Origin of the sequence: Nitrospirillum karajorum (assembly GCF_036348415.1) — a bacterium.
Classification (GTDB): Bacteria; Pseudomonadota; Alphaproteobacteria; order Azospirillales; family Azospirillaceae; genus Nitrospirillum; species Nitrospirillum amazonense_B.
On record NZ_JAZBQB010000003.1, the window covers coordinates 169,660 to 226,918 of the forward strand.

General features: G+C 67.9%; 48 protein-coding genes (2 of these 48 running past the window's edge). 23 read left to right on the top strand and 25 right to left on the bottom strand.

Annotated features, from left to right (window positions below; all coding sequences use genetic code 11):
• Together UCD39_RS14440 and UCD39_RS14445 are read right to left on the bottom strand one after the other, a co-directional pair.
• Positions 1-64, bottom strand: partial view of a septal ring lytic transglycosylase RlpA family protein gene (locus UCD39_RS14440; RefSeq protein WP_330496672.1) — the 5' end (the start) only. Its footprint begins 386 nt before the window's first position; the window shows 64 of its 450 coding nt (coding positions 1-64); it begins with the start codon at positions 62-64; its stop codon lies beyond the left edge, outside the window.
• A 50-nt stretch (positions 65-114) separates the two neighbouring features.
• Positions 115-1,398 carry an outer membrane beta-barrel protein gene (locus UCD39_RS14445; RefSeq protein WP_330496673.1) on the bottom strand — a complete coding sequence of 428 codons (1,284 nt, stop codon included), beginning with the start codon at positions 1,396-1,398 and terminating at the stop codon, positions 115-117.
• Between the two features lie 245 nt (positions 1,399-1,643).
• On the opposite strand from UCD39_RS14445, the gene UCD39_RS14450 reads away from it, so the two are divergent.
• The gene (locus UCD39_RS14450) at positions 1,644-3,287 is read left to right on the top strand and encodes an AMP-binding protein (RefSeq protein ID WP_330496674.1); all 1,644 of its coding nucleotides are present in this window, start codon (positions 1,644-1,646) and stop codon (positions 3,285-3,287) included.
• Positions 3,288-3,408: 121 nt separating this feature from the next.
• Complete coding sequence (locus tag UCD39_RS14455) at positions 3,409-3,855, top strand: acyl-CoA thioesterase (RefSeq protein WP_330496675.1); 447 nt, start codon at positions 3,409-3,411, stop codon at positions 3,853-3,855.
• On the opposite strand, the gene UCD39_RS14460 is transcribed toward UCD39_RS14455, so the two are convergent.
• The 3 genes from UCD39_RS14460 to UCD39_RS14470 form a co-directional block, all read right to left on the bottom strand.
• The gene (locus UCD39_RS14460; RefSeq protein ID WP_330496676.1) at positions 3,852-5,411 is read right to left on the bottom strand and encodes a PepSY-associated TM helix domain-containing protein; all 1,560 of its coding nucleotides are present in this window, start codon (positions 5,409-5,411) and stop codon (positions 3,852-3,854) included. The two genes, UCD39_RS14455 and UCD39_RS14460, sit on opposite strands and share 4 nt — an antisense overlap.
• Before the next feature lie 19 nt (positions 5,412-5,430).
• Positions 5,431-6,042 (bottom strand): hypothetical protein, encoded by a 612-nt coding sequence (locus UCD39_RS14465; protein ID WP_330496677.1) that lies wholly within the window; start codon positions 6,040-6,042, stop codon positions 5,431-5,433.
• 132 nt (positions 6,043-6,174) lie between these two features.
• Positions 6,175-7,611, bottom strand: a complete 1,437-nt coding sequence (locus UCD39_RS14470) for a CoA transferase (protein ID WP_330496678.1) — start codon at positions 7,609-7,611, stop codon at positions 6,175-6,177.
• A 110-nt stretch (positions 7,612-7,721) separates the two neighbouring features.
• Between UCD39_RS14470 and UCD39_RS14475 the strand changes: the two genes are divergently transcribed.
• The 4 genes from UCD39_RS14475 to UCD39_RS14490 all read left to right on the top strand — a co-directional run bounded on the left by UCD39_RS14475 (position 7,722) and on the right by UCD39_RS14490 (position 11,314).
• A complete protein-coding gene (locus UCD39_RS14475) occupies positions 7,722-8,945 on the top strand; it encodes a citrate synthase family protein (RefSeq protein ID WP_330496679.1) in 1,224 nt (407 codons plus the stop codon).
• A 112-nt stretch (positions 8,946-9,057) separates the two neighbouring features.
• Positions 9,058-9,642, top strand: coding sequence for a hypothetical protein (locus UCD39_RS14480; protein ID WP_330496680.1), 585 nt, complete (start codon positions 9,058-9,060; stop codon positions 9,640-9,642).
• A gap of 163 nt (positions 9,643-9,805) precedes the next feature.
• Entirely contained in the window at positions 9,806-10,708 is a 903-nt protein-coding gene (locus tag UCD39_RS14485; protein WP_145733671.1) for a LysR family transcriptional regulator, read from the top strand.
• A gap of 297 nt (positions 10,709-11,005) precedes the next feature.
• Positions 11,006-11,314 carry a hypothetical protein gene (locus UCD39_RS14490; RefSeq protein ID WP_330496681.1) on the top strand — a complete coding sequence of 103 codons (309 nt, stop codon included), beginning with the start codon at positions 11,006-11,008 and terminating at the stop codon, positions 11,312-11,314.
• 337 nt (positions 11,315-11,651) lie between these two features.
• Here the strand turns inward: UCD39_RS14490 and UCD39_RS14495 are convergent, their stop codons facing one another.
• Positions 11,652-12,725: a glycoside hydrolase family 18 protein gene (locus UCD39_RS14495; RefSeq protein WP_330496682.1), complete on the bottom strand. Its 1,074-nt coding sequence runs from the start codon at positions 12,723-12,725 to the stop codon at positions 11,652-11,654.
• Between the two features lie 448 nt (positions 12,726-13,173).
• Between UCD39_RS14495 and UCD39_RS14500 the strand changes: the two genes are divergently transcribed.
• The 4 genes from UCD39_RS14500 to UCD39_RS14515 all read left to right on the top strand — a co-directional run bounded on the left by UCD39_RS14500 (position 13,174) and on the right by UCD39_RS14515 (position 20,227).
• Complete coding sequence (locus tag UCD39_RS14500; protein ID WP_330496683.1) at positions 13,174-15,507, top strand: TonB-dependent receptor; 2,334 nt, start codon at positions 13,174-13,176, stop codon at positions 15,505-15,507.
• A 387-nt stretch (positions 15,508-15,894) separates the two neighbouring features.
• Complete coding sequence (locus UCD39_RS14505) at positions 15,895-18,225, top strand: TonB-dependent receptor (protein WP_330496684.1); 2,331 nt, start codon at positions 15,895-15,897, stop codon at positions 18,223-18,225.
• Positions 18,226-18,358: 133 nt separating this feature from the next.
• Positions 18,359-18,694 (top strand): MoaF-related domain-containing protein, encoded by a 336-nt coding sequence (locus UCD39_RS14510; RefSeq protein WP_330496685.1) that lies wholly within the window; start codon positions 18,359-18,361, stop codon positions 18,692-18,694.
• Between the two features lie 75 nt (positions 18,695-18,769).
• Positions 18,770-20,227, top strand: coding sequence for an esterase/lipase family protein (locus UCD39_RS14515; protein WP_330496686.1), 1,458 nt, complete (start codon positions 18,770-18,772; stop codon positions 20,225-20,227).
• Positions 20,228-20,231: 4 nt separating this feature from the next.
• Here the strand turns inward: UCD39_RS14515 and UCD39_RS14520 are convergent, their stop codons facing one another.
• The 6 genes from UCD39_RS14520 to UCD39_RS14545 form a co-directional block, all read right to left on the bottom strand.
• Positions 20,232-21,038: an SDR family NAD(P)-dependent oxidoreductase gene (locus UCD39_RS14520; protein WP_330496687.1), complete on the bottom strand. Its 807-nt coding sequence runs from the start codon at positions 21,036-21,038 to the stop codon at positions 20,232-20,234.
• 215 nt (positions 21,039-21,253) lie between these two features.
• Positions 21,254-21,643 (bottom strand): type II toxin-antitoxin system VapC family toxin, encoded by a 390-nt coding sequence (locus UCD39_RS14525; RefSeq protein WP_330496688.1) that lies wholly within the window; start codon positions 21,641-21,643, stop codon positions 21,254-21,256.
• Positions 21,640-21,942 carry a type II toxin-antitoxin system Phd/YefM family antitoxin gene (locus UCD39_RS14530; RefSeq protein WP_330496689.1) on the bottom strand — a complete coding sequence of 101 codons (303 nt, stop codon included), beginning with the start codon at positions 21,940-21,942 and terminating at the stop codon, positions 21,640-21,642. The genes UCD39_RS14525 and UCD39_RS14530 overlap by 4 nt, the downstream gene beginning before the upstream one ends.
• Before the next feature lie 35 nt (positions 21,943-21,977).
• Complete coding sequence (locus tag UCD39_RS14535; RefSeq protein WP_330496690.1) at positions 21,978-25,232, bottom strand: error-prone DNA polymerase; 3,255 nt, start codon at positions 25,230-25,232, stop codon at positions 21,978-21,980.
• A gap of 58 nt (positions 25,233-25,290) precedes the next feature.
• On the bottom strand, positions 25,291-27,069 hold the full coding sequence (locus tag UCD39_RS14540; RefSeq protein ID WP_330496691.1) for a Y-family DNA polymerase: 1,779 nt from the start codon (positions 27,067-27,069) through the stop codon (positions 25,291-25,293).
• Between the two features lie 3 nt (positions 27,070-27,072).
• A complete protein-coding gene (locus tag UCD39_RS14545; protein ID WP_330496692.1) occupies positions 27,073-28,023 on the bottom strand; it encodes an ImuA family protein in 951 nt (316 codons plus the stop codon).
• Positions 28,024-28,210: 187 nt separating this feature from the next.
• On the opposite strand from UCD39_RS14545, the gene UCD39_RS14550 reads away from it, so the two are divergent.
• Positions 28,211-28,432, top strand: coding sequence for a ParD-like family protein (locus tag UCD39_RS14550; protein WP_330496693.1), 222 nt, complete (start codon positions 28,211-28,213; stop codon positions 28,430-28,432).
• Complete coding sequence (gene map / locus UCD39_RS14555) at positions 28,432-29,208, top strand: type I methionyl aminopeptidase (protein ID WP_330496694.1); 777 nt, start codon at positions 28,432-28,434, stop codon at positions 29,206-29,208. Before UCD39_RS14550 ends, map begins: the two co-directional genes overlap by 1 nt.
• Positions 29,209-29,211: 3 nt before the next feature.
• On the opposite strand, the gene UCD39_RS14560 is transcribed toward map, so the two are convergent.
• Together UCD39_RS14560 and UCD39_RS14565 are read right to left on the bottom strand one after the other, a co-directional pair.
• Positions 29,212-29,613 carry a PIN domain-containing protein gene (locus UCD39_RS14560; protein WP_330496695.1) on the bottom strand — a complete coding sequence of 134 codons (402 nt, stop codon included), beginning with the start codon at positions 29,611-29,613 and terminating at the stop codon, positions 29,212-29,214.
• The gene (locus tag UCD39_RS14565) at positions 29,603-29,833 is read right to left on the bottom strand and encodes an AbrB/MazE/SpoVT family DNA-binding domain-containing protein (RefSeq protein WP_330496696.1); all 231 of its coding nucleotides are present in this window, start codon (positions 29,831-29,833) and stop codon (positions 29,603-29,605) included. Before UCD39_RS14565 ends, UCD39_RS14560 begins: the two co-directional genes overlap by 11 nt.
• A 143-nt stretch (positions 29,834-29,976) precedes the next feature.
• Between UCD39_RS14565 and galA the strand changes: the two genes are divergently transcribed.
• Positions 29,977-32,523 (top strand): beta-galactosidase GalA, encoded by a 2,547-nt coding sequence (gene galA / locus UCD39_RS14570; protein WP_330496698.1) that lies wholly within the window; start codon positions 29,977-29,979, stop codon positions 32,521-32,523.
• Positions 32,524-32,599: 76 nt separating this feature from the next.
• On the opposite strand, the gene UCD39_RS14575 is transcribed toward galA, so the two are convergent.
• Positions 32,600-33,991 (bottom strand): NAD-dependent succinate-semialdehyde dehydrogenase, encoded by a 1,392-nt coding sequence (locus UCD39_RS14575; protein WP_330496699.1) that lies wholly within the window; start codon positions 33,989-33,991, stop codon positions 32,600-32,602.
• A gap of 293 nt (positions 33,992-34,284) precedes the next feature.
• Here UCD39_RS14575 and purQ point away from each other — a divergent pair, with 293 nt between their 5' ends.
• From purQ to UCD39_RS14600, 5 genes are all read left to right on the top strand, one after another.
• On the top strand, positions 34,285-34,974 hold the full coding sequence (purQ, locus tag UCD39_RS14580) for a phosphoribosylformylglycinamidine synthase subunit PurQ (protein WP_330496700.1): 690 nt from the start codon (positions 34,285-34,287) through the stop codon (positions 34,972-34,974).
• Positions 34,971-37,190, top strand: coding sequence for a phosphoribosylformylglycinamidine synthase subunit PurL (purL, locus tag UCD39_RS14585; protein ID WP_330496701.1), 2,220 nt, complete (start codon positions 34,971-34,973; stop codon positions 37,188-37,190). Before purQ ends, purL begins: the two co-directional genes overlap by 4 nt.
• A gap of 156 nt (positions 37,191-37,346) precedes the next feature.
• Positions 37,347-37,583: a BolA family protein gene (locus UCD39_RS14590; protein WP_040846404.1), complete on the top strand. Its 237-nt coding sequence runs from the start codon at positions 37,347-37,349 to the stop codon at positions 37,581-37,583.
• 216 nt (positions 37,584-37,799) lie between these two features.
• Complete coding sequence (gene grxD / locus UCD39_RS14595; RefSeq protein WP_330496702.1) at positions 37,800-38,138, top strand: Grx4 family monothiol glutaredoxin; 339 nt, start codon at positions 37,800-37,802, stop codon at positions 38,136-38,138.
• Between the two features lie 415 nt (positions 38,139-38,553).
• Complete coding sequence (locus UCD39_RS14600; RefSeq protein WP_330496703.1) at positions 38,554-38,826, top strand: hypothetical protein; 273 nt, start codon at positions 38,554-38,556, stop codon at positions 38,824-38,826.
• Between the two features lie 112 nt (positions 38,827-38,938).
• On the opposite strand, the gene UCD39_RS14605 is transcribed toward UCD39_RS14600, so the two are convergent.
• On the bottom strand, positions 38,939-39,889 hold the full coding sequence (locus UCD39_RS14605) for a sulfotransferase family protein (protein ID WP_330496704.1): 951 nt from the start codon (positions 39,887-39,889) through the stop codon (positions 38,939-38,941).
• Between the two features lie 503 nt (positions 39,890-40,392).
• On the opposite strand from UCD39_RS14605, the gene UCD39_RS14610 reads away from it, so the two are divergent.
• Together UCD39_RS14610 and UCD39_RS14615 are read left to right on the top strand one after the other, a co-directional pair.
• Entirely contained in the window at positions 40,393-42,948 is a 2,556-nt protein-coding gene (locus UCD39_RS14610) for a cation-translocating P-type ATPase (protein ID WP_330496705.1), read from the top strand.
• 20 nt (positions 42,949-42,968) lie between these two features.
• A complete protein-coding gene (locus tag UCD39_RS14615; RefSeq protein WP_330496706.1) occupies positions 42,969-43,514 on the top strand; it encodes a cytochrome b in 546 nt (181 codons plus the stop codon).
• Between the two features lie 74 nt (positions 43,515-43,588).
• Here UCD39_RS14615 and rpsD read toward each other — a convergent pair whose 3' ends face one another.
• The 6 genes from rpsD to UCD39_RS14645 all read right to left on the bottom strand — a co-directional run bounded on the left by rpsD (position 43,589) and on the right by UCD39_RS14645 (position 49,600).
• Positions 43,589-44,203, bottom strand: coding sequence for a 30S ribosomal protein S4 (gene rpsD / locus UCD39_RS14620; RefSeq protein WP_330496707.1), 615 nt, complete (start codon positions 44,201-44,203; stop codon positions 43,589-43,591).
• Between the two features lie 228 nt (positions 44,204-44,431).
• The gene (locus tag UCD39_RS14625) at positions 44,432-45,148 is read right to left on the bottom strand and encodes a peroxiredoxin-like family protein (protein WP_330496708.1); all 717 of its coding nucleotides are present in this window, start codon (positions 45,146-45,148) and stop codon (positions 44,432-44,434) included.
• Between the two features lie 110 nt (positions 45,149-45,258).
• Positions 45,259-46,038 carry a tetratricopeptide repeat protein gene (locus UCD39_RS14630; RefSeq protein WP_330496709.1) on the bottom strand — a complete coding sequence of 260 codons (780 nt, stop codon included), beginning with the start codon at positions 46,036-46,038 and terminating at the stop codon, positions 45,259-45,261.
• A gap of 2 nt (positions 46,039-46,040) precedes the next feature.
• Positions 46,041-46,658 carry a tetratricopeptide repeat protein gene (locus UCD39_RS14635; RefSeq protein WP_330496710.1) on the bottom strand — a complete coding sequence of 206 codons (618 nt, stop codon included), beginning with the start codon at positions 46,656-46,658 and terminating at the stop codon, positions 46,041-46,043.
• Between the two features lie 258 nt (positions 46,659-46,916).
• Positions 46,917-48,611, bottom strand: coding sequence for an amidohydrolase (locus UCD39_RS14640; protein ID WP_330496711.1), 1,695 nt, complete (start codon positions 48,609-48,611; stop codon positions 46,917-46,919).
• 65 nt (positions 48,612-48,676) lie between these two features.
• Complete coding sequence (locus tag UCD39_RS14645) at positions 48,677-49,600, bottom strand: alpha/beta fold hydrolase (RefSeq protein WP_330496712.1); 924 nt, start codon at positions 49,598-49,600, stop codon at positions 48,677-48,679.
• Between the two features lie 149 nt (positions 49,601-49,749).
• Here UCD39_RS14645 and UCD39_RS14650 point away from each other — a divergent pair, with 149 nt between their 5' ends.
• Positions 49,750-50,619, top strand: a complete 870-nt coding sequence (locus UCD39_RS14650; RefSeq protein ID WP_330496713.1) for a helix-turn-helix domain-containing protein — start codon at positions 49,750-49,752, stop codon at positions 50,617-50,619.
• 12 nt (positions 50,620-50,631) lie between these two features.
• Here UCD39_RS14650 and UCD39_RS14655 read toward each other — a convergent pair whose 3' ends face one another.
• Together UCD39_RS14655 and cimA are read right to left on the bottom strand one after the other, a co-directional pair.
• Positions 50,632-51,438 carry an RNA methyltransferase gene (locus UCD39_RS14655; RefSeq protein WP_330496714.1) on the bottom strand — a complete coding sequence of 269 codons (807 nt, stop codon included), beginning with the start codon at positions 51,436-51,438 and terminating at the stop codon, positions 50,632-50,634.
• A gap of 33 nt (positions 51,439-51,471) precedes the next feature.
• Positions 51,472-53,094, bottom strand: a complete 1,623-nt coding sequence (gene cimA / locus UCD39_RS14660; protein ID WP_330496715.1) for a citramalate synthase — start codon at positions 53,092-53,094, stop codon at positions 51,472-51,474.
• Between the two features lie 313 nt (positions 53,095-53,407).
• Between cimA and UCD39_RS14665 the strand changes: the two genes are divergently transcribed.
• Positions 53,408-55,069, top strand: coding sequence for a methyl-accepting chemotaxis protein (locus UCD39_RS14665; RefSeq protein WP_330496716.1), 1,662 nt, complete (start codon positions 53,408-53,410; stop codon positions 55,067-55,069).
• Between the two features lie 61 nt (positions 55,070-55,130).
• On the opposite strand, the gene UCD39_RS14670 is transcribed toward UCD39_RS14665, so the two are convergent.
• On the bottom strand, positions 55,131-55,649 hold the full coding sequence (locus UCD39_RS14670; RefSeq protein ID WP_330496717.1) for a VHL beta domain-containing protein: 519 nt from the start codon (positions 55,647-55,649) through the stop codon (positions 55,131-55,133).
• A gap of 587 nt (positions 55,650-56,236) precedes the next feature.
• Between UCD39_RS14670 and UCD39_RS14675 the strand changes: the two genes are divergently transcribed.
• Positions 56,237-57,259, top strand: the start of a protein-coding gene (locus UCD39_RS14675) for a TonB-dependent siderophore receptor (RefSeq protein ID WP_330496718.1). It continues 1,119 nt past the right edge of the window; 1,023 of the gene's 2,142 nt are visible here — the first part of the coding sequence; the start codon lies at positions 56,237-56,239; its stop codon lies beyond the right edge, outside the window.

Here is a 57,259-nt window from a genome sequence, read left to right on the forward strand (position 1 = left end):
CGAAGGCCGGCGTCAGCGCCAACCCCGTCACCAGGCCCAGGCAACCCCACAGCTGCGTCCTCATGGGACTCTCGCAATCGTTGTTATGAAAAAGGCGGTACAGCGACCGACGGCTCAGGCGCCGAAGGGGATCAGCATGTCCAGGCCGAAGGTCGTCTGCCCCTGCTCTCCAGCGAAGGGCCGGGCGTTGCCCAGCGAGCGGTCGTAGCGTACCTCCGGCCGCAGGGCGAGCCCGTCGGGAAGGGCGTCCCAGCCCAGGCTGGCCGCCGGCTTCCAGGTCACCCCGGCGGTCAGCGCCATGTAAGTCGCCCCTTGGCCGGCCGACAGCACCGGCGCGCGCGTCGGCCACCCGGCCTCCGCCAGCGCATAGTCCTGATTGCGCTGATAGGCCGAGACGTAGAAGCCCTGGACATCGCGGAACAGCTCCGTCCGCAGGGTCAGCGACAGGGCGTCGCTGTACTTCCAGGTGGCGTACTGGGCGGCGCCGAACGCCTCCGCCTTCACCAGGTCGTCGCGGACATAGTTCAGCTCGGTGATCAGGGTCAGGGCGTCGTTGGCCTTCACCGTCAGCACGGCGTCGTTGATCCAGCGCGCCTCGTCATTGGCGCGCGCCAAACCCAGGGGAGCCTTGGTGCTGGCGTTCTCCGGCCCCACATGGGTCAGCGCCACCAGCGTGGCGGTGCCGTCGGCCGTGGCGTAACCAAAACCGAAGATGCCGGACCAGGCGTCGTTGTTGTCGCCATCGCGCCCCAGGCTGGTGTTCACGCCGCTGTCGACACCGCCGTAAAGGTCGATGCCGCCCGCCAGGTGCAGGGTGGCGAGCGCGCCGGTGTGCTTGAACGGCAGGCCGAAATTGAAAATGTAGCTGTGGCTGTACAGCGGGTTGCCGGATGCCACGATGGTCTCCGCCCCCAAGGGGGAGGCATACTGCCCCACCTTCAGATCCAGGCTGCCACCCGCGACCCGCGGGATGTGGGCGGTGAGGTTGGCCTCGACGATGTCCAACTGCGTGCGTTCGCCGATGGCGCGGTCCAGTTCACCCAGGAAGTGGGTGTAGCGGGCGTCGGTGCCATAGAGGCCCTGCAGCTTGAAGCCCCAGCCGAAATCGTCACCGGAGCCGGCATCCTTGGCGATGGTGCCCACCGCCTGGTTCAGCACCAGTTGGTCGGTACGGTCGGTGAACAGGTGGCCGTAGTTGGGCCCGCGGTCCAGGCCATGGTTCGCCGCCGTGATGCCGGCCTCCACCAGGCCGCTGATGGTGATGTCCGTCGGCGCGGCCAGCGTGTCATCGGCGCGGGCGGCACCCGCCGCCAGCACCAGGGCACAGGCGGCCGTGGCCGAGGCGATGTGCCGGGCGGTGCGGCGGCGCGGAATGGTGGACTGGATGGAATGCGACATGGGAAGGTGTCTCTGGCTCTCTGGCCGGCGGGGATGCCGGCGTGGCGCCAAGAGACGGCAAGGCCGCCTTAAAGTTCGATGCGAAAGCCACGGCACGAAAATCAAAAAGCCTTTATCCCGGAAGGCCGCATCACTGTCGCACCCCGCCGTGGCGCTTGGCAAAGGCCCGCCCCTTATGAAAGCATGGCGCTGGCTAACCCGGCCTCACGCGAAGGCTGGACACATAACGGAAGGAAACCATCGCCATGACGATGCTGTGGGAAAAGTCCTATCCGCCGGGCGTCGATTGGAACAGCGAGCCGCCCCTGCCCACGCTGGTGGAGGATTTGGACCGCGCCGTGGCCACCTGGCCCACCCAGCCCTTCCTGACCTGCATGGGCCAGACGGTGGATTTCACCACCTTCGGCGCGCTGTGCGCCCGCGTGGCGGCCAACCTGGCGGCGCTGGGCGTGGGGCCCGGCGTGCATGTCGGCCTGCACCTGCCCAACACCCCGCATTTCGTCCTGGCCTTCTACGCCGTACTGAAGGCCGGTGGCGTGGTGGTGCCGATGAGCCCCCTGGATGCCGAGCGGGAGCTGACGCACAAGCAGGTCAAGGCGGATGTCCGCCTGGTCGTCAGCTTCGCCGGGCTGGCGGACAAACTGCCCCTGGCCCCGGGCGTGCGCCTGGTGGTGGCGGGCCCCACCGACTTCGCCGGCCAGGGGCAAGGGGGGGCCGAGGCCCTGCCCGCCGGCGCCCTGCCCTTCACCGCCCTGCTGGCCCCGGCGGCGGCACCGGCGGCCGGCTGGCCGGCGCCGACGCTGGACGACCTGGCGACGCTGCAATTCTCCGGCGGCACCACCGGCCTGCCCAAGCCCGCCATGCTGACCCATGGCAACCTCAGCGCCTCGGCCGACGCCTATGACACTTTCAGCCGCTTCCTGGGTCTGACGCCCGGTCAGGAAACGCTGCTGGTGGCCCTGCCCCTGTTCCACATCTATGCGCTGGACACGCTGATGGTGCGGGCCATGCGCAACGGCTATCGCATGGTGCTGCACCCGCGCTGGGACACCGACGCCGTGCTGGACAGCATCCAAACCTACCGGCCCACCCTGTTCGCCGGCGTGCCCACCATGCACCGGGCCATCGCCTCCTCCCCCCGGGTCAAGGACATCGACTTCTCCAGCTTCAAGTTCATCGGCAGCGGCGGCGCGCCCTTGCCGGTGGAACTGGCGCATGAGTTCGAGGCGGTGACGGGCAAGCCCGTCCTGGAAGGCTGGGGCATGAGCGAGACCAGCCCCGCCGGCACCATCACGCCGCCGCACAAGCGCAAGGTGGGATCGGCCGGCATCCCCATGCCCGGCATCACCATCGAAATCCGCGACCTGGCGGACCCGCACACCGCCCTGGGCCCCAATGAGAAGGGCGAGATCTGCATCAAGGGCCGCAACGTCACCCAAGGCTATTACAAGCTGCCGGACGAGACGCGTGAAGCCTTCGTCGACGGCCTGTTCCGCACCGGCGACATCGGCTACCTGGACGAGGACGGCTTCATGTTCATCGTCGACCGGCGCAAGGACATGATCCTGTCCGGCGGCTACAACGTCTATCCCCGGATGGTGGAGGAGGCGATCTACGAACATCCCGCCGTGGCGGAGGTGATCGTCATCGGCATCCCCGACAGCTATCGCGGGGAAAGCGCCAAGGCCTTCGTCACCCTGCGGCCCGGCGCGGCGGCCTTCACCCTGGAGGAATTGCGCGCCTTCCTGGCGGACAAGCTGGGCCGGCACGAACTGCCCGCCGCGCTGGAGTTCCGGGACACCTTGCCCAAGACCGCCGTGGGCAAGCTGTGGAAGCAGCCCCTGGTGGCGGAGGAGCGGGCCAAGGCGGCCACCGCGGCGGCTGAGTAGGACAGCGGCGTAACGCCCGCCATACCCCTTACGGAGCGGCGCCCCGGCAAAACCGGTGGCGCCGTCGCCGTCTTCGCGGGTATGTCCTGAGGGGTCCCCATCCCGCACCCGCAGGACGCCCATGAGCACGCCCGAAAGCCGCGCCGACTATCGCCACTTCCAGCCCATCACCACCCGCTGGGCCGACAACGACGCCTATGGCCATGTCAACAACGTGGTCTATTACAGCTACTTCGACACGGCGGTGAACCAGCACATGATCGAAAAGGGCGTGCTGGCGCCGGAGAAGGGCACGGCCATCGCCCTGGTGGTGGAGACGCAGTGCCGCTACTTCGCGCCCATCACCTTCCCCGACCGGGTGACGGTGGGCGTGCGGGTGGCGCACATGGGCCGCAGCAGCGTGCGCTATGAGCTGGCGCTGTTCCGCAATGATGAGGACGCGCCGGCGGCGGCCGGCCACTATGTCCATGTCTATGTCGACAACGCCACCCGCCGCCCCACCCCCATTCCCGAGGATGTCGCCGCCATCCTGCGCACCATGGTGGTGGGCGGGACCGACCCGGCCTAAGGCGCGACGGAGGCTGGGGCGGCTGGTGCGGCCGCGCGGCGCCCGATGACGCCCGTGCTGGCGATGAAGCCGGCGCCGGCCCCCGCCAGGATCAGGTCCACCACCAAGGCGGCGCCCGGCAGGCCGAGGCCGTGGCTGGCCAGATGCGCGACGGCCAGCAACAGCAGCGCCCCGCCCAGCAGCCGGCGCAGCAGGCGGGACGCTCCCTCACCGCTGGGCACGAGCAGGCTGAGCAGCGGCAGGGCCGCCACCGGCAGCCAGAAGGCACCGATGTAGACCGGCTCCCGCGCCAGTCCCGGCACCAGGGTGCAGGCGGCGGACAGGGCCATGGCCAGGGGCACGCCCCAGGTGACACCGGCCCAGGCGCGCTCCAGCCCCGGCAGCGGCCGGCCCCGATCACGCCGCCGCGCCAGGAAGATGGAAAAGCCGGTGGCGGAGACGACGGCGAGCGCCAGGCCCAGCACGCCATAGGCCAGGCGCACCGCCAGGCCGCCGAAGGTGGCGCAGTGCAGAGCCAGCGAGGCGCCATAGACGCGCAGGCCGATGGAGCCGTCCAGGAAACCAGCCGGGGCCAGCAACTTGCCCTCGCCATCGAAATAGAAGCGGTCGCCCTGGGTCAGGCCGTCGCGGCGGGTCATGTCCAGCAGGACGCGCTGTCCCCGGGTGCCCGGCCGCTCGACATAGTAAAAGCGGGAGATGCGGGCGGCACCCGGCGTGGGGTCGGCCACCTGGGCCTGCAGCAGGGCGAGGGGCGGCAGCGGCTGGGCGGCGGCGTCCACCGCCACCATCGGCCCCCGCAAGGGGGCGGAGGCGCGGGCGAGATTACCGTGATAGCCCACCTGGGCGATGGCCACCACCATCAGGCTGGCCAGCGCGAACAGCGTGCCGGTGACGCTGAGGGCCAGATGGAAGGGCAGGCCCCAGACGCTGAGGCGATTGTGCAGGTCGGCCAGCCCCAGCCGCCGCCCGCCGGTCAGGCGCAGGGCGAAGGCGTCGCGGAAAATGCGCGGGTGGGCCAGGATGCCCGAGAACAGCAGCGACATCAGCGCGATGCCGACGGTGCCGACCACCAGCCCGCCCCACAGGCCAGGCAGGGTCAAGCCCAGATGCACGTCGCCGATGACGTCGGTCCACTTGTCGGACGGGGCGTCGGCCAGCACGCCGTCGGCATCCGCCTGCCAGGTGACCTCGCCCCCGCCCAGGGTATAGGCGCGCACCGCCAGGTGCGGCCAATCCGGGCGGGGCAACAGAGTGTAGAGCACGCTGACCTTCTCCACGCCGCCGGCCATTTCCGCGGCGCGGACCAGGCCCGCCGCCATGGCCTTGTCCACCGCTTCGGGCGCCACGCTGGCGGATTCCGGCGTGGCGGCCCATTCCCAGCGGCCAAGGTCGTCGGCGAAGACGGCGACGGCGCCGCTGAGGCAGACGATGTAGATCAGGGCGCCCAGGGCCAGGCCCAGGGCCGAATGGCCGGCCAGCGCCGACTGCACCAGGCCGCTCTTGGCGGAGGGTCGGGCGCGGCGGGCCAGGACGCGGGCGGCGAAGCGCTTCAGCATGATCATGTCCCCTATTGAGTCAGGCACGGGCCAGCCAGGCGGCCGCCACGGCGGCGCCGGCCGTCAGCGGCAGCAGCAGGCCCACCCGGGCCAGGCGCGCGTCGGCCAGGGCCCAGGTCATGGCGATGCCCCAGGCGATGGGCCCGACGAAGCCGCCGGCCACCAGCCGGTCCCCCTCCAGCCCACCGCCCCGCACCGCCACCAGCGCCGCCAGGGACAGGCCGATGCCGGCGGCCAGGGGGCCGGCCAGCAGGACGCGGGCCGTGCCGCGTAGAGCGGTGACCCAGGGGCGGCTGGCCGCCGAGCTGGCTCCCATCGTTTTGGCCGGGGACGCGCCGGCTTTGGGCGTTTTAGCGCTGGGCGCCTTGGGCGCGCGGTGCGGGCGGCGGCGGCGGTCGCGGCCGGCCACCAGCACGGCGACGCCCACCAGCGAGAACGCCAGCACGCCAATGGTGATGGCCTTGTCGGCATCCGCCACGGCCAGCCAGCCGGCGAAACCGGCCAGGATCAGGCCCCAGCCCGGCAGGGTGTGCCAGCGCGGCGCCGTGGCCGAGGCCCACACCCGCCGCAGCAGGACGATGCCCAGCACCGTCAGGGCCAAGCCCCCCAAAAAGCCCATCGTCGCCGTCATGCCGTCGCCCATTTTTCAAGCGTGTCGTGTTCCCACGCGTGTCACGGGCGCCCGACCGATCATCCCCCCGGCCAGCACCCTTTAGCGTCCGGCACTATAGATAAGAGTAATTCGCAATTGCAATGACCAAGCTCACTCCCAGGCGGCCGACGCGCTGCCCAGGGGGCTGGCGGGCCGGTCCCAGGCCAGGGGCGCCCCGGCCACGGCCACCGGCGGCCGCAGGCGGCGGGCGGGGCCCCAGGTGGTCTGCTCGACGACCGGGTTGAAATCGGCGTCGGTCTCCGGCGCCAGCGGCGGCGCGTCCAACCGGCCCGCCCCGCCCTCCATCAGCAGGCGGGCGGTGGCGGCCAGGGAGGTGCGGCCCACCATGCCGCGCCCGGTCTCGCGCCGGCGGGCCAGGCCGCGCAGCGCCATGGCCGCCAGGATATAGCCGGTGGCGTGGTCCAGGGCCTGCACCGGCAGGGGTGTGGGCCGGTCGCGGGGCCGGTCCCGGTCCAGCAGGCGCATGCCGGCCTCGGCGATGCCGCAGCTCATCTGCACCAGGCTGTCGAAGCCGCGCCGGCCGGCCCAGGGGCCGGTCCAGCCATAGGCGTCCAGGCAGATGTCCACCAGGCCGGGATTAAGCGCGCGGCGGCTGTCCGCGTCCAGGCCCAGGCGGGCCAGGGCGTCGGGGCGGTAGCCGTGGACCAGCACGTCCGCCCCGGCCAGCAGCCGGCGCAAGGTCGCCAGGTCGTCGGCCGCGCGCAGGTTCAGCCGGGCGCAGCGCTTGCCCAGGGTCATGTCCGGCGCCAGGGCCGGCTCCTCCCAATCCGGCGGATCGATGCGCAGCACCTGGGCGCCGCACCCGGCCAGGAAGCGGGTGGCGGTGGGGCCGGCCAGCACCCGCGTCAGGTCCAGCACCCGGATGCCGGCCAGGGGGCGCGCGGGGTTGGGGCGCCAGGCTCCACCGCCCTGACCCGTCCCCTGCCCCGCCTCATCCAGGCTGAGCAGCGGGGCGGCCGCCACGGCCCGGCCTTGGGGGTGCGCGGCCCAGGCGGCGGCGTCGCGCATCGCTGCGGCACAGCCGCCGGCCGCCACCACGGCGGTTTCCAGCTCGGTGGCCGGCCAGGCGGCGACGGCGCGGGCCACGGCCGCGCGCTCCGCCGGCACCGACAGCACGGACAGGGCGGCGGCGCGGTGGTGGGGGGCGTTGGTGTGCAGGCGGATCGAGCCGTCGGCAGCGCGGTAGTCGCCCGCCACCGCGTCCCAGACGGGTGGCAGTTCCCAGCCCAGGGGCCGCAGGGCATAGCCGAACCAGGCCGAGGCCAGGCGGCGGTCGGCCACGACGGCGTCAGCTCCTGTCAGCCCTGCACCCGTTAGCCCAGCCCCCGTCAGCCCAGCCAGGGCCAGCCCGGCGGCGGCCACCGAGGCCACGGCCAGGTCGGTGACAGGGTAGACGGCCGGCAAGCTGCCGGCGCCGATAAAGGTGACACGGTCCAGGGCGGCCGGGTCACCCCCCAGGGCATGCCAGAGGGTGGCCAGGAAGCGCCTGTCGGGGGTGGGGTGGGCGGCGGTGTCGGGGGTGGTCATGGTGGGCCTTCCATGAGGTTCGGAACGCCCCGACGATGAACCGGTGACATTTATCGTCAACGTTGATTAACTTAATCAATGTTGACGCAGATAATCAACCAAGGGGCACCATGGCCGACCCGCTGACCGCCGACATGTTGACTGCCGCCCAGGCCGCCACCCGGCTGGGCGTCTCCCGCCCCACGCTGTACGCCTATGTCAGCCGTGGGCTGCTGCGCGCCCAGCCGGCGGGCGATGGCCGGGGCAGCCGCTACCTGGCGGCGGAGGTCGATCGCCTGGCCCTGACCCGCATCCGGGGCCGCCGGCCCAAGGAGATCGCCAAGGCCACGCTGGACTGGGGCCTGCCGGTGCTGGAATCGGCCATCACCCTGATCCAGAACGGCCGGCTGTACTATCGCGGCCATGACGCCCTGGACCTGGCCGCCCGCGCCAGCGTGGAGGAGGTGGCGGGCCTGCTGTGGCAAGTCCCCTCCAGCGGGGCGGTCCTGGCCGACGCCTTCAGCGGGCCGGCCCCCGCCCCGGCGCCGGCCTTCGCCGCCGCCCGCGCCGCCTTCCACGGCCGCCGGGCGGAGGAGGCGCTGCTGCCCCTGCTGGCCCTGGCCAGCGACGACGCCGACACCGCCATCTGGCAGCGGGCGCCCGGCCGCCTGGCCCAGGGGGCGGCGGCGCTGGTGCGGCTGCTGACCGCGTGCCTGCTGGGCACGGCGCCGGACGCCGCCCCCATCCACCGGCAATGCGCCAAGGCGTGGGGGCTGGACAAGGAGGGGGCCGAACTGGTGCGCATGGCCCTGGTGCTGTGCGCCGACCATGAGCTGAACGCTTCCAACTTCACCGCGCGCTGCGTCGCCTCCACCGGCGCCAGCCTGCGGGCGGCGGTGCTGGGCGGGCTGGCGGCCCTGGGGGGGCCGCGTCATGGCGGCCTGACCGCGCGGGTGGAGGCGCTGTGGGATGAGGTGGGGGCCGATGGCGACACCGCCGGCCGCCTGCGCCAGCGCCTGGCGCGGGGGGAGGACATCCCCGGCTATGGCCACCCGCTGTACCCGGCGGGCGACCCGCGCGCCGCCGCCCTGCTGGCCCGCATCCTGCCCCAGCGCCCGGCCTGGGCCGTAGTGATGGAGCAGACGCAGCGCCTGGTGGGTCAGCCGCCAGTGATCGACACCGCCCTGGTGGCGCTGCGCCGCCACCTGCGCCTGCAGCCGGGTTCGGCCTTCGGCCTGTTCGCCCTGGGCCGGTCCCTGGGCTGGATCGCGCATGCCCTGGAACAGCGGGCGGACGCCCAGCTCATCCGCCCGCGCGCCCTCTACACCGGGCCGCGGCCGGCGCCCAAGCCGTGATACACATGCCGAGGGCGGGGCGCCTGGGCCAAAGCGATATGCCGGGCGCCGGGGCTGCGGCGGCGGCCAATGCACGGTATACGGGTGGTTCCCTATTTGGAGGCTGACCCCCATGCCCACCCTCCTGCCCGCCGAGTTGGCCTGGTACGTCACCGGCCGTTTCTACAAGGCCGCCGACGGCACGCTGGCCGACTATGGCTATTTCCTGCACCTGCCCTTCCCCGACGTGCCGCTGTTCGCCGGACCGGCGGGCGCCACGCCCAGCGAGACAGCCGCCCACTTCACCTTCGCGGCCCAGCCGTTCCGGGCGGGCACGGCGACCAACGGCGCCCTGTCGCTGGGCCTGGACCCGGTGGGCGGCTTCGCCGTGTTCCTGCAGCGCCAGCCGGCCGCCACCTTCGACGACCCCGCCACCTTCGCCCAAGGGGAATGCATCGCCACCTTCCGCCGCACCAGCCTGGTGGTGGGCACCACGGTCACCGCGGGCGATAGCCCGCTGTTGGCGACCAACGTCTTCTCCGCCCGGCTGACCGGCAGCCAGCCCTTCGACTTCGCCGGCGGCCGCCATGACCTGGCCGAGCACATCGGCGCCGGCGTCACCCAGTTCGGCACCGCCGCCACCGCGCCGGTGACGCCGGCCCCTGCCGGCTACACCCTGGCCGTGCCCTTCACCGGCTCCGCCATCGCCCTGGGCTGACGGCGCGGGCCCACGGACGGCCAGCTATCGGCGGCACCGATATACCCCCATCGTTAAATACGGTACTGCCGGGCCGGCAAAGGGCTGGTTCAGCTATCGGTTTCGGCGTACCAAAATGGGGCGAGGTATCACCTCGAACAATAAAACCGGGAGGATGGACGCCATGCGCTTCCGCCGATTCGACCTCAACCTGCTGGTGGCGCTGGACGTGCTGCTGGAGGAGCGCAACGTCTCACGCGCCGCCCATCGCCTGCATCTCAGCCAATCGGCCATGAGCGGGGCGCTGGCCCGCCTGCGCGATTACTTCGATGACGAGATCATGGTGATGGTGGGGCGCACCATGGTGCCCACGCCGCTGGCGCTGGCCCTGGTGGAGCCGGTGCGCGACATCCTGATCCGGGTGCAGACCACCATCGAGGCGCGCCCCACCTTCGACCCCGCCACGGCCAATCGCGTGTTCCGCGTGGTGGCGTCGGATTATGTGACCGAGGTGGTGCTGGCCCGCGCCATCCGCCGCCTGCGGCGCGAGGCGCCGGGCCTGCGGCTGGAGATCAGCGTGGTGGGCGACGATGTCCACGACCGCCTGAACCGGGGCGACGTGGACCTGGTGATCACCCCCGACGCCTATCTAACCAGCGACCAGCCCAAGGAAATCCTGTTCGAGGAGACGCACAGCTGCGTCGTCTGGCGCGACAACCCGGACGTGGGCGACAGCCTGACGTTCGAGCGCTATCTGGAGATGGCGCACGTGGTGGTGATCATCGGCGGCAAGCGCACCCCGGCCTTCGAGCAATGGTTCATGGAGCGCTATGGCTACGCCCGCACCATCGGCGCCGTGGCCCCCGACTTCTCCTCCGTCGCCTCCATCCTGGTGGAGACGGACATGATCAGCACCATGCACACCCGCCTGGCCCACCTCTACGCCCAGCACCTGCCCCTGCGCATCCTCCCTCCCCCCATCGAGTTCCCGGTGCTGACCGAGATGATGCAGTGGCACTACCAGTTCGACCGCGATCCCGGCCTGATCTGGCTGCGGGGGTATCTCAGGGAGTGCGCGGGGGCGTGAGGGCGGCGGAACGCTGCTAGAACCGGCGCCGGCGTTTTCAACCGCGCGCCCGGCGCGCGCCGGGATGAGCCCTTTTGTTGTACGGGGACGGATACACCGCTCTGCCATTCCGGCAGGGCTTGAAACCGTGGGCCAACTTTTCATCTCCCTGATGGCGGGCTTGCTGGGGAGGAGCATTTGAAGCTCGGTTTCATATTACCCATTGTTGCTATGCTAACGGCAGCTTGGCCGACGGCCGCGCTGGCCGGTGATGGCTTCCTGGGGAAATGGACCGATTCCGCGCCCAAGAACGATCCGATGGGCCCGCTTGACATCACCAGCGACAAGATCACCGTGGGGAAGGTCACCTATGAGGTGACGCAGGCCGGGACCTTTGGCAAGGGCGTGCTGTACACGGTCAACGGCCTGAACCGGAAAACCGACCCCAACGGCTGCGGCCCCACCAAGAAGCTCAGCCACATCATCGTGAGGCCCAAGCCCACCATCTCCAACGCCACCTACGCCGCCATCGTGGTGACCTTCTATGCGGCACCGGAGGCGCCCAAGCCGGACACCCTCAATGAGATGGCGATTTGCGGCGAGCATCCCTTTGCGCGGAGCAAGTAGCGCCTGCGCTTTCTACAAAGCCATCAACAACAGCCTGAGGTTCGAGTGCCATCCGGAGATGGCACATGTGTTAGTAATCATCGGCGGGAAGCCCACCCTGGCATTAGAGCAATGGTTCATAGGACGCTATGGCCAGCGGAAGCCGCTCTCCAGAACATGAATGGTGCCGCTGACGATACACCTGTCATCGCTTTGATATGACCTTGAGCCAGACCAATGGCTTGCCGCTCCGGTAACGCTTTGTTCCACCGCGCTGCCGCAGGGGTAGCGCGGTGGAACCGGCAGTGCGAGACCATTTCTGGCGTGGATTCGCTATATATCTTCGGCTGCCCAACGATCACGGTGAAGACGAAGATAAGGCGGAAGCCATGTCACTAGCCCATGTTAGAGGCTGGAATAATATATCATAATCCCAGACATAAAAACCGCCGATTGATGATATGTGCGAAGCAACAGAAGTTGCTATGCTTTTACATCCTGAATATATATCAGATGTGTACGGAGATGATGACGGACTTACATCACAGTTTGGCAGGTTATTGTTATTCGCGTTTAGTTGCGGGCTATTTGGACCCAATCCTACAAGTAATTTTGACTCAGTGAAATTTGAGTCGCAATTCTTTATTGATTTAGTGCCAGCTCTCAAACTCTTTATTATATCATCTGTTTTAGAAATATATCCACCGGCATAGAATTGAATATTTATATAGTTTGCGGTGACTTTATTACTATACAAAGAACAATATTGATTAGAAAATGATCCTGTAATTCCACCAGATACCGGGGCAATAGTCAGAGTCTTTGCTGGTGTAAAGCCGGCAATTACATGTCCAGCAGCGATAAATCCGTTAGTGTATGGCGAATTTTCAAAATCAAGATCATATCCATCCGGAGAGTATGTTGAGTCAAATTTCCCCAGAAGACTTTTTGCAATATTATTAGTGGCATCGTTTTGGAAATAACTCCAAGTGCCACCGTTTATCCACCCACCGACCGAAAATAGCACTTTCTTATTTGCAGCATTAAGGATACCAATTACTGCTTTTATTTCTGATACTTGAACAGCAGATGCTGGATTGCTCTGATCGTCCGGATCAGTTGGCTGATTGTTCCAAAGAAGAATTGCATCTGACGTACTAGATGGAACGGTACAATTGTTTGTAGATATATCTTTTCTAGAACAAATATTCAGGAAAGACAATATAAACATGTTAAATTTTGACGCTGCCATATCTGCTGCCGTCGCCACAGACAGATTCCCACCCATGCTGGATGTGTTCGTTTCAACATAAGCCATATTTATGGCAGCGCCATAAACATGCGTCGATATTAGAACTGAAGAAAATATAATATATTTTTTCAATCTAGTCAGGACTGGAAGTGTCATTTTAACGATAATTCGTTCAAGCATCTTTTCCTCCTGTCGATTTTGGTTGCGGACACGCGGCCATCACGCACCTTATGATAGCAAAATTTGCCTGACTGAAAATATCTTTTCCTTTTTTTGTGGCACATATTGCACGTCAACGCGGTTAAAATTGTCTCCGTATCATTTTTACAACTATTTTTAGCGGTCACTCAAGTCGGCTCACTTATTGATCGACCACCCCTTTCGCAAACATTGTTTAATAATACCAATTGCTTACCTGACGCACATTACCCCGCCTAATCACCTCCCCCGATACACCCCTATCCAGCCTATCGATTTGATGAATGCATCATTGCGATCTACCTTTGCCTGTAGCGGCACAGTAGGCGCCCGGGAACCGGCGCCCCGGCTTTAGTCCCTTGGAAGAGCACGGCTTTTGCCGTGGGGGGCTGCGGGCTGGCCATAGAGGCCGCGCAGGGAGTGAACACATATGCACCGGATCGTGCGTCCGGCGACGGCTGCCGTCGCCCTTTTGCTGACACCCGCCTTGGGGGCGGCCATCGCTTCCCCCGCCCTGGCGCAGAGCGCCACCCCCGCCTCCGTTCCCCCCGCCCCCGCCGCGTCTGCCAGTGCCAAGAGCACCGCTCCGGCGGAAACCAGCCAGCTTGAGGACATCGTCGTCACTGCCGAGCGGCGGGAGCAGAGCCTGCAGAACGCGCCCATCGCCGTGTCGGCCCTGGGCGGGGCCGCGCTGAAGGACGCGGGCGTGGCCGATGTGTCGGACCTGACGCGCAGCGTGCCCTCGGTGGTGATCGCCCCGGCGGCGGGCGGCGTGCCGCAGGTCTATGTGCGCGGCATCGGCACCTTCGCCTCCAACCAATATGCCGAGCAGTCGGTGGCGGTGAACCTGGACGGCATCTACATCTCCCGCCCCGCCGGCGCCAACGGCTTCTTCTATGACATCCAGCGGGTGGAGGTGCTGAAGGGCCCGCAGGGCACGCTGTACGGCCGCAACGCCTCGGGCGGGGCTGTCAACGTGCTGCCGGAGACGCCGAAGCTGGACGCGCTGTCGGCCGCCGCCACGCTGGACATCGGCAATTACAACCTGCGCAAGGGCGACGCCTACGTCAACGTGCCGCTGAGCGACAAGGTGGCGCTGCGCGCCTCCGGCATGGTGATCGACCGCAAGGGCTATCTGACCGACGGCTACAACGACGACCAGGGCCAGGCCGGGCGCCTGCAACTGCTGCTGGAGCCGACGGAGGATTGGCGGGTGCGCCTGTCCGGCGACTATTACCACCGGGGCGGCAAGGGCTCCGGCCAGGTGCAGTACCCCTATGCCGACGCCGACAACCCCTGGGTCGGCCCGTCCGATCCCCGCGCCGTCGCCGCCTATTACGCCGGGCTGCCGCCGATCTCCGCCCACAACCCGCTGATCGAGAACGCCAAGGGCGACGGCTATATCGATGACCAGTTCTGGGGCACCCACGCCGAGATCAGCCACGATTTCAGCTTCGCCACCCTGACCGTCATCCCTGCCTATCGCGAGGTGCATGAGGACTACCTGTCCTACATCCCCTCCGCCTTCGCGGTGAAGAGCGACAGCGCGCAGAAATCGGTGGAGGCGCGGCTGGCGTCCAGCGCCGGCGGGCCGCTGACCTGGCTGGCCGGCGTCTATTACTTCACCGAGGATGTGACGGCCAACCAGGACTATGACCACTGGGTCATGGAAACGGTGATCAACAGCAAGCTGACGGATGAGACGACGGCGGCCTTCGGCCAGCTGACCTACGCGCTGACCGACAGCCTGCGCCTGACCGCCGGCGGCCGCTTCACCCATGAGGAGAAGACGCAGGACAGCCAGTTCGGCACCGCCACGTTCAGCCCGGTGAAACCCGTGCTGAGCGCCCGCGCCGACGACCGCATCTGGAACGCCGCCACCTGGAAGGTGGGCGTGGATTACGACGTGGCGCCGCAGTCGCTGCTCTATGCCAACATCGGCACCGGCTTCAAGGCCGGCGGCTTCTTCGCCAGCATCGGCCCCGACACCTATAACCCGGAGCATCTGACGGCCTACAGCGTCGGCCTGAAGAACCGCTTCTGGGACAACCAGGTGCAGTTGAACGTCGAGGCCTTCGACTATGAATACCGCGACCAGCAGATCAGCTATCTGTCGCCGACGCTGACCGGGTCGTCCAGCACCCCCTACGCCCCCATCTTCGTGACCCAGAATGTCGGCCGCTCCCGCATTCGCGGCTTCGAGGTGGAGGGGCGGTGGAAAGCGACGGCGCAGGACCTGCTGACCGCCAACGTGCAGTATATCGACAGCCGCTACAGCAGCTTCAGCTACAATTACTTCTCCAACTTCGGCGCCCCGCCCTCGGTCGGGTGCCCCTACAGCGTGGCGACGGGGGCCAGCCCGGCGCCGGTGGTCCCCTCCGCCATCTACACGGTGAATTGCAGCGGCAAGCCCGGGACCAACGCCCCGCGCTGGACGGCCAACCTGGGCTATGAGCATGAGTTCCGCTTCGCCGACGGTTCCGGCCTGACGGCGGCGGCGGACGTCTACCTCTCCGCCTCCTACTACACCGCCTATGACTATCTGGCGGAACAGGTGCAGGGCGGCTATCACATGACCAACCTGCGCCTGACCTACAACGCCGCCGATGATCGCTGGTCCGTCACCGGCTATGTCAACAACGTGGAAAACCAGGCGGTGGTCAACACCAGCTACCAGCCCAACCAGGCCTTCGGCAACGGCCTGAACTACGCCAACATCCGCCCGCCGCGCACCTATGGCGTGCGCGCCACCGTGCGTTATTGATGTGTACGGCTATCCTGACCTGGGATCAGGATAGCCGCCCTCAAGCGCCGGCGCCGCCATCCGGCGGTTTGGCTACCGCGCCTCGCGGCACCGTTACGGCCGCTTCCGCTGAACAGGCGGGCGGCCAGTAACCCTGACAATTATCACCAATAAAGATTGCAATACCGGCACCGTCCCCGCGCGCCACGCGGGGGCGGCGTCTTGCGTTGTGTGGTTTCACGGTATCACCGATCAATTCTAATCAAATCTGATTATTATTTCATTGCGCCGTCAGGTCATTTTCTGTCTCCTGACGCCTGTCTGCATAGGCACGGAATGGCGCCCGCCCAAGCGGCGCCCCGGACCGCCCGGTCCGGCCAACAGCTGCCATGCGTTGGGGACACATACATGACCAAACTGTTTCGGCCGGCGACGGCCATGGCCACCCTTTTTCTGGCCGCCGCCCTGCATGCCCCCGCCGCCCAAGCCGCGGGCGGGGCCTCCGCCGATGCCTCCCCTGGGGGGGCGCCGGATACAGCCGACGCCGGCGACACCGCGCCGGATGGCACGCTGGACGACATCGTGGTGACGGCGGAACAGCGCGCGCAGACGCTGCAGTCCGCCCCCGTGGCCGTGCAGGCCGTGACCGGCGCCAGCCTGGCGGCCAACAGCCTGACCAACACCGCCGACCTGACCCGCGTGCTGCCGGCCCTGGTGGTGGCGCCGGCGGCGGGCGGCACGCCACAGCTCTACGTGCGCGGCATCGGCAGCTTCATCTCCACCAGCTATTCCGAGCCGGCGGTGGCCTTCAACCTGGACGGCGTCTACGTCCCCCGCCCGGCCGGCGCCAGCCTGGCCTTCTATGACCTGCGGCGCCTGGAGCTGCTGCCCGGCCCGCAGGGCACGCTGTACGGCCGCAACGCCTCCGCCGGCGTGCTGAACATCGTGCCGGAGGTGCCGGTGCTGGGCGAAACCTCGGGCCACGCCTCGCTGGAGTTCGGCAACTACAATCTGCGCAAGGGCGAGGGCGCCCTGAACGTGCCGCTGTCGGACAAGGCGGCGCTGCGCGTGGCCGGCCAGGTGGTGGACCGCAAGGGCTATCTCTCCGACGGCTATGACGACGACCAGAGCCAGGCCGGCCGCGTGCAGGTGGCGCTGGAGCCGGCGGACGACTGGCATATCCGCTTCGCCGCCGACTACGCCCACCGGGGCGGCAAGGGCGATGCGGAGGTGCAGTACCCCTTCGTGAACAGCGACAACCCGTGGGTGGGCCCGTCCGACCCGGCGGCGGTGAAGGCCTATTACACGGCGCTGCCGGCGGTGGCCCGCCTCAGCCCGCTGATCGGCAACGCCAAGAACGACGGCTTCATCGACGACAAGGGCTGGGGTCTGAAGACCGACATCGCCAAGGACTTCAGCTTCGCCACCCTGACGCTGACCCCGGCCTATCGCGGCATGGATGAGGACTATCTGACCTACGTCCCCAGCGCCTTCCGCCTGACGTCGCGGTCACGCTCCACCTCGGTGGACGCGCGCCTGACCTCCAACGGCCAGGGGCCGCTGAGCTGGGTGGGCGGGGCCAGCTATTTCGATGAGAACCTGTACGCCGACCAGAACTTCAACAGCTTCATCCAGCACGCCGTCGGCAAGGGCGACCTGACGACGGAATCCCAATCCGTCTATGGCCAGCTCACCTACGCCGTGGTTCCCGACCTGCGCCTGACCGCCGGCGGCCGCCTGTCCCATGAGGAGAAGACGCAAGCCATCCTGTTCGGCAGCAACACCTTCTCCGCCGCCTCGCCCACCCTGCTGCACCGGGACGACCGGCATGACTGGAACGGCACCAGCTGGAAGGCCGGGGCGGATTACGACCTGGCCCCCGGCTCGCTGCTGTATGCCACCATCGCCACCGGCTACAAGGCGGGGGGCTTCTTCTCCGCCCCCGTCAGCCAGCGCGACCAGTACGGGCCGGAACACCTGACGGCCTACACCGTGGGCCTGAAGAACAGCCTGCTGGGCGGCAAGGCCCAAGTGAACCTGGAGGCGTTCGATTACGAGTACCGCGACCAGCAGATCAATTACACCGCCCCGGTGCTGACCGGCATCGCCCTGGCCCCCTACGCCGCCCTGTCGGTGACGCAGAACGCCGGCCGGGCGCACATGCGCGGCCTGGCGCTGGACGGCCGGTGGCAGATGACGGCGGACGACCTGCTGACCGCCAGCGGCCAGTACCTGGACACCGCCTACGACGACCTCCACTACCGCTATTACAGCGGCCTGGGCCTGGCGCCGTCGGTGGGCTGCGCCTACACCAACGCCACCGCCGCGGCGGTGCCCAAGCCAGTCGGCGCCGCCAAGATCTGGGCGGTGGATTGCTCCGGCAAGCCGGCGGTCAACGCCCCGCGCTGGACCGCCACGCTGGGCTATCAGCACGACTTCCGCCTGGACGGCAACGGCACGGTGACGGCGGCGGCGGATGTCTACCTTTCCTCCTCCTACCACACCGCCTATGACTACCTGGCCAAGCAGGTGCAGGGCGGCTATCACACCACCAACCTGCGCCTGACCTACACCCCGCAGCATGCGTGGTGGAGCCTGACCGGCTACGTCAACAACGTGGAGAACCAGGCGGTGGTCAACATGGGCTATCAGCCCGTGCAGGCCCTGGGCGCCGGCTACAACACCGAAAGCATCCGGCCGCCGCGCCTCTATGGCGTGCGGGTGCGGGTGGCGTACTGACGTCACACGTTTGGCGCTGCTGATCCAAAGGGATAAACCCCTTATGGTTGCATGGCAACATGGATGTTCCTGCTAAGATGAGGTGTGCCCGGGGATAACCCACCCCGGGCGCATCCTTTCGCGGAGACGTCCCATGCACACGCCCTTCCCCGCCGTCGGCCACTATTACCTGGTGACCTTCACCACCTTCCGGGTCGAACTGCATTTCACCTCGATCACGTCGCTGACCTACACCGTCATCAACCAGGACGGCAGCCGGGGCCAGTCCGAAACCGTGACCATCAAGGTGGGGGAGCTGCGCGACGACCAGTTCCTCGTGACCTGGCAGGAGGCCGACAAGACCACGGTGGTGCATGTCGAGGACTATGCCCGCCACACCATCGTCACCAACATCACCAACCCAGACCTGACCTTCGTCCAGGACCACGGCACCTTCGTCCAGGTGCCGGGGCCGGTGGGGACGTGTTGACGCCCTGCTGCGCGCCCGACGTCGCCCGGCTATGCTGCGTGCTGGTATAGCGTCGAGGGGCATGTCGGGGGGCCCATGATCCTGGTTTTCGTGCATGGCTGGAGCGTCACCAGCACCGCGACTTACGGCGGCCTGCCGGACGCCCTGGTGCAGCAGGCGGCGCTGACGGCGCCCGGCCTGCCCCTGACGGTGGCGCACATCCACCTGGGCAGCTACATCAGCTTCCACGACGCCATCACCATGGCCGACCTGGTGCGGGCCCTCGACCAGGCCCTGCGCGACACGCTGCTGCCGCCCGGCGCCCCGGCGGGGATGCCCCTGCCCGACTTCTCCTGCGTCACCCATTCCACCGGCGGCCCGGTGGTGCGGGAATGGGTCAGCCGGCTGTATGACGACGGGACCGGCCTGCGGCGGCCGCCGCTGCGCCACCTGGTCATGCTGGCGCCCGCCAACCACGGCTCCCCCCTCGCCACCCTGGGCAAGGAGCGGGTGGGCCGCATCCGGGCCTTCTTCGACGGCGTGGAACCGGGGGAGCGCATCCTGGACTGGCTGGCCCTGGGCAGCGCCGACCAATGGCGCCTGAACGGCCGCTGGCAGGAGTACGAGCCCACGGCCGTGGACCTCTACCCCGCCGTGCTCACCGGCCAGACCATCGATGGCCACTTCTACGACTTCCTCAATTCCTATCTGGCGGAGGAAGGGTCGGATGGCGTGGTGCGCGTGGCCGGGGCCAACCTGAACTGCCTGTTCCTGACGCTGGTGGAAACGGCGGCGACGGTGGCCAACCCACACCCGCATTTTGACGGACGACCGGCCGCCGTGCTCGGCCTCGATGGTGGGCCCCGCCCCCCTTGGCCGCCCCTGGCCTTCGGCGTCATCCCCGACGCCAGCCATGCCGGCGACCGCCTGGGCATCATGGGCAGCGTCACCCTCCAGAACGCCGCCACCAAGCCGGTGGTGGCGGAGATCCTGCGCTGCCTGCAGGTCGACAGCCCGGCGACCTACGCGGCGTGCACGGCGGCACTGGCCCACCTGACCGACGCCACCCAGCAGGCCGTGGCCCAGGCCAAGCCGCATGAGGGGCAGCGCCACAGCCAACTGGTCTTCCGCGTCCGCGACGACCAGGGCGACGCGGTGAACGACTTCGACCTCTATCTGCTGGGCGGCCCGGATTATAGCCCGGACGACCTGCCCCAGGGCTTTTTCGTCGATCGGCAGCGCAACAGCGTCTCGCCCAACTGCCTGGTCTACTACCTGGATTACGACGTCATGGCGCGGCTGCCGGATGAACGGTTCGGCCTGCGCGTCCAGGCGCGGCCCGCCGCCGACGGCTTCGTCGGCTATGTCCCGGTGGAATTCCACACCGACGGAGCCGGCCTGGCCATCGCCCTGCGGCCCAATGAGACGACCTATGTCGACGTGGTGCTGAAGCGCCACGTCGACCGGGCCGTCTTCCGCCTGGCGCCCGTTACGGCCCCCCTGGAAGACTTAAGGGACCGGCCGCCCAGCGGGGCGGACGTCGATACGCCCTGAGGGATCAACCCGCCTTGTAACGGCTGGCGGCGTGGTTGCGCGACAGGTTGGGGCCCAGGGCGTAGCGGGCCTTGCTGACCGCGTCGAAATCCGCCGGGTCGGGTAGAGAGGGAATGGTGACCAGTTCACCCTGGTCCAGGCCGGCCAGTGCTGCGTCCACCATCTCCCCCACCTCCATGACCATGCTCTGGTCCAGGTCATCGAAGGACTTGCCCACGCGGTCGAAAATCTCCGTCCGCGTCAGGCCGGGCAGCACCGCCTGGAAGCGCACGCCCGTCTTGCCGGCCTTGGCGGTCTCCGCCTGCAGCGACTGGGTCAGCGCCAGGACGAAGGCCTTGGTGGCGGCGTAGGTACCGCTGAACATTTCCGGGATCAGGGCGACGACGGAGGCGACGTTGACCACGGTTCCGGCGCCCTTGGCGGCGAAGGCGTCAGTGGCGGCAATGGCCAGGCGGTTCACCGCCGTGACGTTCACCGCGATCATGCTGTCGTGATAGGCGATGTCGCTGCCCAGGGAGGGGCCCTTCGGACCCAGGCCGGCATTGTTCACCAGCAGGGTGATGGCGGCGTCGCCGCGCAAACGGTGCTCCACCTTTTCCACATCGGCCTGGACTGAGAGGTCGGCCACCAGCACCTCGACCTTGACGCCAGTCTCGGCACGCAGGCGGGCGGCGGCCTTCTCCAGCCGGTCCTGGTTGCGGGCCACCAGGATCAGGTCATAGCCCCGGCGGGCCAAGCGGTCGGCATAGGTGGCCCCGATGCCGGAGGAGGCACCGGTGACAAGGGCGGTGCCCTTGGAAGACGTGCTCATGAGGGACGGTTCCTTATGGAAGAATGAGAGGTTGTCGCCGGGATATTGTCACTATCATCATGATAGTCAATGGGCGGGGCAGCAAGTTCCCTGCCGTCCCCAGTGCGGGTTCGGGAACGATGACCGGAACAGGCCGGATGGTCTTGGACGGCAGGGCCGCAATGGGATGGGGACGCTGGCGCGTCAGGCGGTGGGAAGCCGTTGGGCTGGCCTGATCAAGGTTCGTCACGTCCGAAGATGGGAACGGCATAGCGGCCGATGATGGCGTCAACGGAAACGAGCGTCAGGCCCTCCAGCTGGGCCTGGGCCACCAGCATACGGTCAAAGGGATCCTGATGGTGGGCGGGCAGCGTCCCGGCCCGCGCAGCATGGGCGATATCTATCGCCAGCGGTTTGAAGCCCGCCTTGAGCAGTTCCCCCTGAATGTCATCCAGGGGGAAATCGAGGCGCCCCAGCGCGCGCTTGATGGAGATTTCCCAAATCGTGGCGGCACTAACGAAAACCTCCGAGGCCGGGTCCTGAATGGCTGCCCGGACGTGGACGGGAAGCGCCGGATCGTCACTCATCCACCAGATCAGGATGTGTGTGTCGATCAGCAACCTCATGGCATGCCAATCTCGGGTGTAGCGGGCTCGGGTGTAGCGGTTCCGAAAGCGCGGGCGATTTCCTCCGGCAACGGCGCGTCGAAATCCGAACCGATGCGGATCTTGCCCTTCCACAGGCCAGGAACGCGGGGTGTTGCGGTTGAGGCCAGTGGCACGAGGCGGGCCATGGGCCGTCCCGCCTTGGCGATGACGATCTCCTCCCCCGCGGCGGCCCGTTCGACCAGCTGCGACAGATGCGTCTTCGCGTCATAGAGATTGACGGGAATAGCCATGACCATCCTCCTGACCAGCTTGACCAAGCATACCAATCCTCTCGCGCTTGGTCGAGTTGCCCTCACCGGAAGTTCCGCCCATCGGGGAAGGTCGCGTCCGCCCGGCGGGCGGGGGCGGCGCCGGTGGGTTCGTCCAAGCGGGACAGCAGGTCGGAATAATCGATCAGGCGTTCGGCGCGGACATGGGTGACGGGGGTGGCGCTGGGGCCCTGGTCCCGCGTCGGGGCGATGACCTTCTCCACCCGCCCCAGGCACAGCAGCAGGCGGCTGCCCAGGATGTGGCGGCGGAAGGCGGTGAAGGTTTCGGGCATCAGCACCAGGTTGGCGATGCCGCTCTCATCCTCCAGCGTGATGAAGATGACGCCTTTGCTGCTGCCCGGCCGCTGGCGCACCAGCACCAGGCCGGCCAGGGCGACGCGGCTGCCGTCGGCCAGGGTCTCCAGCGTCTCCATGCGCATCAGGGGATAGCGGCGGACCATTTTCTCCTTGGGCTCCGCCGCGAACCGGTCCAGCCGGGCCACCACGTCATCGCGCACCAGGCTCATGGGGTGGCGCTTCAGCGACAGGGACAGGTGGGTGTAGTCCTCCACCAGGTGCTCACCCAGGGTCATGGCCGGCAGGGTGGCGATGGACGGCTCCTCCGCCCACGGGTCGCCCGTCCCCTCCTCCTGCGCATTCAGCGCCAAATCCAGCAGGGGCGGCAGCCGTTCGCCCAGGGCGCTGACCGCCCACAGCGCCTGGCGCCGGTCCAGGCCCATGGACTGGAAGGCGTCGGCCTCCGCCAGCAGCTCCAGGGTGCGCGGCGCCAGGCGGGCGCGGCGCCAGAGATCATGCGGGCTGGCAAAGGGCTCATGCCCCCGCGCCTCCAGCAGGGGCTGCACCGCCGCCTCGCTCAGGCCCTTGGCCAGGCGCAGGCCCAGGCGCAGGGTCTGGAACCGCTGTCCCCGCGCCGGCGGCTCCAGCCGGCTGTCCCAATCGGAATGGTTCACGTCCGGCGGCAGCACCACCACGTCATGCTCCCGGGCGTCGCGCACGATCTGCGCCGGGGCGTAGAAGCCCATGGGCAAGCTGTTCAGCAGGGCGCAGGCGAAGACGTCGGGATAATGGCACTTGATCCAGGCGGAGACGTAAACCAGCTTGGCGAAGCTGGCGGCATGGCTTTCCGGGAAGCCATAGGTGGAGAAGCCCTTGATCTGGTTGAAGCAGCGCTCCGCGAACTCCTCGGTGTAGCCGTTTCTCAGCATGCCGCTGCGGAACTTCTCCTCGAAGGTGTCGATGTCGCCCAGCTTGCGGAAGCTGGCCATGGCCCGGCGCAGGGCGTCGGCCTCGGCCCCGGTGAAGCCGGCGCCGACGATGGCGATCTGCATAGCCTGTTCCTGGAACAGGGGCACGCCCAGCGTCTTCTTCAGCACCCTCTTCAGCGCTTCGGAGGGATAGTCCACCGGCTCCAGCCCCTGACGGCGGCGCAGGTAGGGATGGACCATACCGCCCTGGATGGGCCCGGGGCGGACGATGGCCACTTGCACCACCAGGTCATAGAACTCGCGGGGGCGCAGGCGGGGCAACATGGACATCTGCGCCCTACTCTCCACCTGGAACACGCCCAGGGTGTCGGCCGCGCACAGCATGTCATAAGTCGCCTCATCGCCCTGCGGAACCGTGGCCAGCGTCAAGTCGCGGCCGTAATGGTCGCGCAGCAGGGTGAAGGCCCGGCGCAGGCAGCTGAGCATGCCGAGGCCCAGGACATCGACCTTCATCAGACCGGCGGCGTCCAAATCGTCCTTGTCCCACTCGATGTTCTGCCGGTCCTCCATGGCCGCGTTCATGATGGGGCAGAAGGTGGCCAGCGGCTTGGGTGTGATGACGAAGCCGCCGACATGCTGCGACAGATGGCGGGGAAACTTCGAGATCTGGCCCGTCAGGTCCAGCACCTGGCGTAGCAGCGGGTCGTCGGGGTCCAGCCCCGCCTCCCGCGCCCGCTCCTCCTCCGGCGTGCCGGTGCCCCAGCCGGAAATCATGGCCGACAGCTGGGCCACCGTGTCCTGGCTCATGCCCATGGCCTTGCCCACGTCGCGCACCGCCCCGCGCGAGCGGTAGCAGATGACGGTGGCGGCGATGGCGGCGTGGTCGCGGCCGTACTTCTCGTAGATGTGCTGGATCACCTCCTCCCGCCGTTCATGCTCGAAATCCACATCGATGTCCGGCGGCTCGTTGCGCGCGCTGGAGATGAAGCGCTCGAACAGCAAACCGCTTTCCACCGGATCGATGGAGGTGATACCCAGGCAGTAGCAGACGGCAGAGTTGGCGGCCGATCCCCGCCCCTGGCAGAGGATGCCCTGCTCGTTGGTGAACCTCACGATCTCATAGACCGTGAGGAAGTAGGAGGCGTAGCCCAGTTCCCCGATCAGGGCCAATTCCTTGTCGATCTGCTTTTGGACATCTTCCGGCACGCCCGCCGGGTATCGTTTGCGGGCCCCCTCCGCCGTCAGCTGGGCTAGGCGGCCCTGTGGCGTCTCCCCCGGCCCGACTTCAGCCGGGTACAGGTAATCCTTGCGCAGTTCGCTGATGGAAAAGGTGCAGGCCTCTACGATGTCGTGGATGCGGGCCAGGGCCCGGGGGTGACGGTGGAACAGGCGCGCCATCTCCTCCGGCGGTTTCAGGTGGCGCTCGGCATTGGCGGCCAGGCGCCAGCCCGCCGTCTGGATGGTGCAATGCTCGCGGATGCAGGTCATCACGTCCTGCAGCGCCCGCCGGCCGGGGTGGTGGTAATGCACGTCGTTGGTGGCCAGCGGCGACAGGCCGTGCGCCTCGGCCAAGGCCGCCAGCCGGTCCAGCCGCCGGGCGTCGTCGCCCTGGTAACGGTGGGTCAGGCACAGGCTGAGGGTGCGGCCGAAACGCCGGCGGTAATCGGCCAGGTCAGCGGCGAAGCCCGTGTCGAGACTGTCCGGCGGCACCACCGCCATCATCTGGCCGGCGGCATGGGCCTCCACATCCGCGCGGGTCAGGAAGCATTGCCCCTTGGGCGCCCGGCGCATGCCCACCGTCAGCAGGGTGGACAGGCGGCCATAGGCCGCGCGGTCGGTGGGCCAGCACAACAACGACGGGCCGTCCGTCAAATCCAGCCGCGCGCCCACCACCAGGCGGAAATCCAGGTCACGCGCCGCCGCATGCGCTTGCACCACTCCCGCCAGGCTGTTGCGGTCGGTCAGCGCCATGGCGCGATGCTCCAGCGCCTTGGCCGCCTCCACCAGCTCACCGGCCTTGGAGGCGCCGCGCAGGAAGCTGAAATTGCTGGCGACTTGAAGCTCTGAATACATGGGTCCCTCAAGCGCCGGCGGGCCATCCGGCCCTTGGCTATCCTCCCTTTTCAGTCCGCTACCGCTCCCCGAAAAGGTCCGGCGGCCGCAGTCGCGGCCTAGTCGCTACGCTCCGGAAGAAATTCTTACGCAGGCAGACGTCACCCGAAAAAGCCGTGCAGGAACCAGCGGGGTGGCGGGCCGCCGGCGTGGTAGAGGCCCAGGCGGTACAGCCAGAAGCGTCGGCCCTCGCCATCCTCCACCCGGTAATAGTCGCGGGGCTCGGGATTGGGGTTGGGGCGGCGCCCCCCCCTTCCCACCATTCCGGCAGCAGGCGCTCCGGCCCCTCGGCCCGGCCCACGCGGTAGGTCTGGTCACGCCAGCGGAACAGCAGGGGCGGGTCGTCGGGAATGGGCGCCACCACCTCCACCGCCTCCGGCCGGGGCAGCAGGCGGATGGGACGCGGCCGGTCAGCCGGCCAGGCGAGTGGTGCGGGCGCCGGCGGGGCCGCTGGCGGGCTGTTGTCCTGCGCCTCGGCCGGCACCGCCCGCACCGCCTGTTCCGGTATCCAGCTTTGCCGGGGCAGCAGGCGCAGCACCCGGCCAGGACCCAGACGGGCGCCCAGCCGGTCCACCAGTTCCGCAATGGGCGGATCGGCCACCAGGGGGTTGCCGGCGGCCGCCGCCTCTCCCCCCTTCGCCGTCGGCGGTCCCACCAGGTCGGCCAGCCCGTCGCCGCTCAGCACCGCCTGCCCTCCGTCGAACGGAGCGGCGTGGGTGACCGAAATGGCCATGGTCTCAAAGCCCGCCCCAGGCTCCAGCTGGTCCATGCGCGGTTCCAGCAGCCGCCAGAGGTGGGCGGGGTCGCGGTTGGGGCGGCTGGCACCCACGCTCAGCACCTGGGGCGGGGCATCGTGGCCGGCATCGATGCGCCAGGCCTCCAGTTCCAGCGAGCGCGCGCCCTCCCCCGCCGCCGTCAGGCTGGCCGCCACCCGGCCCAGCAGATGGCGCACCGCCTGGGCCAGGCCCTCGGGCGTGGAGAGGGGATCGACCACCGTCAGGCGGGCGGTGTGGCGGGTGGGCGCGCGGCGGGGCGACAGCGGCTCTTCCACCCAGCCCAGGGCCTGGTCCAGGCGCAGGGCGACCTGGGCGCCGTAGCGCGCCGCCAGCGCGGCCCGGTTCTTGGATCCTTGACCCCCTGTTCCTTGGGCCGTGCGCATCAGTTCACCCACCCGGCGCAGGCCCACCCGGCGCAGGCTGGCCACCAGGTCGCCGCCCAGACGCAGGGCCGGCAGCGGCAGGTCGGCCAAAGCCTCCGCCGCCCCACCCGGCGGCACCACCAGCTGGGCGCCAAAGCGGGCCTGCGCCCAGGCGGCACCGATGCTGTCGGCGATGGCGGCCCGTGCCTCGACCCCCGCCTTGGCCAGCCGGCGCTCCAGATCCAGCAGCAGTTCATGCTCGCCGCCCAGCAGGTGGGCGCAGCCGGTGATATCCATCAGCAGGCCAGGGCCCCAACCAAGACCTTTGGGGCCGAAGCCCGGTGGATCGCTGGGGTCCACCGCCGTCCAGGGGGTATAGCGCCGGGCCCAGTCGGCCAGGCGCCCCAGGGCCGCCACGTCGCCCTCGGGATCAGCGTCCACGACCTGCACCTGCGGCTCCAGCGCGCGGGCATCGGCCAGGCCCATGCCCGGCACCAGACGCTTGGCCCGCGCCGCCGCGTTCACCGCCGCCACGGTCAGGCGCCCCCGGTCCGACAGGCGGGTCACCAGGGGCGTACCGGCGGCCAACGGCGGCGCCAGTCCACGGGTGATACGGTCGGTGGCGAAGGTGGGCAGCCAGAGGGAAAGGATGCGGCGCATGGCTCAGCCCACCGCGCGCAAAGTGGAGGTGAGTTGGGTGGGGGTGAAGGGCATCACCGCCGAGGCGGGCGGCGGCGTCTCCGGCGCCGGCGCGGCCGCCTGGCCCGCCGCCTCCAGCCTCAACCCCTCGCGTTCATACAGGGTCCAAGCCCCCGGGCGGCCGCCCCGGCAGCGCAGCAGTTCCACCCGCCAGGCGGGGCCGGTGAAGGCCGAAGCGGTGGTGCCCCAATCTCCCGCACGGGGTTCCTGGATGGGGGCCGTGCCGACCTGCCAGCGGGTGACGGCGGCGGTGGCCTGGGTGCTGCCCCGCCCACTGCCCCACCCAGCGCCCTTCAGGCCCTTCATGGCGCCGCCCTTACCCGCGTTCAGGCGCAGCAGCAGTCCCGGCACGCCGCCCGTTTCCGCCGCCAGGTGCAGGCGGCGGCTGGCCGTCAGATCCAGGCCCCCGGCCTCCCCCACCACAGCGCCCACACGGGGGCAGCGCAGCGCCTCCTCCATGGCCCACAGCAGGTCGACCTCGTTTGCGGCGTGCACCACCACCAACCGCCCCGGCCCCACCCCCTGGGCATCCAGCCCGGGGGCGTAGAGGTCGGGCGCCCGCGTCATCCACAGGATGGGGCCGCGCACCTGGTCCGCCAGCCGGGCGGCCAGCAGCGCCGTAAAGGCCGTGGCGGCACCGGCGTCGAGAGCGCCCGCCGCCGCCACCTCATGCAGTGCGGCGCGCGGCAGGCCGTGGGCGCCACCTTCCCCCGGGCCGGCCGCCGGCAGATGGGCGTCCACCGCCGGCACGCCCAGGGGCACCACGCCCCGGCCGATCCCCGGCGCTTCCACCGCGCGCACCTGTTCCCGCAGCACCGCCAACAGGCGCTGGCGGTCCAGGGCACCCTCAGACTGCCCCTCTTCAGGACAAGCTGTTGGCCAAGCTGCGGAAATGGGGGTAGGTGTGGCGGGCATGGGGATGCTGCCTTGGTCTCTCGCGTGCGTGGGGATGATGTTCTTGTTATGTTCTAATCCGGAGTCGGCCGCCCGGTCAAGATGAGTCGACACCCCAAAATCGGACTATCCGGAATCGACAGCGCCGATTGACGCTCCCGGCCGCCTCCTATATGAAACGTATACGTTCCGTATATTGGAGAGCCCCATGGGCATCGTGAAGATCGACGACGACCTGCATGAGGAGGTGCGCAAGGCCAGCACCGTGCTGTGCCGGTCCATCAACGCCCAGGCCGAATACTGGATGAAGATCGGCATGCTGGCGGAGGCCAACCCCACCCTGTCGCTGAACGACATCCTGCGCATCCAGTTGAAGATGGCCTCCGTCCACCTGGAAGCGGAACCCCATCAACTGGAACCCACCCCATAATGGTCAAGCGCCCCGACGAGATCGAAAAGCTAGGGGAGGCCGGGCGCCTGTTGGCCAGCGTCTTCCACATGCTGGACGACATGCCCCTGGCCGGCCTCAGCACGCTGGAGGTCAACGACCGGGTCGAGGACTACATCGTCAACCAGTTGCACGCCCGCCCCGCCAGCAAGGGGCAGTACGGCTATGGCTACGTCCTCAATTGCTCCCGCAACGAGGTCGTCTGCCACGGCGTGCCCTCCGCCACCGACATCCTGGCGGACGGCGACATCGTCAACTTCGACATCACGCTGGAGAAGAACGGCTACATCGCCGATTCCAGCAAGACCTACCTGATCGGCGACGTCGCCCCTGCCGCGCGGCGCCTGGTGCAGACGACGTACGAGGCGCTGTGGCACGGCATTCGCCAGGTGCGCCCCGGCGCCCACCTGGGCGACATCGGCCATGTCATCGAGCGCCACGCCAAGCGCAACGGCTACACCGTGGTGCGGGAGTATTGCGGCCACGGCATCGGCCGGGAGATGCACGAGGACCCGCAGATCCTGCATTTCGGCAAGCCGGGCACGGGCATGCGGCTGAAGGAAGGCATGGTCTTCACCATCGAGCCCATGCTGAACCAGGGCGCCGCCCAGGTGGAAACCAAGGACGACGGCTGGTCGGTGGTGACGGTGGACGGCAGGCTGTCCGCCCAGTTCGAGCACACCGTGGCCGTCACCGCCACCGGCGTGCGCGTCCTGACCCTGCGCGCGGAGGAAAGAAAGAGGCGGGCGGGCTTATAGGGGCTAGACCCTGAAAGGATTGATGATGCGCAGCCGGCCGGCGACCTCCAAACCATGCTGCATGTCTTCCGACCACAGTGTGTCGCAACCCGCCTGCAGCGCAGCAGCAACAATCATGGCGTCATAAAGCGACAATCCATATCGCTCCGCCACGTCCAAGCCGGTCTCATGGATCTCAACCGTCATCGGCCGTACGCTGAGCAAGGCGCGCGTCACGTCCAGCAAGTCCCGAACCTCCGGCCATGACAGCCTCATCTTCCGCCGGGCGACATTCGCCAATTCGTTCAGCACCTGCACACTGATCACCCCGCCCTCCCGCATCAAGGCCTCCGCGCGGTCCGCCTTGCCGCTATCGGCGGAGACGAGATAGACCAGGACGTTGGTGTCGAAGAAGCTAGCGGGCATTGGCGTCATCGCGGTCGAACTTGAAGTCGGCCGGCAGACGCCCCCTGTAGGCGCGCAATCGTTTCAGCAGTTCTTCCCGCCCAGGCTTGCGGGCGACGGTTAATTCACGGCTGTCGGCGATGTGGATTTCAATCTCGTCGCCTTCCTTCAGTTCCAGGGCCTCGACCACAGCGGCAGGAAGGCGGACGGCCAAGCTGTTACCCCACTTCGCGACCTGCATGACATTCTCCCGGATATACAGACCATCAATGTGTATCCAGGCCATGCATTGATCAAGCCCTGGAATGCGTTAGGGGTTCCCTATGGCGCAAATTGGATATTATATATTATTTATAAACCGCCGCACCCTGGGGGACGCTTGCCATGCCTGACCTGACCCGCCGCCGCCTGCTGGCCACCGCCGCCACGCTGCCCACCCTTGGGGCCGCGCTGAGCACGGTCCCGACCGGTGTCCCGTCGGCGATGGCGGCACCCGCACAGGTCACAGCGGCCCCCCCTGCCCCCGTGCCCGCCGACCTGGCCCCGCGCGAGCGGCTGCGCATGAACGACGGCTGGCGCTTCCATCTGGGCCATGCCGCCGACCCGCTGCAGGATTTCGGCTTCGGCGCCGACCGCAGCACCTACGCCAAGTCCGGCGACCTCAGCGCCCCGGTGGCCAAGGCCGATTTCGATGACAAGGATTGGGCCGCCGTCACCCTGCCGCACGACTGGGCGGTGGACCTGCCCTTCACCCAGGCGCGGCTGCCGGGCAAGGAGGCGGCGGAGGCCATGGCCTACCAGGGCTTCAAGCCCCTGGGTCGGCAGTTTCCCGAAACCAGCGTCGGCTGGTACCGCCGCAGCTTCACCCTGCCCACCAGCGACGCCGGGCGCCGCCTGTCGCTGGAGTTCGACGGGGTCGCCCGCAACTGCCTGGTGGTGCTGAACGGCTTCATCGTCGCCACCAACGAAAGCGGCTACGCCCCCTTCCGCGTGGACATCACCGATTTCGCCAACATCGGCGCCGCCAACACCCTGGTCATCCGGGTGGACGCCACCCTGGGCGAGGCCTGGTCGTATGAGGGCGCCGGCCTCTACCGTCACGTCTGGCTGGTGAAGACCGCCCCAGCCCATGTGCCGCAGTGGGGCACCTTCGTGCGCAGCACGGTGACACCCGGCGGCGCCGACCTCACCATCACCACCGAGTTGGCCAATGAGGGCCCGGCGGCGGAGATCAGAGTCCGCAGCACCGTGCTGGACCCCGATGGCAAGCCCGCCCTGCAACTAGACGCCCCGCCGGTGACGCTCTCCGCCTGGGACACCGGCGCCGTGACGCAGACCGCCACCCTGGCATCGCCCGCCCTGTGGTCGCTGGAGGCGCCCAACCTCCACACCCTGGTGACGGAGGTCAGCGTGAGCGGGGTGGTGGTCGACCGCTATCACACGCCTTTCGGCATCCGTACCCTGCGCTTCGACGCCAACCAGGGCTTTTTCCTGAACGGCCGGCCAGTGAAGGTGAAGGGCACCTGCAACCACCAGGACCATGCCGGCGTGGGCTTCGCCGTGCCCGACAGCCTGCATGCCTATCGCGTGGAGCGGCTGAAGGAGATGGGCGCCAACGCCTGGCGCACCACCCACCACCCACCGGCGCCAGCCCTGCTGGACGCCTGCGACCGGCTGGGCATCCTGGTGATGGAGGAAACCCGCCAGATGTCCAGCAACCCGGAAGGCATGAGCCAGTTGGAGCGCATGGTGAGGCGCGACCGCAACCGCCCCTCCGTCTTCCTGTGGAGCATCGGCAACGAGGAAATCCACCGCGGCACGGAACAGGGGGCCCGCATCGCCGCCAGCATGAAGCGCGCCGTGCACCGCCTGGACGGCACCCGCCCGATCACGGAGGCGTTCAACGGCAAGTTCGGCCAGGGCGCCAGCCCGGTGCTGGACGTCATGGGCTTCAACTACTACCTGGATGAGATCGACGCCTTCCACGCCCGTTTCCCCAACCAGCCCATGATCGGCACGGAAACGGCCAGCACCGTCTGCACCCGCGGCGTCTATGCCCACGACGACGCCCGCCACTACGTCCCCGCCTATGACACCGAGTACCCCAAGTGGGCCAGCACGGCGGAACAGTGGTGGACCTTCTATGACAGCCGCCCCTTCCTCTCCGGCGGCTTCGCCTGGACGGGCTTCGACTATCGCGGGGAACCGACGCCCTTCATCGACTGGCCCAACACCGTGTCCAACTTCGGCATCCTGGACCTGTGCGGCTTTCCCAAGGACAACTACCACTATTACCGCGCCTGGTGGCGGCCGGATCAGCCGCACCTGCACCTGTTCCCGCACTGGACCTGGCCGGGGCGGGAGGGCCAGGACATCGCCGTCTGGTGCCACAGCAACCTGGACGCGGTGGAGCTGTTCGTGAACGGCCGCAGCCTGGGGCGCAAGGACGTCACCCGCAACCGTCACCTGGAATGGACCGTGCCCTACCAGCCGGGCGCCATCGAGGCCCACGGCTACAAGGACGGCCGCCGCGTCCTGACCCAGCGGCAGGAAACCGCCGGCCCGGCCCACGCCCTGACCCTGGCCGCCGACCGCGTCACGCTGTTGGCAGATGGCGACGACGTGGCGGTGCTGTCGGCCAGCGTGGTCGACGCCAAGGGCCGCCTGGTGCCCGATGCCGACACCCTCGTCACCTTCACCCTAGAGGGCAGCGCCCGCCTGCTGGGCGTGGGCAACGGCGACCCCACCAGCCTGGAGCCCGACCACGCCCCCTATCGCAAGGCCTTCAAGGGCCTGTGCGGCGCCATCGTGCAGACGGGCCGCCAAGCCGGCACGGTGCGCGTGACCGCCAAGGCCGAGGGGCTGAAGGCAGCCACGGTGGAACTGTCGCTGGAAAAGGCGGCGCTGGTGCCGAGCGTCGGCCCAGCCTGACGCCACCAGCCTGTGACGATGCATGAACACCCGGGCGCGGCATTGGCGCCGCGCCCGGGTATCGCCCCCCCAAGGCTCAGAACGGCGCGTCGATGTCGACCACGTCGATCAGCTTGTGGTTCACGAACTCCTTGATGCCCAGGCCCAGCAATTCGCGGCCGTAGCCGGAACGGCGGATGCCGCCGAAGGGCAGGTCGGCCTTCACCATGGTCGGGTGGTTGACGAAGACCATGCCGGTGGAGATGCGGGCCGCCACCGCTGCCCCGCGCTGGGTGTCGCGGGTGAAGACGGAGCCACCCAGGCCAAAGGGGGAGTCGTTGGCGATGCGCACCGCGTCATCCTCATCCTTGGCGCGGAACAGCATGGAGACGGGGCCGAAGAATTCCCAGTAGCGGGCGGGGTTGTCCTCCCCCACCTCCGTCAGGATGGTGGGCTGGACGAAGGCGCCCTGGTTGGGGACCTTGGGGCCCACTTCCGTCGCCTTGGCGCCGTAGGCCACCGCCTCGCGGATTTTCTCCTTCACCTCATCGGCGGCCCCTTGCGATGACAGGGGCGCCAGGGTGGTCGCGGTGTCGAAGGGGTCGCCCGCCTTCAGCCCGGCGACGCCGTTGATGTAGCGGTCCAGGAACTGGTCATAGACCTCATCCACGATGATCATGCGCTTGGAGGAGACGCAGACCTGGCCGCCGTTCCAATGCCGGCCGAACACCGCCCACTTGACGGTTTTTTCCATGTCGGCGTCCGCCAGCACGACGAAGGCGTCGGCCCCGCCCAATTCCATGGTGGACTTCTTCAGCGCCTTGCCCGCCTGGGCCGCGATCACGGCCCCCGCCGCTTCCGATCCTGTCAGGGCCACGCCGTGGACGCGCGGGTCGTTCAGGATGCGCTCGATCTGGTGGCGGGTGGCATACAGGTTCTTGAACGCCCCGTCGGGCAGGCCCGCCTGGCGCATCAGCCCCTCGAACGCGGCGGCGCACTGCGGCACGTTGGAGGCGTGCTTCAGCAGCATCGTGTTCCCGGCGGACAGCTGCGGGGCGATGATGCGGGCGATCTGGTAATAGGGGAAGTTCCACGGCTCGATGGCCAGCAGCACGCCCAGCGGCTCGCACACCAGCACGGCCTCACCCTCCGCCGGGTCGGCCACCGGCAGTTTCTCCGGCGCCAGCAGCGCCTCCGCCTTCTCGGCATAATATTCGAAGATGCGGGCGGACAGCTCCACCTCCGCCTTCGCCTCGGTGAACAGCTTGCCCATCTCCAGCGTCAGCAGCCGGGCATAGGCGTCGGCCTCGGCGCGCAGGATGTCGGCCGCCTTCTGCATGATGCCGGCGCGGTGGGCGAAGGGCGTTTCCCGCCAGGCCAGGAAGGCGGCGTGGGCGTCCGACAGGGCGCGGTCGACCTCCGCGTCGGTGGCGTCGGGAAAGGTCTTCAGCAGGTCACCGGTATAGGGATTGGTGGTCGCGTACGGCATGGCGTCATCCTCCGTTGCTGGCCGGCACATTCGTCCCGGCCACCCCCATCGGAGCACCCCGTCCGGTTTGGGACCATGACGTGGGTCAAGGGTGTGGTTGGCATCGGGGGAACCCGCGGTATGGCGACCGTCCCGCCCCCACATCCGCGCGGGGTAGCCCCCCACCCCGGCACCTTGCATTCGACCAGCGGCGCGGCTAGCTTCCGCCCCACAAGACGACGGGTGCAGCGCCGGCTTAAGATCGGCGGGAATCCCGCCTTCCCCGGCCTCCAACGATTGGATTTGCGGCCCCCATGAAGTCCGCCGTCATCGTCTTTCCCGGTTCCAACTGTGAACGGGACATCGCCGTGGCCCTGGAACAGGTTTCCGGCCACAAGACCTTCCACGCCTGGCACCGCGACACCGACCTGCCCGAGGTCGACGTCATCGCCGTTCCCGGCGGCTTTTCCTATGGCGACTATCTGCGCTGCGGCGCCATGGCCGCCAACTCCCCCGTCATGCGGGTGGTGAAGGAACGGGCCGCCAAGGGCGTCAAGGTCATCGGTGTCTGCAACGGCTTCCAGATCCTGACGGAGGCGGGGCTGCTGCCCGGCGCGCTGATCCGCAACCAGTCGCTGAAGTACATCTGCAAGACGGTGGACCTGAAGGTGGAGAATACCGACAGCCCCTTCACCCGCCACTACACCCCGGGCCAGCACATCGGCATTCCGGTTGGCCATGGCGAGGGCAACTACGTGGCGGATGAGGAGACGCTGAAGCGCCTGGAAGGCGAGGGCCGCGTGGCCTTCCGCTACACCGACGCCAACGGCGTGGTGAACGCGGCCGGCAACCCCAACGGCGCCACCAACAACATCGCCGGCATCTTCAACGAGACGCGCACCGTCCTGGGCATGATGCCCCACCCCGAACGCGCCTTTGACCCGCAGCACGGCAACACCGATGGCCGCGCTCTGTTTACCAGCCTGCTGGAGAGCCTGTCGTGAGCGTCACCCACACCCCTGACCGCGAACCGAAGGTGACCGCCGAGCTGGCGGCCGAGCACGGCCTGAAGCCCGACGAATACGCCAGCATGCTGGAAAGCGTGGGCCGCACGCCCACCCTGACGGAACTGGGCATCTATTCCGTCATGTGGTCGGAGCATTGCTCCTACAAGTCCTCCCGCGTGTGGCTGAAGAAGCTGCCGACGACGGCGCCCTGGGTCATCTGCGGCCCCGGTGAGAACGCCGGCGTCATTGACATCGGCGACGGCCAGGCCGCCATCTTCAAGATGGAAAGCCACAACCACCCCAGCTTCATCGAGCCCTACCAGGGTGCGGCGACCGGCGTGGGCGGCATCCTGCGCGACGTCTTCACCATGGGCGCCCGCCCCGTGGCCAACCTGAACGCCCTGCGCTTCGGCGAGCCCGCCAACCCAAAGACCCGCCACCTGGTGGCGGGCGTGGTGGCCGGTATCGGCGGCTATGGCAACTGCGTGGGCGTGCCCACCGTGGGCGGCGAGACCAACTTCCACAAGGCGTACAACGGCAACTGCCTGGTCAACGCCATGACCGTGGGCGTGGCCCAGACGGACAAGATCTTCTATTCCAAGGCCGCCGGCGTGGGTAAGCCCGTGGTGTACGTGGGATCGAAGACCGGCCGGGACGGCATCCACGGCGCCACCATGTCCTCCGCCGAGTTCACCGAGGACAGCGAGGCCAAGCGCCCGACGGTGCAGGTGGGCGACCCCTTCACCGAGAAGCTGCTGATCGAAGCCTGCCTGGAGCTGATGGCCACCGACGCCATCGTCGCCATCCAGGACATGGGCGCCGCCGGCCTCACCTCCTCCTCCGTCGAGATGGCGGGCAAGGGCGGCCTGGGCATCGACCTGGATCTCGACGCCGTTCCCCAGCGCGAAGCCGGCATGACCCCGTATGAGATCATGCTGTCGGAAAGCCAGGAGCGCATGCTCATGATCCTGGAGCCCGGCCGCGAGGAAGAGGCCAAGCGCATCTTCGACAAGTGGGAACTGGACTTCGCCGTCATCGGCAAGCTGACGGACAACGGCCGCATGGTCATCCGCATGCACGGCCACACCTGGTGCGACGTGGAGCTGGCGCCCCTGTTCGACAAGGCGCCGCTGTATAACCGCCCGACGGAGCCGACCCCGCCGCAGGCCGAGATCGCCGCGGCGGAGGCCCCGCTGAAGGCGTCGGCCCGCGACACCCTGCTGGCCCTGATGGGCACGCCGGACCTGGCATCCCGCCGCTGGATTTGGGAGCAGTACGACAGCCAGGTGGGTGCCGACACCATGATCGGCCCGGGTGGCGACGCCGCCCTGGTGCGGGTGCACGGCACGCCCAAGGCGCTGGCCATGACCACCGATTGCACCCCGCGCTACTGCTACGCCGACCCGGTGCGCGGCGGCGCCCAGGCGGTGGCCGAGGCCTACCGCAACATCATCACCGTGGGCGCCCTGCCCCTGGCCATCACCGACAACATGAACTTCGGCAACCCGGAGAAGCCCCGCATCATGGGGCAGTTCGCCGGCTGCATCGAAGGTATGGCGGAGGCCTGCCGCGTCCTGGACTTCCCCGTCGTGTCGGGCAACGTCAGCCTGTACAACGAGACCAACGGCGAAGGCATCCTGCCCACCCCCGCCATCGGCGGCGTGGGCCTGCTGACGGACAGCACCCTGGCCATCGGCAGCGGCTTCAAGGCCGAAGGGGACGTGGTCCTGCTGCTGGGTGAGACGAACGGCCATGTCGGCCAGTCGCTGTACCTGCGTGAGGTCCACGGCCGTGAGGAAGGCGCCCCGCCGCCGGTGGACCTGGCGGCCGAGCGCCGTGCCGGCGACCTGGTGCGCGGCCTGATCGAGGCCCGCAAGCTGACCGCCTGTCATGACCTGGCCGACGGCGGCCTGGCCGTGGGGCTGGCGGAGATGGCCCTGCGTGGCAAGAAGGGTGTGGCCCTGACCGGCCTGGAGGCGGCGGACGCCGGCCTGCTGTTCGGTGAGGACCAGGGCCGTTACCTGATCACCGCCGCCGCCGGCGATGTGGCCGCGGTCACCGACGCCGCCAAGGCCGCCGGTGTACCCGTCACCACCCTGGGCACGGTGGGCGGCGACGCCATCATCGGCCTGGGCGGCGGCGCCCTGGCACTGGCCGACCTGCGCGCGGTGCACGAAGGCTGGCTGCCCAGCTACATGGCCGGCGACGCCTAAGCAAATGGGAGCGCTGGCATGACTTATTCATGCCAGCGTAGCCCGCGACCGCGGGCGCCGGAGATTTCCGGGAAGCGTCAGCGGACTGGAAATCGAGGATAGCCAAGAGGCGGATGCCCCGCCGGCGCCTGAGGGAACATAGAAAGGGAATAACTTATGGCCATGGACGCCTCTGAAATCGAGCGCCTGATCCGGGAAGGCATTCCGGGCGCCGAGGTGCGGATCGAAGACCTGCGGGGCGACGGCGACCATTACGCCGCCTACGTCACCGCCGCGGCCTTCAAGGGCAAGAGCCGGGTGGCGCAGCACCAGATGGTGTACGCGGCCCTGGGCGGGCGCATGGGCAATGAGCTGCATGCCCTGGCCCTGACCACGGCGGCCACGCAGGACTGATCCGCAGCCCTTGCGGGGCGATGCGCCGGCTATTCCCTCTGGACAGACGGCCGTCGCGCGCTCATTTATGACAGGTGAAGTTGTTTGGTGAACCGGTTGACCGCTCGCGGTATCCTGGGCACCGGCAGCACCGGCGGGACCAGTCGCCGGTTTGGGTTAGACCGCCAACCGCCGCCCTAGCACCGCGACGGCACGGCACCAGAGGATCGATCGTACATGGACAAGACCGTCGAAGAGCGCATCCGCCGCGACATCACCGAGAACGACGTCGTGCTCTACATGAAGGGCACACCCGTTTTCCCGCAGTGCGGCTTTTCCGCCGCCGTCGTGCAGGTGCTGAGCCACCTGGGCGTGAAGTTCAAGGGTATCGACATCCTGGTCGATCCGGCCCTGCGCCAGGGCATCAAGGAATTCACCAATTGGCCGACCATCCCGCAGCTGTATGTGAAGGGTGAGTTCCTGGGCGGCTGCGACATCGTCCGCGACATGTATGAGTTGGGCGAGCTGGTGCAGTTGCTGGCTGAGAAGGGCATCGCCGCCCAGGCCGCCGCCTGACCGAACCGCATATCGGATTGACAAAGGGCCGCCCCGGGACACCGGGCGCGGTCCTTTGGCTTTCTGCGGGTCAGCGCGGCGCGGGGATTACGCCGCAGACCGGCTCACCAGACCGGCTCAATGGAAAATCAGATAGATGATGATCAGGACCGGTAACGGCACCCCCAGCAGCCATAAAAGCGCGTAACGCATCGCCGTGACCTCCTCATTTTTCGGTTTTTGCTCAATCAAGTCTTGAGGCCGGCCCCCACGACTGGGCCAAGCCACAACCGGAACGTCGCAAGCATCGATATTGTTCCCAGACGGGCGGCCGATCGTTGGAACCGGGACGGGAACACCGCCGTTTAAGCCTGGCTATCCCGTTTCATTTCAGATGATGTCGGCCCGGAGATATAGGATGGGAAAAAACGCCTGGATGCGTAATGGCTTCGATAGTTGGCTGCTGGGCGTGGAGGCACTGCAGGTCATCACCCTGCGCACCCTGAAATTGGCGGCCGGCGGGGCCGCCGCCCAGACGGAGGCGCAGCGCATGGTGCATGAGAAGATCGCCGCCGGCCTGGACCTGCAGATGCGGGCCCTGACCGGCGGCCTGGGCGTGACCGCCGATGGCGCTACCGCCAAGGTGCTGGCGCACTACCGCCGCAAGGTGCGCGCCAATCGCCGACGCCTGAGCAAGGTGGCAAGCTAGAGCTGGCTGCGCAAAAACCAGGCGCAGCCAGCTCTCGCTGAGTCTGTCCCACGAGCAGCTTCACGCCCAAAGGCGATTCCACCTTTGGGCGATCTGCTCTAGAGATTATCGTCTAAGCCCGCACGGCCTGGCACAGCCGGGCCCATCCCTTACCCATCTCGCGCAGGGCGCTGTACCAGCGTTCCCGCAGGCGCCACAAAGGGCCCGGCCGGGAGGGGGCATCCAGATAGCCCAGGGACAACAGCGTCGGCTCGATCAGCCGCAGCACCTGGCGGCGCTGGCGGCGGTGGCGATGGTGCTTGCCGATGGTGCCCTTGCGGACAGATGCCGCGCGCGCGGTCAACGCTGCCTCATCCGGCGCCAGCCCCATGAAGCCGAGAATGCGCCGCGAGGTGGGGAGGAAGTCCTGGCACAGGTCCTCATACCGGACCTCCAGGTAGCGCCCCTGCAACATGGCGCCATAGGTGCGCCCCACTTCCACGGAATTCAGCCAATGCAAGGCGTTGTAGATGTGAGGCCGCCGGACATAGGCGCGGTTGGTCATGGACAGGCCGCGCCAGCCCTGGATGTCGCCATTGTTGAAGTAGACCTTGCGCCAGAACCGGGCCTGCGGCGGCACATGGTCGCTGAACGCCACATCCAGGCCATCGCGCAGCAGATGGATGAAACGTGCCCTTGGGAAGACGGCGGCGATGATGGGAACGATGTATGTCGTTTCGCACAGCTTCCACCCCCAGGGGGAGTGTCCGTCATAGCCCTCCAGATGCTCCATCATCGCCGTGACGAACAAGGCCTCCAAGTCCACGGGCCAGTCCTGGTCCCACAGCGCCTGGTAATCGGGGTAATAATCTTCGACCAGACGCTCCACCAGGGGCAGGATGGCCATGGCGTCGTTGGATTCATTCAGCCGGCCGCCAATGAAAACGCTTTGGTCCTCCAGCATCTGGGCCAGCAGCCGACTACCAGAATGCGACTTGTTGTAGACGATGACCGGTGCTGGCAAGTCGGCGAAGCGGCGCCGCAGCCGATCTATCGTGCCGCCGCTGCCAACGACCGGCCCCACGCGGCCGGAAACCATCCTGCCGCTGCGGCTTTGACTATTCCAATTCTTGGCATAGGCGTTCGACAAGACGCTGACCTCATCGCAGTGATTGGACGAACGACAACACCCCGGGACAATCCAGGAGACGCTGCGTCCACAAGTCACAGGTACTTTTTGTGACTTTGCTGTTACGGATAAGGATGAAGATCCCTGCGTCAACTTGACCAGATAAAACGTATTATTTTTGGTAGACTAGGTCATATTCCGAAATCGATTAGATATATGACGAATCCGACAATCGTCATATAACAGATGAATATTTACTCACCATTTTTGCAATCATCATTCAATAGGACCTGAGCCCGCATCTCTGAGACGCCACCATCCCGTGCGCCCTATGGTTGTCCAATGAGGTGCTGGGTTGAACATACTGGCCGGCCCCGCCTTGCTGATATGCATCAAGGCGGTTGACCGTAAGGGGCGCAGTCTGGGGGAACCCAACCACCGCCCACCGGTGTGCCCCCATGCCCAGCGACGCCCATGCCCCGATCGCCGGCACCCCTGTTTCCGGGCTGACCGCCACGGAGGCCGCGCGGCGGCTGGCGGCCAACGGCTATAACGAACTGCCCCGCCCCAACCGGCGTCCCCTGCCCCGTATCCTGCTGGATATCCTGGCGGAGCCGATGTTCGCGCTGCTGATGGTCAGCGCCCTCATCTACCTGCTGCTGGGAGACCTGCGCGAGGGCCTCATGCTGCTGGCGTTCGCCACGGCATCGGTCGGCATCGCCGCCGCGCAGGAGAGCCGCAGCGAACGGGTGCTGGATGCCCTGCGCACCCTGACCAGTCCCCGCGCCCAGGTTGTGCGGGATGGCGTGCGGCTGCGCATTCCCGGCCGGGAGGTGGTGCCTGGCGATGTCGTTTTCATCGAGGAAGGCGACCGGGTGCCCGCGGACATCCATCTGATCTCCGCCCAGGACCTGGAGATCGACAAATCCCTGCTGACCGGCGAGTCCCTGCCGGTGCGCAAGCGGCCCGCCAGCACCGCCGCCGCCGAGGCGGTCGCCCCCGGCGGCGATGACCTGCCGGTGGCCTTTTCCGGCACGCTGGTGGTGCGCGGGCGGGGATGCGGCGTCACGACGGCCACCGGCCGCGAGAGCGAGATCGGCAGGATCGGCGCCGCCCTGGGCGGCATCCATCCGGAACCCACGCGCCTGAACCGGCAGACGCGGCGGCTGGTCCGGGGCGTCGCCGTGGCCGGCCTGACCGTCAGCCTACTGGTCATGGCGCTGTACGGATTGGTGAGGGGGGATTGGCTGCAAGGGATCCTGGCCGGCCTGGCCGTGGCCATGTCGATGATCCCGGAAGAATTTCCCCTGGTGCTGACCGTGTTCATGGTCATGGGGGCCTGGCGCCTGTCGCGGGCCCGGGTGCTGACCCGCCGCGCGGCGGCCATCGAAGCGCTGGGCGCCGCGACCGTGCTATGCACCGACAAGACCGGCACCCTGACGCAGAACCGCATGGCGATCACGGAGGTGCGGGACGCCGCCGACCTGACGCACGGCCTGGACCCGCGAAGCGATCACCCGGCGAACGTCATCCACGCCTTGATCCGGCATGGCATCCTGGCCAGCGCGCAAACCCCCGCCGACCCCATGGACCGCGCCTTTCACGCCCTGGGGCGGGAGTTGGACATGTCCCAGGCGGGACCGTCCTGGACCCTGGTGAAGGAATACGGGCTGGAGCCGGGGTTGCCGGCGATCACCCAGGTCTGGCAGGCGGATCCGGAAACCAACGCCATCGTGGCCATCAAAGGCGCGCCGGAGGCCGTGGCGGCACTGTGCCGCCTGGACGGGACCACCCACGCGGCGATGCTCAGCGCGGTGGACACCATGGCCCGGAACGGCATGCGCGTCCTGGCCGTGGCGGGGGGCGAGGCGCCGAACCCGCCACCCGCCGACCGCCGGGAATATTCCTGCCGCCTGCTGGGCCTGGTCGGCTTCAGCGACCCGCTGCGCGCCGAGGTGCCGGCGGCCGTGCGCGACTGCCTGTCGGCCGGTATCCGGGTGGTCATGATCACGGGCGACTACCCGGAAACCGCCCGAGCCATCGCCGCCCAGGCCGGCCTGCCCATCGCCCCGCTGGTCACCGGCGCGGATCTGGACCGTCTATCGCCTGGGGAGCAGGCGGTGCGCATCCGCGAGGCCGCCCTGTTCGCCCGCACCCAGCCGACGCACAAGCTGACCATCGTCAAGGCCCTGCAGGGGAACGGCCAGATCGTGGGCATGACCGGGGACGGCGTGAACGACGCGCCGTCGCTGAAGGCCGCGGATATCGGCATCGCCATGGGCGGCCGTGGCACCGACGTGGCGCGCGAGGCGGCCTCCCTGGTGCTGCTGGACGACGATTTCGGGTCCATCGTCCAGACCATCCGCCTGGGACGGCGCATCTACGACAATTTGCGCAAGGCCATGGGCTATATCGTGGCCATCCATGTGCCCATCGCCGGCCTGGCCCTGTTGCCGCTGGTGCTGGACCTGCCCCTGCTGCTGACCCCGGTGCACATCGCCTTCCTGGAAATGGTGATCGACCCCGTGTGCTCCATCGTTTTCGAGGCGGAGCGGTCGGAGGCGGACAGCATGCGCCGGCCCCCACGGCCCCCGAACAGCCCGCTGTTCTCGCGCGCGCTGCTGATGTGGAGCCTGCTGCAGGGAACCATCGCGTTCGGCACGGTCGCCCTGCTGTTTGTCGGGGCGCTGCGCGGTGGACTGCCGACGGAAGAGGCGCGGGCCTTGGCCTTCGTCGCCCTGGTGCTGGTCAATTTCGGCCTGGTGCTGGTCAACCGCTCCTTCAGCGCCTCCCTCCTCAGGGCGGTGACGCGCCCCAACCCCACGCTGTGGACGGTGGCCGGGGTGATGGGCGCTGTGCTGGCGGTGACCCTGGCCTGGCCGCCGGCGGCGGCCCTGTTCGCCTTCGCGCCGCTGCCCGCCCATGACGTGGCCATCACCCTGGGGGCGGCGGCCGCCCTGGTCCTGGCCCTGGAGGCGATCAAGCCCCTATGGGCCAAACAGCTACGCCTTTGATTGAAAAAATGGAGGAAGCCATGGACGCTACACCCACAGCCCACTACAGCGGCGCCATGAAGGGGTTCCACTGGCTGGTCGTGGTTTTGCTGGCGGTGCAGTACACGCTGGGCTGGACCATGCCGGAACTGCGCCGGGGCATGCCGCCGGAAGGGTTGGTCAACCTGCACCTGTCGTTCGGCGTCGCCATCGGCGCCGTGATGGCGCTGCGTCTGGGCTGGCGGCTGCGGACGCCCCAGCCCGCCGCCGATCCCCGCCTGCCGGCCTGGCAGCACAAGGCGGCGGCGGCGGTGCATGGGCTGCTGTACCTGCTGGTCTTCACCCTGGTGCTGACCGGCTGGGCCGACGCGTCGCGGCGCGGCTGGCCGGTGACGCTGTTCGGCGCCCTGGACCTGCCGGCGCTGGTGGCCACGGGGTCAAGCCTGGGGCGGACGCTGGGCGAACTGCATGAGGCTCTGGTGACCGTGCTGCTGGTGCTGATCGGCCTGCATGTCGCCGCCGTCGCCGTCCATGTCGTGCTGTGGCGCGACCGCGTCCTGGAGCGCATGCTGCCCCGCCGGACATGACACGGACGCCAAATAGAAAAGGCCGCGTCCCGAGGGACGCGGCCTGATCTTTCCGGTTCCGGAAGGAGCCTGGATTAGCGGGAGTAGTACTCGACCACCAGGTTCGGTTCCATGGTCACCGGGTACGGGACGTCGGCCAGGTTCGGGGCGCGGACGAAAGTGCCCTTCAGCGCGCCGGTGTCGACCTGCACGTACTCGGGGATGTCGCGCTCACCCGAAGCGACGGACTCCAGGATGATGGCGAACTGCTTGGCCTTCTGGCGCACTTCGATGGTGTCGCCGTCCTTCACGCGGTAGGAGGCGATGTTCAGGCGCTTGCCGTTCACCAGGATGTGGCCGTGGTTGATGATCTGACGCGCGGCGAACGGGGTCGGCGCGAACTTCATGCGGTAGACCACGGCGTCCAGACGACGCTCCAGCAGCTGGATCAGGTTCTCGCCGGTGTCGCCACGACGACGGACGGCTTCCTGGTAGATGCGGCGGAACTGACGCTCGCCGATGTTGGCGTAGTAGCCCTTCAGCTTCTGCTTGGCCATCAGCTGCAGGCCGAAGTCGGACGGCTTCTTGCGGCGCTGGCCGTGCTGGCCGGGGCCGTATTCGCGGCGGTTGACCGGGCTCTTGGCACGGCCCCACAGGTTGACGCCAAGGCGGCGGTCAATCTTATACTTGGACTCTAAACGCTTGCTCATCTCTAAGCTCCAGCTGCCGCTGACGCGGCTTGTTGTCCCGGTAGTTCCATGGCGTCCTGCCAATCAGGCCCCACGGACGGGGACAAGGGGAGAGATCCCCCGGACCCGCCTTCCCGGGAAGGGAAGGCCGGCACTATAAGCAGCGCGCCGGCCAAGTCAACGGAAACCACAAGTCTCCCACGCGCGCTGTTGCACGGGGGCCATGCGGGGACGATCCGGCGCCTCCCCCTATTCCGCCGCCCGGCTGGAACGATCCTCGGCCACCACGGCGCGCACCGCGTCCAGCACCGGGCCCGGTTCGGTCCTGACCAGCCAGTCGGGGCTGACATCGGCATAGCGCACCACGCCGTCGCGGCCCAGCACCACCACCGTGGGCATGGGCAACTCCCAGGTGCCGGTGCCCGTGACCTCGCCCAACGACGAGCCCTTGGCCAACTGGCTGGCCTGTGAGGCGGCGTTGGCGGTGAAGACGATGCCAAGGCGGCGGGCCAGGGCGTTGTCGCGATCGCTGGCCACGGTGAAGGTCAGGTCGTGGCGGCGCTTGATATCGACCAGGCGCTCCGGCACCTGGGGGCTGACCGCCACCAGTTGGGCGCCCAGCGCGCGCAGGCCTGGCTCCAGATGGCGCTGGTAATAGGGCAGCGCGATGTTACAGGCGGGACAGGTGGCGAAGCGGAAGAAGACCAGCACCACCGGCCCGCGCGCCAGCAGCGCGCCCAGGTGCAGCGTGCCGCCCTCCACATCCAGCAGCACCTCGCCCACCAGCCGGTCACCCGGCCGGACGAAGGCGGCGCGGTCCGCCGTCTCCACCAATTCGCGCCGCTGGTCGATGTTGATCTGCAACTGGGCCGGATCCATGGTCGCCACCCGGTGGGCGTGCAGGTCGGCGAACAGCTGGTTCAACGTGGGCTCGGCGGCGGCTTCGGTGAGGGCGGATTGGCTCATGGCTTTAGGCTCCCGGGGTTTGAAGGATTGCCGCCACTGTGCCAGCGGCGGCGACCTGAAAAACCCGAGGAATCCTTGAGCGTCTTATTGGCCGGGATGAAGTGGCCCCATCAGTGGCCTTGGGCCCGCTGGCGCTGAATCTCTTTCAGTTCCATCTCCGCCAGGGCATTGCCGGGCAGCACCGTGAGGCAGCGCCGATAGGTCGCCTCGGCTTCATCCAGGCGGCCCATGGCGGCGTAGGTGCTGCCCAGGCCATAAAAGGCGTCGGCCGTTTCCTGCGGTCTGGTTTCCGGCGGCGACAGGTCGGCCACGTCCACCGCTGCCCGGTAGGCCTCCTGCGCCTGAGGCAACTTGCGCTGGGCCTTGTAGGCGGCCCCCAACTGCAACAGGACAGCGGCGTTGGCGGGCGACAGGGTCCGCGCCCGCTCCAGCCCCGCCTGCGCCCCCGCCGGGTCATCCAGGGTCATCAATTCACGGCCCCGGTAGACATAGGCCAAGACCAGCCCCGCCTCCACCACCCGCGCCGGCTGATGGGTGCGCACCGCGTCCTGCATATAGCCGGTCGCCTCCCCCATGCCGCGGGCACAGTAGAGGCGCCCCGGCACCGCCTTGTAGCGTCGTTCATAAGCGGCGATGACCGGGTTGAAATAGCCATCCACCGCCCGCCGGGCATCCCCCGCCCGCACCGCCAGCAACCCCTCCATCAAAGCCTTGCCCAACACCGGGTCAGGGGTCAGATCGGCGGTTGGAAAGGAAGGGGCGGGCAAGGAGGGGGTGGCCGATGGGGCTGTGACGGACGGGGCGCCCGTCTGGCCCGCCGGCGCCCCGGCGCAGGCGGCACAAGCCAGCAAGGCCAGGATCGCCAAGGGCTGGCTGTCACCGCCCCGCATCTTCAATGGACCTGCGCCTGCTTAGCCTTCTGCTGCACCACGTAATCCAGCTCATGTTTGGCGTAGGCATCCTGCGGGTTCTTCGCCAGGCACTGCTTATAAATGGCCTCAGCCTCATCCAGCTTGCCGGTCTCGGAGTAGACGAAGGCGATGCCGTGGAGGGCCTTCATCTCGTCCGTGGCCTTGGCCTGAGGCAACGAGAAAGCGGCGGAATGTTCCTTGGCCGCTTGATACGTCTCCAGCGCCAAGGGCCAGTTCTTCTCGGATTTGTACAGGTTCGCCAGTTCGATCAGGAACTGGGGATTATAGGGTGACAGGTCGCGGGCGTGCTCCAGGCTGGCCTTGGCGCCGGGGAGGTCCTGCAGCTCCACCTGCGCATAGCCCTTCAGGAAATAGGCGATGGCCCAGTTGGGCGCCACGGCGATGGCCGACTGTTTCTGGCTGGCCGCCAGCACCATGTAGGCGAGGACCTCCGCAGGCGTGCTGCCACAATAAACCTTTTCCTTGCGCTCCTTGTAGCGCGTCTCGTAGGTCGCGATCACCTGATCATAGGATGCGATGGCTTGGCGCGGTTGGCCTGAGCGCATGGCCTGCACCCCCTCCCTCAGCACGCGCACCATGGCCTGGTCCTCGGCGTCCTCAGCCGCCTTTTGAGAATCCGCTGGCGCCGGGGCCGCCAGGCCCTGAGCCGGAGCGGCACTCTGATCCTGAGCCCACGCGGAAGCCCCCGAAAAAACCAAGCCCGACACCATCAGAACAGCGGATACCCCAACGCGCATCGCTTACCCCATCCCCATGCCGTGCGATCGTCGCACATTGGCGATCATTCTATCAGGACGGTCGCGGCACACCAGGGGTGCAACCCCCGTACTAAAATCCTATTTCCCGGCCTCATACACTTTCTTGCCGTCCACCCAGGTGGACAGCGGCTTGATATTGGCGATCTGGCGCGGGGGGACGGTCAGGGGATCGGCGCTGAGGATGACGAAGTCGGCGCGCAGGCCCGGCTTCAGGGCGCCCACCTCGCCCTCCATGAAGCCGGCATAGGCGGCGTCGCGGGTGAAGCCGGCCAGCGCCTCCTCCCGCGTCAGCTTCTGGTCGGGCAGCCAGCCGCCCGGCGGCTGGCCGGCCAAGTCCTGGCGGGTGACGGCCGCATAGAGGCCCAGCATGGGGTTCACCTTCTCCACCGGAAAGTCGGAGCCCAAGGCCAACCGGGCGCCCGTCCGGCGCAGGCTTTGCCAGGCATAGGCGCCGGCCAGCCGGTCATGGCCCAGGCGCTTCTCCGCCCACGGCATGTCGGAGGTGGCGTGGGTGGGCTGCATGGAGGCGATGACACCCAGTTGGGCGAAGCGCGGAATGTCGTCCAGAGTCAGGATCTGGGCATGCTCCACCCGCCAGCGATGGTCGCTTTTGGCGTCCGCGCCCAGCACCTTGGCGTAGGTGTCCAGCACCAGGCGGTTGCCGCCGTCGCCGATGGCGTGGGTCGCCACCTGCAGGTGGCAGCCCTTGGCCTTGGCCACGATGCGGGGATAGTCGGCGGGGTTGGTGACATAGATGCCGCTGTTGCCGGGATCGTCGCTATAGGGGCGCAGCAGCTTGGCCCCCCGGCTGCCCAGCGCGCCGTCGATGTACAGCTTCACCGCCCGCATGCGCACGCGGCCCGTGGGGTCGGTGTAGCCGCCGTCCTGGGTGCACAGCCAGGCCAGCGCCTCATGGTCGCCGTCGGCCATGGTGTAGAGGCGCACCGGCACCTCCCCCTTGGCGGCCATGTCCTGCAGCACGCGGAAGGATTGCAGATCGATGCCCGGCTCATGCGTGCCGGTCAGGCCCAGCGACACCATCTCGGCGAAGGCCAGCGTGTAGTCCTGGCGGATCTGGGCGTCGGTGCGCGGCGGCAGGGCCTCGGCCACCAGGTCCATGGCGTTGTCGATCAGCACGCCGGTGGCCTTCTTGCCTTGGCGCACGATGCGGCCGCCTTGCGGCTGCCAGGTGCCGTCCAGGCTCTTGGCCTTGGGCCGCGCCGCCATGACCCGCAGGGCGGCGCTATTGACCCAGACGGCATGGCCGTCGATACGCTCCAGCCGCACCGGCCGGTCGGGGAAGGCGGCGTCCAGGTCGGCGGCGGCGGGGAAGGCCTTATCCGGCCAACGGTTCTGGTCCCAGCCCCAGCCCTGCAGCCAATCGCCCGGCGGCAGCTTGGCCGCCTGCGCCTTCAGGCGGGTGAGGATCTCCGCCTTGCTGGTACTGCCCGACAGGTCGGCGGTCAGCAGCGCCGCCCCCTCCTCCTGCACATGGCCGTGGGCGTCGATCAGGCCGGGCACCACCGGGGCGCCGCCAGCATCGACCGTGACGGCGCCGGGATAGCGCTGGGTCAGGTCCGCCGTCTCCCCCACCGCCAGCAGGGTGCCGGTCTCATCCCAGGCCAAGGCGCTGGCCGTGGGATGGGCGGTGTCCTCGGTATGGATGAGGGCGTTGACCAACAGCGTGGGCGCGGCCCCCGCCTGGGCCGCCATCTGGCCCGCCAGCAGCGCCAAACCGGATACCACCGCCGCGACCCGACCCGTACGCATCATAATCCCCATCCCCTTGGTTTCATTGCCGCCAAGGGTACAGGGGATTTCCGTGCGGTCAAATTCCCTTACAGGAACGGTTCCACCGCCGCCAGGAAGGCCTTGGGCGTCTCGATCATGGGGGCGTGGCCGCTGTCGGGGATGGTCACCAGTTTAGCACCAGGGATGCCGTCGGCGTAGAACTGGCCGTCTGCCGGGGGCAGCAGCTTGTCCTCCGCCCCCCAAACCACCAGGGTGGGGATGGTGATGTCCTTCAGCTTGCCGTCCACCGTCTCGTTCAGCAGCGCCGGGTTGCTGTAGACGGAATGGATGGTCCAGGCGTCGCCCTTGGACAGGCTCCAGGCGAAGCCGCGCTTCAGGGCGGCGGGACCGGTGGACCAGCGCGGGTCGTGGAAGATGGCGCCCAGCAGCGCCTTCTGCCCGGCCAGCGAGGCGGCGGGCGGCGGGGCGTCGGCCCCTGCCCGCTTGGGGCCAAAGGTCTTGGCCATGGTGTCATGCCGCCCGGCGGCGTCGCACAGCACCAGCCGCGATGGCTTGGGCAGGGCGAAGGCGGGATCGGCGGCGATGCCGTCCAGGGACTGGATGGTGTATTGCGCCGCGATCCAGCCGCCCAGAGATTTGCCCATCAGGGTGAAGTCCGTCACCTTCTTCTGACGCAGGAACTCGCCCAGGAAATCCACCCAGGTCTGGATGGCGTAGTCGATCATGGGCTTGTCTGACGCGCCGAAACCCAGTTGGTCCAGCGCCAGGACATGATGGGTCTTGGCGAGGTCGGCCATGACCTTGCCCCAGTCACCCTGCGCGCTGCTGCCCAGGCCGTGGACCAGCACCAGCGTCGGGCCCTGCCCCGCCTCGTAATATTGAATCGAGGCGCCGAACAGTTGGATGGTCTGGGCCCCGTTCTTCACCGGCCGTCCGGCGGCGGGTTGCGCAGCCGCGTGCCCGTACCCCGGCGCCATGATAGGCGCCATCGCCACGGCGGTCGCCAGCATCGCCGCCCGTATCATCGTCCCTGACCGCATTGGGTTCCCCGCATCGTTGGCCGGCCCGTCGGGACCGGCAGGGCGACAGGGTGCCTCCCTTCCCCCAAAACAGCAAGACCGGTCAGGACGGCGGCGTCGGCATTGGTCATAGTGGCGCCATGAGCCCGCCCCGCCCCGACCGCCTCGCCGACCTGTTGCCCTGGATCGAGGAGAATTTGAACCAGCCACTGACGCTGGACGGCATCGCCGCGCGCATGGCGCTGTCGCCCTATCACTTCTCCCGCCTGTTCACCGCCCGCATGGGGCGCAGCGTCATGGCCTACGTCCGGGGGCGGCGGCTGGTCAAGGCGGCGCGCCGCCTGACCAGCGATCCGGAGGTGCGCCTAATCGACCTGGCGTTCGATTGCGGCTTCGATTCCCAGGAAGCGTTCACCCGCGCCTTCGGCCGCCTCTTCGGCGTGGCCCCCGGCCGCTTCCGCCAAGGCTTTTCCGCCACCCCTTTTGAAGGACAATATCCCATGACCCTGCCCGAAACCGCCGAAGGCGACGTCGCGCAACTGCCCGATCTGGTCTCCCTGGATGCCTTCACCGTCGCCGGGCCGTCGCGGCGCTTCGACGGCGCCACCAAGGCCACCATCCCCCAGCTCTGGCCGGCGCTGATCGGCGCCCTGCCCTTCGCCGGACAGGAACCCAGCTGGGCCACCTATGGCGTGGTGTGGGCGGCGGACCGGTCGGAAGGCAGCTTCGATTACATGGCCGGCGTCCGCGTCGCCCCCGACGCCACACCCCCGGCGGGGTTCACCACCTTGCGCATCCCCGCCGCCACCTACGCCGTGTTCCGCATCACGCTGAACGGCGGCCCGCTGCATCCCCAGGTCAAGGCGGCCATGGCCCGCATCTGGGGTGAGTTGATCCCGGCGTCGGGCCTGAAGGTGGCGGACAGCCCGGACTTCGAGCTTTACGACAGCGAATTCGCGCCCACCCGCCCCGGCGCGGTCATCGACTTCCACGTGCCGGTGGTGGCGTGACGGGCGTGGGAGTCAATGCCCCTTCACCGGGCCGCCATCCTTGCGCCGGCCGCTGAGGGCGGCGACTACCCCGTGCAGGGTGCGCACCTCCTGCTCCGTCATGTGCGCCCGCTGCAGCATGTTACGGATGTTGCGCACCATGCTGGGACGCTTCTCCTCGCTGGTGTAGAAGCCGGTGGCGTCCAGCTCCAACTCCAGATGCTCGAACAGGTTGACCAGTTCCTCCTTGGTGGCGGGGCGGGAGTTGCCGGTGTACAGCTCACGCTCCGGCCCCTCATAGCCCGCCTGGAACCATTCGTGTGCCACCAGCAGCACGCACTGCGCCAGGTTGAGGGAGGAGAATCCGGGGTTCAGCGGGATGGTGATGATGGTGTCGGCCAGCGCGATGTCGTCGTTGACCAGGCCCGTGCGCTCCGGCCCGAACAGGATGCCGACATCCCGGCCGACCTGGGCATGCGCCCGAATTTCCGTCGCCGCCTCCCGCGCCGTCAGCACGGTCTTGACCATGTAGCGGGGGCGCGCCGTGGTGGCGTAGACCTTCTGCAGGTCGGCGATGGCGTCCTTGGTGCTCTCATAAACGCGGGCCTGGTCCAGCACCAGGGTGGCACCGGCCGAGGCCGACACCGCCTTCTCGTTCGGCCAACCGTCGCGCGGGTTCACCAGGCGCAGGTCGGTCAGGCCGTGGTTCAGCATGGCCCGCGCCACCGTGCCGATATTCTCCCCCAACTGGGGTTCCACCAGGATGACGGCCGGGCCCGCGCCCTCCTCCGTCCCTTCGGCCTGGGATTTGGCGAGCATACGGCGGTCGGTTCCACTCATGGCTTGGGGGGTCCTGAAACTGGCTTTCGTCCCTCAGGCGGCTGGAACGGTGGCCCCCGCGCGGTAGAGACAATAGGTGATGCTGTCGAACAGCGCGTTGAATGAGGCGTCGATGACGTTGGCCGATACCCCGACGGTAACCCAAGGGGCGCCGTCCGGCATCCGCGTTTCGATCATGACGCGGGTCACCGCCTTGGTGCCATCCTGGGGGGTCAGGATGCGGACCTTGTAGTCGACCAGGCGCATGCCGTCCAGATGCGGATAGGCGGGGATCAGGGCCTTGCGCAGCGCGGTGTCCAGGGCGTTCACCGGGCCGTTGCCCTCCGCCACGGTCATCAGGGCGTCGGCCACGCCCGGCACCTCCAGCTTGGCGGTCGCCTCCGACAGGGTGACCAGGTCGCCCTTGGCGTTCCACCGCCGCTCATCCAGCACGCGGAAGGAGATGAGGCGGAAATAGTCCGGCAGGGTGCCCAGCGTGCGGCGGGCCAGCAGCTCGAAACTGGCCTCGGCCCCGTCATAGGCGTAGCCCTCGAACTCCCGCCGCTTCACCGCCTCCACCAATTCCCCGACGCGCGGATCGTTGGGCGGGAGGACGATGCCCACTTCGCGCAGGCGAGCCAGGACGTTGGACCGGCCGGCCTGATCCGACACCACGACATGGCGGCGGTTGCCCACGCTCTCGGGCGGGACATGCTCATAACTGGTGGGGTCCTTCTCCACCGCCGAGACGTGCAGGCCGCCCTTGTGCGCGAAGGCGCTTTCGCCGACATAGGCGGCGTGGCGGTTGGGGGCGCGGTTCAGCCGGTCGTCCAGCAGGCGGCTGACATGGACCAGGCGGCGCATCCCCTCCTCATCCACGCCGGTCTCATAGCCCATCTTCAGGGTCAGCGTGGGGATGAGGGAGATGAGGTTGGCGTTGCCACACCGCTCCCCCAGGCCATTCAGCGTGCCCTGGATCATGCGGGCGCCGGCGCGCACCGCCGCCAGGCTGTTGGCCACCGCGTTCTCGGTATCGTTATGGCAATGGATGCCCAGCCGGTCGCCCGGGATGATGCGGGCCACGGCCGCCACGATGGCCTCCACCTCATGCGGCAGGCTGCCGCCGTTGGTGTCGCACAGCACGATCCAGCGCGCCGCACCCTCATAGGCGGCCCGCACGCAGGCCAGGGCATACTCCGGGTTGGCCTTGTAGCCGTCGAAGAAATGCTCCGCATCGAACAGCGGTTCGCGCCCGCGCGCGGCGGTTTCCGCCACGCTATCGCGGATCAGGTCCAAATTCTCGCCGCGCGGGATGTTCAGCGCCACGTCGACATGGAAGTCCCAGGTCTTGCCCACCAGGCAGACGCCGGCGCCGGGCACCCGGTCGGTGGCGTTGAACAGGGCGTTCAGCCCCGGATCGTTGCCGGCGCTGCGGCCCGGCCGGCGCGTCATGCCGAAGGCCGTCAGCCGCGCCCGCTTGAGCGCCGGCGGGTCGGCGAAAAAGGCGTCGTCCGTTGGGTTGGCCCCCGGCCAGCCGCCCTCGATATAGTCGATGCCCAGCGCGTCGAGCTCGCGCGCGATGGCGGCCTTGTCGGCCGCGGTGAAGTCCACGCCCTGGGTCTGCGCGCCATCGCGCAGGGTGGTGTCGTACAGGTGGATGCGGGGGCGGTCAGTCATAATGGAGGATCGCGGCAAGGCCAATAAACGAAACGGAGTTGCGACAATGGACGAAGCTACGCAACGAAGCAACCTTTCCCGCTACCAACCGCGCACATGGCGGCCCTGAGCCCGAACATACCGACGCCTGGCGTCCGTCCATACGGAAAGATATATTGTATAATATTTTAAGTTGAATTATTAAATTCACTTGAAAAATTCACCCTTGCCAGCGCCCCTCCCAACCACCGTTCGGACACATCAGCCCCAGGACATGGCCCGCCGGGAACGCCGCAAGAATAGTCGTCAGTCAATGGAACAGCGGAAAACACGAATGGGCCTGACACCGAAACTGCTGCTGCCGGCGGTGGGCATTGCCGTCATCGCCGGATTCCTTGTCATCGCCGGCCAGATCGGCCTGCGGCGGACGGCGGCCATTTCCCAATCCCTTGAGGATGCCCAGGCGCTGATGGTGCAGGCGTCGGAGGTGCGCGCCCTCAGCCGCGCCATCCAGCGCGACGCCCTGAACACGATCCTGGAAGCGCCGGCGGCCAAGAAGGCCTTCGCCGACCGCGCCCTGAAACGGGTGCAGGAGATGCGCGGCCAGGTCACCACCTTGCAGCCCCGGCTGCCGGCCGATGGTGGCATGACGGCCTTCACCCGGGACCAGGAGGCGGTGATGCGGGCGGCCACCGACGTCATCACCGCCGCCCTGGCGGGCGACGACGCCACGGCCACGGCCCGCTTCCGCGACCAGGTCCGGCCGCGTGAGCGGGAGGCCTCGGCCCTCACCGACGGGTATATCGACGACCTGGGCAAGAAGATCGCGGCCCTGACCGTCGAGGCGGCCGAGACACGGGCCCAAACCGGGCGCCTGCTGGCGTGGACGGGGGCGTTGGGCGTCGCGGCCGGCCTGCTGGGCGCGGTGTTCCTGTCGCTGAGGCTGGTGGTGCGTCCCCTGGGCGGGCTGACCGGCACGACACGCGCCATCATCGCCGGCAACCTGGATGTCACCGTCGCCGCCACCGGACGCCGCGACGAGCTGGGCGACCTGGCCCGCGCCCTGGCGGTGTTCCGCGACAACGCCGCCGCCATGAAACGGCTGGAGGCGGAGCAGGTGGCCCTGCGCGCCCAGGCGGAGCGGGAGCGCAAGGCCGCCCAGGCGGCGGTGGCCGACACCTTCGAGGCCCAGGTGGCCGGCCTGATCACCGCCCTGGCCGCCGCCGCGCGCGAGATGAGGGACACGGCGGAGTCCATGGCGGAAGCGGCGGGCATCACCCGCGACCGGTCCAGCGCCGTGGCCGGCGCCGCCGTGCAGACCTCCGCCAACGTGCAGATGGTCGCCACCGCGTCGGAGGAGTTGGCCGCCACGGTGCAGGAGATCGCGCGCCAGGTGGAACGGTCCCGCCGCCAGGCCCAGGACGCCATCGCCGACTGCGCCACCTCCGCCCAAGTGGTGGGCCAGCTGCAGGACAGCACCAGCCGCATCACCGAGGTGGTGGAGATCATCGCCGGCATCGCCGCCCAGACCAACCTGCTGGCGCTGAACGCCACCATCGAGGCCGCCCGCGCCGGGGAGGCCGGCAAGGGCTTCGCCGTCGTGGCCGGCGAGGTCAAGGCCCTGGCCACCCAGACCGCCAAGGCGACCGAGGACGTGACCGCCCAGGTGCAACGCATCCAGGACCTGGGCGACCGCACCGCCGGCGCCCTGGCCGGCCTGGAGGCCGCCATCACCGCCATGGCCGACATCGCCATGGCCATCGCCTCCGCCGTGGAGGAACAGAGCGCCGCCACCCGCGAGGTGGCCCGCGGCATCAACGAGGCCGCCACCGGCGCCGAGGATATGTCACGCGACATCACCCACGTCAGCACCGCCGCCACCACCACCGGCACCGCCGCCACCCAGATCAAGGGCACCTCCGGCAAGCTGGCGGAGCATGCCGACGTGCTGACCGGCGCGGTGGAGCGGTTTTTGGGGACGGTGCGGGCGGCGTGAGGAACGGGCCGTCAGGATACTGGGGCGGCATCCCGGCTGGCCCGATGCCGCCCGCCGGCGCTTATTCAACCTGGCAGCCCTGCTGCTCGTAAGCGAAATCGCCGCCCTGCAGGGAGATCTTCATTCTGCAGGCCGAGGCCTGCACCGGGCGGATGGGGCCCAGACAAACGGCACCGCCGGGTGTGAACGCCTCCAGATACCAGATGTGGCCGACATAGGTAACCAAGTCCGCCGACTGCTTCGGCTGTAGCGTCGTATAGTGCGTCAGGACCCCATCAAATCCCGCCCATAGCACGTTAATCTGGCTGTTGGTGGTGTTCTGCAAGCTCAGGCCAGACTTCACGCGCGACGGTGGCGACGGCTCCTGTTGATTGTCGCATTGCTGCGCACTGGCATACGAGGCGAACAACAAAGTAAGAACCAAGGCGCAGTAGAAAGAGAATTTACGCATGACAAACCCCCTCAATATTTGAATTTTTCGTTGGGACAATACCGACATAAAAAGCTTTACAGCCGCATCTTTCATCCGCCGAACTTTATAGGTGGCACGCCCTGTGACGACTGGCGGAAGCAGACGCATACACCAGGCATTTCGCGCTAGGTGGAAAGAGAAGAATTGGGAACTGGACGGTATATACCTCAATTCCACAGGACGTGCAAAATCGGAGCATGGCCATTTGACCATTTGGCGACCATCCGGGTTGAATTTGATCATATTGAAAAGATGTTCAGAAATTTTCCGTCCATAAATGCGCCAATTTGACGATATTTAGACTTCCATACCCCAAGTCCATAGGACCTTTTCCCTATAGATTCGGTGCATCATGAAGGCGAATCTTTGCCGCCCAATAATGATCTGTGAATGAGGTGCTAATTCCCAGTAGGCCGCACGTCGGTTCTGGGGCGCATTGCCAGGCCAACCCAGTCATCTCCCGGGCTAAACTGGCGCTGGGCGCAGCACACCCCGACGCCCCCTCCACCCTCTCAGGCTGCGCTTGCAGGATCATCGCTCCCGCCGAAGGGTTGGTCGCGCGACGTCGCATAGGAACCTTACCCGTCGCCCACCTTTCAGAACCTAACGCGAATGAGAATGACTTGCATTTATGGCTAAACGCCGTTACAGGGGCCGGCATCACCTTGATGCACACCCCATGACGGGAGGAACCGTTGACGCTGCGCGCCCTTTGCCTCTGGCTGCTGGTCACCACATCGCCCCTGGCGGCGTATGCGGCCCCACCGGCGGCGCCCGACCCAGCCGCTGTCCCACAACCGGGAACCGACATCATCATCACCGGCACGCGGGATGACACCACCGAAGGCAGCGGGTCCTACACCGTCAAGACCACGCGGGGCGCCACCAAGCTGCCGCTGACGCTGAAGGAGACGCCGCAGTCGGTCACCGTCATCACCCGTGACCAGATGACGGACTTCGGCTTGCGCACGGTAAACGATGTGCTGGCCAGCACCACGGGCATCAACGTGCAGGAGGTGGAGACCAACCGCACCTACTACAGCGCCCGCGGTTTCGACATCACCAACTTCCAGTACGACGGCTTCGGCCTGCCCCTGGTGGACGGCATCCAGAACGGGACCATCGACACCGCCGTCTATGATCGTGTGGAGGTACTGCGGGGCGCCAACGGCCTGATGTCGTCCACGGGCAACCCCTCGGCCACGGTCAACTTCGTCCGCAAGCGGCCGGCCGATGGCCTAGCGGTTTCCAGTTCCTTCACCGGCGGGTCCTATGACACCAAGCGGGGCGACGCCGACATCTCCACGCCTTTGAACGCCACTGGAAGCGTGCGGTTGCGCCTGGTGGGCGCCTATGCCGACGGCGACAGTCAGGTGGACCGCTACAACAACCAGCGCGGCGTCGGCTACGCCGTGGTCGAGGCCGACCTGGACCCGCGCACCACGGTATCGGCCGGCTATCAATACCAGGACGACCTGACGCGCGGCGGCCTATGGGGCGCCCTGCCGCTCTACTACACCGACGGCACGCCCACGGATTACGGCCGCGGCACCAGCACCGCCGCGAAGTGGAGCCGCTGGGACATCCAAACCCACCAGATCTTCGCCGACATCCGCCATGACCTGGGCTCCGGCTGGACAGCCAAGGCCAGCGTGCTGCACCGCCTGAACGAAAGCGACGGCGACCTGTTCTATGTCTACGGCACACCGGACAAGGCC

Excerpts from the sequence above, each read along its gene's own strand:
- UCD39_RS14445 (WP_330496673.1), bottom strand. The coding sequence starts at position 1,398 with ATGTCGCATTCCATCCAGTCCACCATTCCGCGCCGCCGCACCGCCCGG.
- UCD39_RS14450 (WP_330496674.1), top strand. The coding sequence starts at position 1,644 with ATGACGATGCTGTGGGAAAAGTCCTATCCGCCGGGCGTCGATTGGAAC.
- UCD39_RS14455 (WP_330496675.1), top strand. The coding sequence starts at position 3,409 with ATGAGCACGCCCGAAAGCCGCGCCGACTATCGCCACTTCCAGCCCATC.
- UCD39_RS14460 (WP_330496676.1), bottom strand. The coding sequence starts at position 5,411 with ATGCTGAAGCGCTTCGCCGCCCGCGTCCTGGCCCGCCGCGCCCGACCC.
- UCD39_RS14465 (WP_330496677.1), bottom strand. The coding sequence starts at position 6,042 with ATGACGGCGACGATGGGCTTTTTGGGGGGCTTGGCCCTGACGGTGCTG.
- UCD39_RS14470 (WP_330496678.1), bottom strand. The coding sequence starts at position 7,611 with ATGACCACCCCCGACACCGCCGCCCACCCCACCCCCGACAGGCGCTTC.
- UCD39_RS14475 (WP_330496679.1), top strand. The coding sequence starts at position 7,722 with ATGGCCGACCCGCTGACCGCCGACATGTTGACTGCCGCCCAGGCCGCC.
- UCD39_RS14480 (WP_330496680.1), top strand. The coding sequence starts at position 9,058 with ATGCCCACCCTCCTGCCCGCCGAGTTGGCCTGGTACGTCACCGGCCGT.
- UCD39_RS14485 (WP_145733671.1), top strand. The coding sequence starts at position 9,806 with ATGCGCTTCCGCCGATTCGACCTCAACCTGCTGGTGGCGCTGGACGTG.
- UCD39_RS14490 (WP_330496681.1), top strand. The coding sequence starts at position 11,006 with ATGGGCCCGCTTGACATCACCAGCGACAAGATCACCGTGGGGAAGGTC.
- UCD39_RS14495 (WP_330496682.1), bottom strand. The coding sequence starts at position 12,725 with ATGCTTGAACGAATTATCGTTAAAATGACACTTCCAGTCCTGACTAGA.
- UCD39_RS14500 (WP_330496683.1), top strand. The coding sequence starts at position 13,174 with ATGCACCGGATCGTGCGTCCGGCGACGGCTGCCGTCGCCCTTTTGCTG.
- UCD39_RS14505 (WP_330496684.1), top strand. The coding sequence starts at position 15,895 with ATGACCAAACTGTTTCGGCCGGCGACGGCCATGGCCACCCTTTTTCTG.
- UCD39_RS14510 (WP_330496685.1), top strand. The coding sequence starts at position 18,359 with ATGCACACGCCCTTCCCCGCCGTCGGCCACTATTACCTGGTGACCTTC.
- UCD39_RS14515 (WP_330496686.1), top strand. The coding sequence starts at position 18,770 with ATGATCCTGGTTTTCGTGCATGGCTGGAGCGTCACCAGCACCGCGACT.
- UCD39_RS14520 (WP_330496687.1), bottom strand. The coding sequence starts at position 21,038 with ATGAGCACGTCTTCCAAGGGCACCGCCCTTGTCACCGGTGCCTCCTCC.
- UCD39_RS14525 (WP_330496688.1), bottom strand. The coding sequence starts at position 21,643 with ATGAGGTTGCTGATCGACACACACATCCTGATCTGGTGGATGAGTGAC.
- UCD39_RS14535 (WP_330496690.1), bottom strand. The coding sequence starts at position 25,232 with ATGTATTCAGAGCTTCAAGTCGCCAGCAATTTCAGCTTCCTGCGCGGC.
- UCD39_RS14540 (WP_330496691.1), bottom strand. The coding sequence starts at position 27,069 with ATGCGCCGCATCCTTTCCCTCTGGCTGCCCACCTTCGCCACCGACCGT.
- UCD39_RS14545 (WP_330496692.1), bottom strand. The coding sequence starts at position 28,023 with ATGCCCGCCACACCTACCCCCATTTCCGCAGCTTGGCCAACAGCTTGT.
- UCD39_RS14550 (WP_330496693.1), top strand. The coding sequence starts at position 28,211 with ATGGGCATCGTGAAGATCGACGACGACCTGCATGAGGAGGTGCGCAAG.
- map (WP_330496694.1), top strand. The coding sequence starts at position 28,432 with ATGGTCAAGCGCCCCGACGAGATCGAAAAGCTAGGGGAGGCCGGGCGC.
- UCD39_RS14560 (WP_330496695.1), bottom strand. The coding sequence starts at position 29,613 with ATGCCCGCTAGCTTCTTCGACACCAACGTCCTGGTCTATCTCGTCTCC.
- UCD39_RS14565 (WP_330496696.1), bottom strand. The coding sequence starts at position 29,833 with ATGCAGGTCGCGAAGTGGGGTAACAGCTTGGCCGTCCGCCTTCCTGCC.
- galA (WP_330496698.1), top strand. The coding sequence starts at position 29,977 with ATGCCTGACCTGACCCGCCGCCGCCTGCTGGCCACCGCCGCCACGCTG.
- UCD39_RS14575 (WP_330496699.1), bottom strand. The coding sequence starts at position 33,991 with ATGCCGTACGCGACCACCAATCCCTATACCGGTGACCTGCTGAAGACC.
- purQ (WP_330496700.1), top strand. The coding sequence starts at position 34,285 with ATGAAGTCCGCCGTCATCGTCTTTCCCGGTTCCAACTGTGAACGGGAC.
- UCD39_RS14590 (WP_040846404.1), top strand. The coding sequence starts at position 37,347 with ATGGCCATGGACGCCTCTGAAATCGAGCGCCTGATCCGGGAAGGCATT.
- grxD (WP_330496702.1), top strand. The coding sequence starts at position 37,800 with ATGGACAAGACCGTCGAAGAGCGCATCCGCCGCGACATCACCGAGAAC.
- UCD39_RS14600 (WP_330496703.1), top strand. The coding sequence starts at position 38,554 with ATGCGTAATGGCTTCGATAGTTGGCTGCTGGGCGTGGAGGCACTGCAG.
- UCD39_RS14610 (WP_330496705.1), top strand. The coding sequence starts at position 40,393 with ATGCCCAGCGACGCCCATGCCCCGATCGCCGGCACCCCTGTTTCCGGG.
- UCD39_RS14615 (WP_330496706.1), top strand. The coding sequence starts at position 42,969 with ATGGACGCTACACCCACAGCCCACTACAGCGGCGCCATGAAGGGGTTC.
- rpsD (WP_330496707.1), bottom strand. The coding sequence starts at position 44,203 with ATGAGCAAGCGTTTAGAGTCCAAGTATAAGATTGACCGCCGCCTTGGC.
- UCD39_RS14625 (WP_330496708.1), bottom strand. The coding sequence starts at position 45,148 with ATGAGCCAATCCGCCCTCACCGAAGCCGCCGCCGAGCCCACGTTGAAC.
- UCD39_RS14630 (WP_330496709.1), bottom strand. The coding sequence starts at position 46,038 with ATGCGGGGCGGTGACAGCCAGCCCTTGGCGATCCTGGCCTTGCTGGCT.
- UCD39_RS14635 (WP_330496710.1), bottom strand. The coding sequence starts at position 46,658 with ATGGTGCGCGTGCTGAGGGAGGGGGTGCAGGCCATGCGCTCAGGCCAA.
- UCD39_RS14640 (WP_330496711.1), bottom strand. The coding sequence starts at position 48,611 with ATGATGCGTACGGGTCGGGTCGCGGCGGTGGTATCCGGTTTGGCGCTG.
- UCD39_RS14645 (WP_330496712.1), bottom strand. The coding sequence starts at position 49,600 with ATGCTGGCGACCGCCGTGGCGATGGCGCCTATCATGGCGCCGGGGTAC.
- UCD39_RS14650 (WP_330496713.1), top strand. The coding sequence starts at position 49,750 with ATGAGCCCGCCCCGCCCCGACCGCCTCGCCGACCTGTTGCCCTGGATC.
- UCD39_RS14655 (WP_330496714.1), bottom strand. The coding sequence starts at position 51,438 with ATGAGTGGAACCGACCGCCGTATGCTCGCCAAATCCCAGGCCGAAGGG.
- cimA (WP_330496715.1), bottom strand. The coding sequence starts at position 53,094 with ATGACTGACCGCCCCCGCATCCACCTGTACGACACCACCCTGCGCGAT.
- UCD39_RS14665 (WP_330496716.1), top strand. The coding sequence starts at position 53,408 with ATGGGCCTGACACCGAAACTGCTGCTGCCGGCGGTGGGCATTGCCGTC.
- UCD39_RS14670 (WP_330496717.1), bottom strand. The coding sequence starts at position 55,649 with ATGCGTCTGCTTCCGCCAGTCGTCACAGGGCGTGCCACCTATAAAGTT.